This window comes from Pseudomonas sp. yb_5 (assembly GCF_043103865.1).
GTDB lineage: Bacteria > Pseudomonadota > Gammaproteobacteria > Pseudomonadales > Pseudomonadaceae > Aquipseudomonas > Aquipseudomonas putida_Y.
In genome coordinates, this window is sequence record NZ_JBICKE010000132.1 from 1 (window position 1) to 56259 (window position 56259).

At 63.3% G+C, this 56259-nt stretch carries 56 protein-coding genes (1 of these 56 only partly in view); 31 read left to right on the forward strand and 25 right to left on the reverse strand.

The features are described from left to right. The first annotated feature begins 210 nt into the window (after positions 1-210). Together arfA and ACF8GF_RS23920 are read left to right on the forward strand one after the other, a co-directional pair. Positions 211-375, forward strand: a complete 165-nt coding sequence (gene arfA / locus ACF8GF_RS23915) for an alternative ribosome rescue factor ArfA (protein ID WP_003257578.1) — start codon at positions 211-213, stop codon at positions 373-375. Between the two features lie 60 nt (positions 376-435). Then, entirely contained in the window at positions 436-1752 is a 1317-nt protein-coding gene (locus ACF8GF_RS23920; protein ID WP_209963243.1) for a lytic murein transglycosylase, read from the forward strand. Between the two features lie 33 nt (positions 1753-1785). Here the strand turns inward: ACF8GF_RS23920 and ACF8GF_RS23925 are convergent, their stop codons facing one another. The 13 genes from ACF8GF_RS23925 to ACF8GF_RS23985 all read right to left on the reverse strand — a co-directional run bounded on the left by ACF8GF_RS23925 (position 1786) and on the right by ACF8GF_RS23985 (position 14128). Next, a complete protein-coding gene (locus ACF8GF_RS23925; RefSeq protein WP_176683211.1) occupies positions 1786-2724 on the reverse strand; it encodes an LD-carboxypeptidase in 939 nt (312 codons plus the stop codon). A gap of 98 nt (positions 2725-2822) precedes the next feature. Further along, positions 2823-3839, reverse strand: coding sequence for a lipoyl synthase (lipA, locus tag ACF8GF_RS23930; RefSeq protein ID WP_003249742.1), 1017 nt, complete (start codon positions 3837-3839; stop codon positions 2823-2825). A gap of 2 nt (positions 3840-3841) precedes the next feature. After that, positions 3842-4489: a lipoyl(octanoyl) transferase LipB gene (gene lipB, locus ACF8GF_RS23935; RefSeq protein WP_176683210.1), complete on the reverse strand. Its 648-nt coding sequence runs from the start codon at positions 4487-4489 to the stop codon at positions 3842-3844. Further along, on the reverse strand, positions 4489-4764 hold the full coding sequence (locus tag ACF8GF_RS23940; RefSeq protein ID WP_003249736.1) for a DUF493 domain-containing protein: 276 nt from the start codon (positions 4762-4764) through the stop codon (positions 4489-4491). The genes lipB and ACF8GF_RS23940 overlap by 1 nt, the downstream gene beginning before the upstream one ends. 73 nt (positions 4765-4837) lie before the next feature. After that, positions 4838-5998: a D-alanyl-D-alanine carboxypeptidase family protein gene (locus tag ACF8GF_RS23945; protein WP_176683209.1), complete on the reverse strand. Its 1161-nt coding sequence runs from the start codon at positions 5996-5998 to the stop codon at positions 4838-4840. 179 nt (positions 5999-6177) lie between these two features. Then, positions 6178-7179 carry a septal ring lytic transglycosylase RlpA family protein gene (locus tag ACF8GF_RS23950; RefSeq protein ID WP_176683208.1) on the reverse strand — a complete coding sequence of 334 codons (1002 nt, stop codon included), beginning with the start codon at positions 7177-7179 and terminating at the stop codon, positions 6178-6180. Then, the gene (mltB, locus tag ACF8GF_RS23955; protein WP_176683207.1) at positions 7179-8189 is read right to left on the reverse strand and encodes a lytic murein transglycosylase B; all 1011 of its coding nucleotides are present in this window, start codon (positions 8187-8189) and stop codon (positions 7179-7181) included. Before mltB ends, ACF8GF_RS23950 begins: the two co-directional genes overlap by 1 nt. Positions 8190-8206: 17 nt before the next feature. Further along, positions 8207-9310 carry a rod shape-determining protein RodA gene (gene rodA, locus ACF8GF_RS23960; protein ID WP_176683257.1) on the reverse strand — a complete coding sequence of 368 codons (1104 nt, stop codon included), beginning with the start codon at positions 9308-9310 and terminating at the stop codon, positions 8207-8209. 38 nt (positions 9311-9348) lie between these two features. Next, positions 9349-11238 carry a penicillin-binding protein 2 gene (mrdA, locus tag ACF8GF_RS23965; protein WP_176683206.1) on the reverse strand — a complete coding sequence of 630 codons (1890 nt, stop codon included), beginning with the start codon at positions 11236-11238 and terminating at the stop codon, positions 9349-9351. A gap of 16 nt (positions 11239-11254) precedes the next feature. Further along, a complete protein-coding gene (gene rlmH / locus ACF8GF_RS23970) occupies positions 11255-11722 on the reverse strand; it encodes a 23S rRNA (pseudouridine(1915)-N(3))-methyltransferase RlmH (protein ID WP_003249722.1) in 468 nt (155 codons plus the stop codon). 10 nt (positions 11723-11732) lie between these two features. After that, on the reverse strand, positions 11733-12152 hold the full coding sequence (rsfS, locus tag ACF8GF_RS23975) for a ribosome silencing factor (RefSeq protein ID WP_009685825.1): 420 nt from the start codon (positions 12150-12152) through the stop codon (positions 11733-11735). A 43-nt stretch (positions 12153-12195) separates the two neighbouring features. Next, positions 12196-12888: a nicotinate-nucleotide adenylyltransferase gene (nadD, locus tag ACF8GF_RS23980; protein ID WP_176683205.1), complete on the reverse strand. Its 693-nt coding sequence runs from the start codon at positions 12886-12888 to the stop codon at positions 12196-12198. Continuing rightward, positions 12857-14128: a glutamate-5-semialdehyde dehydrogenase gene (locus tag ACF8GF_RS23985; protein WP_176683204.1), complete on the reverse strand. Its 1272-nt coding sequence runs from the start codon at positions 14126-14128 to the stop codon at positions 12857-12859. Before ACF8GF_RS23985 ends, nadD begins: the two co-directional genes overlap by 32 nt. A 329-nt stretch (positions 14129-14457) precedes the next feature. Between ACF8GF_RS23985 and ACF8GF_RS23990 the strand changes: the two genes are divergently transcribed. Both ACF8GF_RS23990 and ACF8GF_RS23995 read left to right on the forward strand, forming a co-directional pair. Then, positions 14458-15126: a DNA-3-methyladenine glycosylase gene (locus ACF8GF_RS23990; RefSeq protein WP_176683203.1), complete on the forward strand. Its 669-nt coding sequence runs from the start codon at positions 14458-14460 to the stop codon at positions 15124-15126. Positions 15127-15128: 2 nt separating this feature from the next. After that, a complete protein-coding gene (locus tag ACF8GF_RS23995) occupies positions 15129-16445 on the forward strand; it encodes a bifunctional DedA family/phosphatase PAP2 family protein (protein ID WP_392461714.1) in 1317 nt (438 codons plus the stop codon). A 90-nt stretch (positions 16446-16535) separates the two neighbouring features. Here the strand turns inward: ACF8GF_RS23995 and ACF8GF_RS24000 are convergent, their stop codons facing one another. The 3 genes from ACF8GF_RS24000 to ACF8GF_RS24010 are packed head-to-tail and all read right to left on the reverse strand — an operon-like array spanning position 16536 to position 18211. After that, a complete protein-coding gene (locus ACF8GF_RS24000) occupies positions 16536-17126 on the reverse strand; it encodes an LON peptidase substrate-binding domain-containing protein (RefSeq protein WP_176683201.1) in 591 nt (196 codons plus the stop codon). A 9-nt stretch (positions 17127-17135) separates the two neighbouring features. Beyond that, positions 17136-17852 carry an LrgB family protein gene (locus tag ACF8GF_RS24005; RefSeq protein WP_176683200.1) on the reverse strand — a complete coding sequence of 239 codons (717 nt, stop codon included), beginning with the start codon at positions 17850-17852 and terminating at the stop codon, positions 17136-17138. Then, positions 17849-18211, reverse strand: a complete 363-nt coding sequence (locus ACF8GF_RS24010; protein ID WP_012053815.1) for a CidA/LrgA family protein — start codon at positions 18209-18211, stop codon at positions 17849-17851. The genes ACF8GF_RS24005 and ACF8GF_RS24010 overlap by 4 nt, the downstream gene beginning before the upstream one ends. A 143-nt stretch (positions 18212-18354) precedes the next feature. Between ACF8GF_RS24010 and ACF8GF_RS24015 the strand changes: the two genes are divergently transcribed. The 9 genes from ACF8GF_RS24015 to ACF8GF_RS24055 all read left to right on the forward strand — a co-directional run bounded on the left by ACF8GF_RS24015 (position 18355) and on the right by ACF8GF_RS24055 (position 29440). Next, the gene (locus ACF8GF_RS24015) at positions 18355-18810 is read left to right on the forward strand and encodes a MaoC family dehydratase (protein WP_176683199.1); all 456 of its coding nucleotides are present in this window, start codon (positions 18355-18357) and stop codon (positions 18808-18810) included. Positions 18811-18927: 117 nt separating this feature from the next. Next, positions 18928-19806, forward strand: coding sequence for a 50S ribosomal protein L11 methyltransferase (gene prmA / locus ACF8GF_RS24020; protein WP_392488623.1), 879 nt, complete (start codon positions 18928-18930; stop codon positions 19804-19806). Between the two features lie 42 nt (positions 19807-19848). Beyond that, positions 19849-21192, forward strand: a complete 1344-nt coding sequence (locus ACF8GF_RS24025; protein ID WP_392488624.1) for a DUF3426 domain-containing protein — start codon at positions 19849-19851, stop codon at positions 21190-21192. Positions 21193-21398: 206 nt separating this feature from the next. Next, positions 21399-22412, forward strand: coding sequence for a tRNA dihydrouridine synthase DusB (dusB, locus tag ACF8GF_RS24030; protein ID WP_176683196.1), 1014 nt, complete (start codon positions 21399-21401; stop codon positions 22410-22412). Further along, positions 22409-22729 carry a DNA-binding transcriptional regulator Fis gene (fis, locus tag ACF8GF_RS24035; protein ID WP_012274390.1) on the forward strand — a complete coding sequence of 107 codons (321 nt, stop codon included), beginning with the start codon at positions 22409-22411 and terminating at the stop codon, positions 22727-22729. The genes dusB and fis overlap by 4 nt, the downstream gene beginning before the upstream one ends. A gap of 81 nt (positions 22730-22810) precedes the next feature. Next, a complete protein-coding gene (gene purH, locus ACF8GF_RS24040) occupies positions 22811-24418 on the forward strand; it encodes a bifunctional phosphoribosylaminoimidazolecarboxamide formyltransferase/IMP cyclohydrolase (RefSeq protein WP_003249687.1) in 1608 nt (535 codons plus the stop codon). A gap of 146 nt (positions 24419-24564) precedes the next feature. Continuing rightward, complete coding sequence (gene purD, locus ACF8GF_RS24045; protein WP_392488625.1) at positions 24565-25860, forward strand: phosphoribosylamine--glycine ligase; 1296 nt, start codon at positions 24565-24567, stop codon at positions 25858-25860. 135 nt (positions 25861-25995) lie between these two features. Continuing rightward, the gene (locus ACF8GF_RS24050) at positions 25996-28767 is read left to right on the forward strand and encodes a response regulator (protein WP_392488626.1); all 2772 of its coding nucleotides are present in this window, start codon (positions 25996-25998) and stop codon (positions 28765-28767) included. Positions 28768-28843: 76 nt separating this feature from the next. Continuing rightward, positions 28844-29440 (forward strand): MarC family protein, encoded by a 597-nt coding sequence (locus tag ACF8GF_RS24055; protein ID WP_014592545.1) that lies wholly within the window; start codon positions 28844-28846, stop codon positions 29438-29440. A 40-nt stretch (positions 29441-29480) separates the two neighbouring features. Here the strand turns inward: ACF8GF_RS24055 and ACF8GF_RS24060 are convergent, their stop codons facing one another. The 7 genes from ACF8GF_RS24060 to cobG form a co-directional block, all read right to left on the reverse strand. Next, on the reverse strand, positions 29481-30137 hold the full coding sequence (locus ACF8GF_RS24060; RefSeq protein ID WP_176683194.1) for a hypothetical protein: 657 nt from the start codon (positions 30135-30137) through the stop codon (positions 29481-29483). Beyond that, positions 30130-30819: a hypothetical protein gene (locus tag ACF8GF_RS24065; protein ID WP_392488627.1), complete on the reverse strand. Its 690-nt coding sequence runs from the start codon at positions 30817-30819 to the stop codon at positions 30130-30132. Before ACF8GF_RS24065 ends, ACF8GF_RS24060 begins: the two co-directional genes overlap by 8 nt. Before the next feature lie 51 nt (positions 30820-30870). Continuing rightward, a complete protein-coding gene (locus tag ACF8GF_RS24070; RefSeq protein WP_176683192.1) occupies positions 30871-31554 on the reverse strand; it encodes a hypothetical protein in 684 nt (227 codons plus the stop codon). Positions 31555-31672: 118 nt separating this feature from the next. Continuing rightward, positions 31673-33370, reverse strand: coding sequence for a precorrin-3B C(17)-methyltransferase (cobJ, locus tag ACF8GF_RS24075; protein ID WP_392488628.1), 1698 nt, complete (start codon positions 33368-33370; stop codon positions 31673-31675). Further along, positions 33358-34089, reverse strand: a complete 732-nt coding sequence (locus ACF8GF_RS24080; RefSeq protein WP_209969711.1) for a precorrin-2 C(20)-methyltransferase — start codon at positions 34087-34089, stop codon at positions 33358-33360. Before ACF8GF_RS24080 ends, cobJ begins: the two co-directional genes overlap by 13 nt. Then, positions 34089-34715 carry a precorrin-8X methylmutase gene (locus tag ACF8GF_RS24085; protein ID WP_003257545.1) on the reverse strand — a complete coding sequence of 209 codons (627 nt, stop codon included), beginning with the start codon at positions 34713-34715 and terminating at the stop codon, positions 34089-34091. Before ACF8GF_RS24085 ends, ACF8GF_RS24080 begins: the two co-directional genes overlap by 1 nt. Then, positions 34708-36039, reverse strand: a complete 1332-nt coding sequence (gene cobG, locus ACF8GF_RS24090) for a precorrin-3B synthase (RefSeq protein WP_392461724.1) — start codon at positions 36037-36039, stop codon at positions 34708-34710. The genes ACF8GF_RS24085 and cobG overlap by 8 nt, the downstream gene beginning before the upstream one ends. Before the next feature lie 243 nt (positions 36040-36282). On the opposite strand from cobG, the gene cbiE reads away from it, so the two are divergent. From cbiE to ACF8GF_RS24175, 17 genes are all read left to right on the forward strand, one after another. After that, a complete protein-coding gene (cbiE, locus tag ACF8GF_RS24095) occupies positions 36283-37494 on the forward strand; it encodes a precorrin-6y C5,15-methyltransferase (decarboxylating) subunit CbiE (RefSeq protein ID WP_176683189.1) in 1212 nt (403 codons plus the stop codon). Further along, on the forward strand, positions 37487-38581 hold the full coding sequence (locus tag ACF8GF_RS24100; protein ID WP_176683188.1) for a cobalt-precorrin-5B (C(1))-methyltransferase: 1095 nt from the start codon (positions 37487-37489) through the stop codon (positions 38579-38581). The genes cbiE and ACF8GF_RS24100 overlap by 8 nt, the downstream gene beginning before the upstream one ends. Then, a complete protein-coding gene (locus ACF8GF_RS24105) occupies positions 38578-39297 on the forward strand; it encodes a cobalt-precorrin-6A reductase (protein WP_392488629.1) in 720 nt (239 codons plus the stop codon). The genes ACF8GF_RS24100 and ACF8GF_RS24105 overlap by 4 nt, the downstream gene beginning before the upstream one ends. Before the next feature lie 127 nt (positions 39298-39424). Beyond that, a complete protein-coding gene (locus tag ACF8GF_RS24110) occupies positions 39425-39862 on the forward strand; it encodes an NfeD family protein (protein WP_392488630.1) in 438 nt (145 codons plus the stop codon). Positions 39863-39888: 26 nt separating this feature from the next. Continuing rightward, the gene (locus ACF8GF_RS24115; protein ID WP_176683185.1) at positions 39889-40743 is read left to right on the forward strand and encodes an SPFH domain-containing protein; all 855 of its coding nucleotides are present in this window, start codon (positions 39889-39891) and stop codon (positions 40741-40743) included. A gap of 218 nt (positions 40744-40961) precedes the next feature. Continuing rightward, a complete protein-coding gene (locus ACF8GF_RS24120; RefSeq protein ID WP_176683184.1) occupies positions 40962-41351 on the forward strand; it encodes a DUF2946 domain-containing protein in 390 nt (129 codons plus the stop codon). Positions 41352-41398: 47 nt separating this feature from the next. After that, a complete protein-coding gene (locus ACF8GF_RS24125) occupies positions 41399-41884 on the forward strand; it encodes a copper chaperone PCu(A)C (RefSeq protein WP_209963177.1) in 486 nt (161 codons plus the stop codon). 22 nt (positions 41885-41906) lie between these two features. Beyond that, positions 41907-42338, forward strand: a complete 432-nt coding sequence (locus ACF8GF_RS24130; RefSeq protein ID WP_392488631.1) for a DUF2946 domain-containing protein — start codon at positions 41907-41909, stop codon at positions 42336-42338. 66 nt (positions 42339-42404) lie between these two features. Continuing rightward, on the forward strand, positions 42405-44471 hold the full coding sequence (locus ACF8GF_RS24135) for a TonB-dependent copper receptor (protein ID WP_176683181.1): 2067 nt from the start codon (positions 42405-42407) through the stop codon (positions 44469-44471). Positions 44472-44526: 55 nt separating this feature from the next. Next, a complete protein-coding gene (locus ACF8GF_RS24140; protein WP_339535198.1) occupies positions 44527-45894 on the forward strand; it encodes a PepSY domain-containing protein in 1368 nt (455 codons plus the stop codon). Between the two features lie 221 nt (positions 45895-46115). Further along, positions 46116-47522 (forward strand): D-serine/D-alanine/glycine transporter, encoded by a 1407-nt coding sequence (gene cycA, locus ACF8GF_RS24145; RefSeq protein ID WP_176683179.1) that lies wholly within the window; start codon positions 46116-46118, stop codon positions 47520-47522. Positions 47523-47708: 186 nt separating this feature from the next. Further along, positions 47709-48974: an urea ABC transporter substrate-binding protein gene (gene urtA / locus ACF8GF_RS24150; RefSeq protein WP_003249642.1), complete on the forward strand. Its 1266-nt coding sequence runs from the start codon at positions 47709-47711 to the stop codon at positions 48972-48974. 140 nt (positions 48975-49114) lie between these two features. Further along, complete coding sequence (gene urtB / locus ACF8GF_RS24155) at positions 49115-50602, forward strand: urea ABC transporter permease subunit UrtB (RefSeq protein WP_176683178.1); 1488 nt, start codon at positions 49115-49117, stop codon at positions 50600-50602. After that, positions 50602-51681, forward strand: a complete 1080-nt coding sequence (gene urtC, locus ACF8GF_RS24160; RefSeq protein WP_176683177.1) for an urea ABC transporter permease subunit UrtC — start codon at positions 50602-50604, stop codon at positions 51679-51681. Before urtB ends, urtC begins: the two co-directional genes overlap by 1 nt. After that, positions 51678-52535 carry an urea ABC transporter ATP-binding protein UrtD gene (gene urtD, locus ACF8GF_RS24165; RefSeq protein ID WP_144180699.1) on the forward strand — a complete coding sequence of 286 codons (858 nt, stop codon included), beginning with the start codon at positions 51678-51680 and terminating at the stop codon, positions 52533-52535. The genes urtC and urtD overlap by 4 nt, the downstream gene beginning before the upstream one ends. Before the next feature lie 153 nt (positions 52536-52688). Next, positions 52689-53387: an urea ABC transporter ATP-binding subunit UrtE gene (urtE, locus tag ACF8GF_RS24170; RefSeq protein WP_003249634.1), complete on the forward strand. Its 699-nt coding sequence runs from the start codon at positions 52689-52691 to the stop codon at positions 53385-53387. 31 nt (positions 53388-53418) lie between these two features. Further along, the gene (locus ACF8GF_RS24175) at positions 53419-53934 is read left to right on the forward strand and encodes a GNAT family N-acetyltransferase (protein ID WP_176683175.1); all 516 of its coding nucleotides are present in this window, start codon (positions 53419-53421) and stop codon (positions 53932-53934) included. Between the two features lie 138 nt (positions 53935-54072). Here ACF8GF_RS24175 and ACF8GF_RS24180 read toward each other — a convergent pair whose 3' ends face one another. Both ACF8GF_RS24180 and cbpA read right to left on the reverse strand, forming a co-directional pair. Beyond that, entirely contained in the window at positions 54073-54378 is a 306-nt protein-coding gene (locus ACF8GF_RS24180) for a chaperone modulator CbpM (RefSeq protein WP_021784432.1), read from the reverse strand. 2 nt (positions 54379-54380) lie between these two features. Further along, entirely contained in the window at positions 54381-55340 is a 960-nt protein-coding gene (gene cbpA, locus ACF8GF_RS24185) for a curved DNA-binding protein (protein ID WP_019437188.1), read from the reverse strand. A 164-nt stretch (positions 55341-55504) separates the two neighbouring features. Between cbpA and ACF8GF_RS24190 the strand changes: the two genes are divergently transcribed. Beyond that, positions 55505-56259 carry the 5' portion of an Hsp70 family protein gene (locus ACF8GF_RS24190; RefSeq protein ID WP_392461255.1) on the forward strand. It continues 517 nt past the right edge of the window, so 755 of the gene's 1272 nt are visible here — the first part of the coding sequence; its start codon is at positions 55505-55507; the stop codon falls past the right edge of the window.

Here is a 56259-nt window from a genome sequence, read left to right on the forward strand (position 1 = left end):
TCTCCACCCGCCGTTCACCGTTGACGCCGCTACCGTATTCGCGGGTGAACCCGCTCCTACGCCGATCGGGGGCGGACACACATTGGCGATTGGGCGCAGGCCCGCGCCTGCATAGGCACCAGAGCCTCGATCATATACACAATCAATTGGCCCCCACCTCTCGGGGGGCCTACAGTGCGCCCGAAACCCACCCAACCCCGGGAGACCGCCATGAGCAAAAAGCCGAAAAAGCACGGCCCCAACAAGGCCAAGTCCATCATCGCCCAGCCACTGTTCCGCTGCCGCCAGGAACAACCGAACAAGGGCAAAGGCAGCTACCGCCGCGAAGCCTTCCAATCGAGAGATTGGGAGGCTTCCTACTTTTTGGCTGCATGAAAGCATCGCAAGCGCAGGCATGATATGGTCGTCACCTGACCTGCAACTCTGGATCTGTGCATGCTCTTCCGTATTATCCCCCGCTGGGAAACCCGCCAGCTGATCGCGGCCTCCAGCTTCATCCTGCTCGTGGCCTGTGCGGAAAAGCCCACCGCCGCCGACGCGCTGCCGCTGGCCCCTGCCCAACCCAACCCAGTGGTGACCGTGCCCGGCGCAACGCCCGACGTCAGCACTGAAATCCAGCCTCTGCAAACCTTCGCCCAATGGCAAGCGGGCTTTCGCGAGCAGGCCCTGCAAGCCGGCATTTCGCCGAGCACCTTCGACCGCGCCTTCCTCGGTGTCACCCCTGACCTGGACGTGATCAAGGCAGATCGCAGCCAGCCGGAGTTCACCCGCCCGGTATGGGAATATCTCGAAGGCGCCCTGTCGCCCCTGCGTGTGCGCAACGGCAAGAAGCTGCTGGTGCAGAACGCTGAGCTGCTGACTCGCCTCGAGCAACAATATGGCGTGGACCGCCAGGTGCTGGTCGCGGTGTGGGGCATGGAAAGCAACTTCGGTCAGTTCCAGGGCAGCAAGTCGGTGATCCGCTCGCTGGCCACTTTGGCCTATGAGGGCCGCCGCCCACAGTTCGCCCAGGACCAGCTGATTGCCGCGCTGCAGATCATCCAGCATGGTGACATCCAGCCTGAAGCCATGCGGGGCTCGTGGGCCGGCGCCATGGGCCAGACCCAGTTCATCCCGACCACCTACAACACCCATGCCGTGGACTTCGACGGCGATGGCCGCCGCGACATCTGGAACAGCACACCAGACGCCCTGGCCTCAACAGCGCACTACCTGCAGAGTTCGGGCTGGAAACGCGGCCAACCGTGGGGCTTCGAGGTACAGGTGCCGGCTGGTTTCGACTTCTGGCAGGCCGATGGCGCACAGCGCAAACCGGTGAGTGAATGGCTGGCGATGGGCTTAAAACTGCCAGCAGGTACCCGCCTGCCAGCAGGTAGCAACCAACTGTCTGCCGCCCTGCTGCTGCCGGCCGGTGCACGCGGCCCGGCGTTCCTGGTGCTGGACAACTTCCGCGCCATCCTCAAGTACAACAACTCGTCGTCCTATGCCTTGGCAGTGAGCCTGCTCGGGGATCGCTTCAGCGGCTGGGGCTTCATTGCCGGCAGTTGGCCGAAAGAGGACCTGCCGCTCAGTCGCAGCGAGCGCATGGAGCTGCAGCACTTGTTGAACAGCCGCGGGCATGATGCGGGTAAAGCCGATGGCATTATCGGGGCCAATACCCGCAAGGCGATCCGCAATGCCCAGCAAGGGCTGGGATGGCCAGCGGATGGCTACCCGACCCATAAGCTGCTTGAGAGCCTGCGGCAGCAGTAAGCATTTCGGGGCCGCTGCGCGGCCCCGACAATCTCACGCCCTGAACAGATCCTGCTCCAGCACCAGTGTTTGCTGAACACTGTCCAGCCTTACCCGAGCCCCCAGCGGCAAGCATACATTCGGGTCACAATGCCCGCTGCGCCAACCCGCCAGCACCGGCACCCCCAGCGGTGCAAACGTATCCTCCAGCAACGGCGTCAGCGCCGCTGTGGTAATCCCGGCAAAGTCACCCACCAGCACGCCTTTGATCCCCTCCAGCTTGCCTGCCAGGCGTAACTGGGTCAGCAGCCGATCCACCCGGTACAACGGCTCGTTGACGTCCTCGATGAACAGGATGCAGCCTTGGGTATCCAGCTCGGCAAGCGTCCCCATGGTCGCACCCAGCATCGACAGGTTGCCACCCAACAGCGGCCCGCTGGCCACCCCCGGCAGCACGCTATCCAAAGCGAAGCCCTCCGGGTGCGCGACCTGCTCGCCTGCCTTCACAAGCCCACTCAGCTGCGCCAGCAACGACGACTCGGTAGGTGGCAACTTGGCCCCCAGCAGGTCGGCATTGAGCATCCCCCCATGGAAGGTCACCAGTCCGGCATGCCGGTAGATCGCCGTATGCAGCGCGGTGATGTCGCTGTAGCCGATCAGCGGCTTGGGGTTGCGTCGAATCAGTTCGAAGTCGAGCTGATCAAGCAAGCGCATGCTGCCGTACCCCCCACGCATGCATAGAATGGCGTCAATGGCCGGATCGGCAAAGGCTGCGTGCAAGTCCTGCAGGCGCTGCTGGTCCGGCCCAGCCAGGTAGCCCTGCGCCTGCAGGGCACCCGGGTAGATACTGCAACGGTAGCCGCGGTCGACGAACCACTGGCTAACGTTGTGCGCATCAAGCCGCGCCGCGCCCGCCGGGGCGACAATGGCAAAGCACGCGTTGGCCGGCAACGCGGCTGGCAGGGTGGGTTGGAAGGTTTTGGCGCAATACATCGCGGCTCCTTGCAGCGCATGGGACACAAACAAAAATGCCGATGCCGCCCTTGGGCGCGCATCGGCATCTGTGGCTCTGCTCTTGGCTAGAGCATAGCTCAGAGCTTGATCTTGGCTTCGTGAGCCTGCTGGTCGGCGTGGTACGAAGAACGCACCAGCGGGCCAGAAGCAACGTTCTTGAAGCCCATCTTGTAGCCCTCCTCGGCGAACCAGGCAAAGGTGTCCGGGTGAACGAAACGCTGCACCGGCAAATGGCTGCGCGACGGCTGCAGGTACTGGCCGAGGGTAAGCATGTCGATGTCATGCTCGCGCATGCGGTGCATCACTTCGATCACTTCCTCGTCGGTCTCCCCCAGGCCGAGCATCAGGCCCGACTTGGTCGGTACGTGCGGCACCAACTGCTTGAACTTCTGCAGCAGGTCCAGCGACCAGTCATAGTCCGACCCCGGGCGCGCGGCCTTGTACAGGCGCGGTACGGTCTCGAGGTTGTGGTTGAACACATCCGGCGGCTCTTGCGCGGTGATTTCCAGGGCAACGTCCATACGGCCGCGGTAGTCCGGCACCAAGGTCTCCAACTGCACGCCCGGCGACAGCGCGCGGATTTCGCGGATGCAGTCAGCAAAGTGCTGGGCACCACCGTCACGCAGGTCGTCGCGGTCCACCGAGGTGATCACCACATACTTCAGGCGCAGGTCGGCAATGGCAACCGCCAGGTTTTTCGGCTCGTCCAGATCCAGCGGCTTCGGTCGGCCGTGGCCAACGTCACAGAACGGGCAACGACGGGTGCAGATGTCACCCATGATCATGAAGGTGGCGGTACCACCCGAGAAGCACTCGCCCAGGTTCGGGCAGGATGCTTCTTCGCACACGCTGTGCAGTTTGTGCTTGCGCAGCAGTTGCTTGATGCGGTCTACCTCGGGCGACACCGGGATACGCACGCGAATCCAGTCGGGCTTCTTTGGCAGCTCATCGGTAGGGATGATCTTCACCGGGATGCGCGCGACTTTGTCGGCACCACGCAGCTTGACCCCAGCTTCCACCTTCTTCGGCGCTGGGCGCGGGGTGGCATCCTGGGTAGGTATCAGGTTCGGCACGGCTTCTTGCACAGTTGTCATATTCAGTCGATTCCGCCCGTGAGGGTCGTCTGCTCAGCGTAGTCGAGGTGCTTGACCAGCTGTCCGCGCAGCCTTGTCCTGACCTCGTCGAGTTCGATCGGACCTGCCAGGTCGCGCAGCTGGGTCATCGCCAGCCCCGCATAGCCGCAGGGGTTGATTCGGCGGAATGGCGCAAGGTCCATGTCCACGTTCAGGGCAAGGCCGTGAAACGAACGGCCGTTGCGAATTCGCAGGCCGAGGGAGGCGATTTTCGCTCCGTCGACATAGACACCCGGGGCATCAGGCTTGGCAGACGCCTGAACAGCATAGCTGGCGAGCAGGTCGATGAGGGCCTGCTCGATACGGCTGACCAACTCACGCACGCCAAAGCCCAGCCGGCGCACATCCAGCAGCAGGTAGGCCACCAGCTGGCCGGGGCCATGGTAGGTGACCTGGCCGCCGCGGTCGGTCTGCACCACCGGGATGTCGCCCGGCACCAGCAGGTGTTCGGCCTTGCCGGCCTGCCCCTGAGTGAAGACCGCAGGGTGCTCGACCAGCCAGATTTCATCCTGGCTGTCCGGGCTGCGCTGCTCGGTAAAACGACGCATGGCCTCGAGCACCGGTTCATAGGGCTGCAGGCCAAGCTCGCGAAAACCGAGGCAGGCGGACATCAGAGCACCATTTTCACGATGCCAGTAGCGCGCAGAGCGCTGTTGATATCGTGCAACTGGTTCTCGCTTTCGGCAACGATGTGCAATTGCACGGTGGTGTACTTGCCTTCCTTGCTCTGGCGTTCGGCCAGGGTGGAAAGGTCGACTTTGGCGTGCTTGCTGAGAATCTCGATGACCGTGTCCTTGAAACCGACAACGGTGTCACCGATGACCTTGATCGGGTAATCGTCGCAGGGGAATTCGATCTTGTGCGACTTGACGTCTGGTTCGCTCATGGCGGAAACGGCCTCGTAAGCCGTGGCAACAACAACACCCCCGCGGTATGCGCGGGGGCATGCAGGTCACGTATCAGTTGAACAACCCGTAGAAGAATAGACGGATGCTATCCCACATACGGCGGAAGAAACCACCTTCCTCGACGCCATCAAGGGCGATCAGGTCGGCGCTGTGAACCACTTTCTCGTCCAGTTTGACTTCCACTTTGCCGATCACGTCACCTTTGGCGATCGGTGCGGTGAGCTGCGGGTTCATGGTCATCGAAGCCTGCAGGCGCTTCAATTGGCCTTTAGGCATGGTCATGGTCAGGTCGTCCGCCAGGCCAGCCTTGACTTGGCTGGTCGCACCCTTCCAGACCGGTGCCTGGGTCAGCTCGGTGCCCTTCTGGTAGAAGGTCTGGGTTTCGAAGAAGCGGAAACCGTAGGTCAGCAGCTTCTGGGTTTCGGCAGCACGCGATTGTTCGCTGTTGGTACCGAACACCACGGCGATCAGGCGCTGGCCGTCACGTACGGCAGAGGCCACCATGCAGTAGCCGGCTTCGTCGGTGTGACCGGTTTTCAGGCCATCGACGGTCTTGTCACGCCACAGCAGCAGGTTGCGGTTAGGCTGCTTGATGTTGTTCCACAAGAACTCTTTCTGCGAGTAAATGGCGTAGTGGGCCGGATCGACACTGATGATCGCACGGGCCAGGGTCGCCATGTCGTGCGCCGACGAGTAGTGCTCAGGGTTAGGCAGGCCGGTCGGGTTCATGAAGTGGCTGTTGGTCATGCCCAGGTCGGCAGCCGTCTTGTTCATCATGTCGGCGAAGGCGTCTTCGCTGCCGGCGATATGCTCGGCCAAGGCGACCGAGGCGTCGTTACCGGACTGGATGATGATGCCGTGCAGCAGGTCGCTGACCGTTACCTGGCTGCCAACCTTGATGAACATGCGCGAACCGCCGGTACGCCATGCGTTTTCGCTGACGGTAACCGGGTCGTTTTCACCGATCTGGCCACGTCGGATGTCCAGCGTGGCGATGTAGGCGGTCATCAGCTTGGTCAGGCTGGCTGGCGGCAGGCGCTCGTCACCGTTGTTCTCGACCAGCACGTTGCCGCTGGACGCGTCCATGAGTACGTAGGACTTGGCTGCCAGTTGTGGTGGCGCCGGCGTCATCTGCTCGGCCGCGAAGGCGACAGGCGTGATCAGCAGCAGTACAGGCAGGCAAAGTCGTTTGGCAAGGTTGGTGATGTTCATCCGTCTCTCGAAAATCGCTAATGGTCTGAGATGTTCCCTGGGCAAGATCATGTGCCCAGCGCCAGTCAGTCTAGTTTTATGGCCGTTGGCCTGGCCCGCGAACGTGCGGCTTTATGTCGCTGCGGGCAAAAGCTGTCATTGTACATGGCCGAGCCCGGCAATTCATGACAAAACCGCAGTCAGTCTGCTGTGACCACCTTGGCCTGCCCCAAGTTCGCCAAGCGAATGCTGTCTTGTGCTTGCCGGATCTCACCCTGGCTGCCGATCGGCCCCAGGCGCACGCGGTGCAGGGTCTGCTGGTTACGCACGATCGAGCTGATGAACACGGGTGCACTGACCATGGTGCTGAGCTTGGCGCGCAGCAACTCGGCAGCGTCAGGGTTGGCGAAAGCGCCTACCTGCAAGAAACTGCCAGCGTTGCCGCCAGGCACGTTGTTGCCACCCACCTGCACCGGGACCACTGGTGCTGCGTGTTGCTGTGGTGGCGGGTTCCATTGCTCGACACGCCCGGTGCTGGCCGGTATTGCCTGGGTTTGCGCCACTTGCGGCTCCTTCAACACCATCGGCGGCGTCTGGCCACGCTGAGCCCACCACTGCTTCGGATCGATACCCTCGACGCGCACGTGCGCAGTGCCGATTTCGGCATAGCCGAGCTTTTTCGCCGCAGCATAGGACAAGTCGATGATACGGTCGGAGTAGAACGGGCCGCGGTCGTTCACGCGAAGGATCACGCTGCGGCCGTTCGCCAGGTTGGTCACCCGCACATAGGCTGGCAGTGGCAGGGTCTTGTGCGCTGCGCTCATGCCATACAGGTCGTACAGCTCACCGTTGGCAGTGTTCTGCCCGTGGAATTTGGTGCCGTACCATGACGCCGTGCCCTCGGCGCGGTAGTTGCGCGAGTCCTGTATCGGGTAGTAGGTCTTGCCAAGCACGGTGTACGGGTTGGCCTTGTAGTTACCGGTGTGCACGGTCGGCGTGGCATCGGGGATCTTGTTCACATCCACGTCCCACCACGGTGCGCCGTCCTTGTGCGCCCGGTTGATGTCAAGGCCCGGCTGGCTGCGCACGACATTACCACTGCTTTGCGGGGCCGGGCGGTTGGAGGAGCAGCTGGCCAGCGCCACACCGACGGCGAGGCAGGTGAGCAGCTTGAAAGAGTTGGCAGAGATGATTGCGCGCATTACTTGATGCCCCGTACTTGAACCAGCTGTTCCGCAAGCTGATGTACCGCCATGGCATACATCACGCTGCGGTTGTAGCGAGTGATCGCGTAGAAGTTCTTCAGGCCCATCCAGTACTCGGGACCGTTCTGGCCTTCGAGACGGAAGGCGGTAACCGGCAGATCATCGCGCAGGGAATCATGAACCGACCAGCCAAGCGTACGCAACTCTCCAACCGTTTTCACCGGCTCGATGCCGGTCGTCAGGCCTTCGTCGACGCGCTCGCCGGCCACCCTGGCGCGACTGACCACACCCTGCCCGGCCACCCAGCCGTGGCGCTTGAAGTAGCTGGCCACGCTGCCGATGGCATCGTCAGGGTTGTTCCAGATATTGATATGGCCGTCCCCGTCGAAGTCCACCGCGTAGTGGCGGAAGCTGCTTGGCATGAACTGCGGCAGCCCCATGGCACCGGCGTATGACCCCTTGAGCGTCAAGGGGTCGAGCTGTTCCTCGCGGGCCAGCAGCAGGAACTCACGCAGCTCCTTGCGGAAGAATTCGGCCCGTGGCGGATAGTCGAAGCCCAGCGTCGACAGGGCGTCGATCACCCGGTAGTTGCCGGTATTGCGGCCAAAAAAGGTTTCCACGCCAATGATCGCGACAATGTACTGCGCAGGTACGCCGTACTCCTGCTCGGCCCGCGTCAATACGGCCTCGTGCTGGCGCCAGAAGTCCACACCGCGAGCGATACGCGCATCGGTGATGAACATCGGCCGGTAGTCCTTCCACGGTTTGACCCGTTCGGCCGGGCGCGATATGGCGTCGAGGATCGACTGCTTGCGCTGCACCTCACGAAACACACCCATCAGTTGCTCAGGCGCAAAACCATAGTCGCGGCTCAGTTCGCCAACGAACGCGGCTACCTGGGGCGAGCCGTCGTATTCGCCGGCATGGGCCAGCTGTACAGCGCCGAACAGGCCCATCGCTCCGATCCAAGGCGCACAACGGGCAGCCCAGTTACGCACTGCTTGCATGAAATTGTTCACCTTATTCAAACCTGCGCGATCCATTTGCGGTGCGTATGGATCGACATCAAAACGCCAAACGCTGACAGCAGCGTCACCAACGATGTTCCGCCATAGCTGATGAACGGTAGCGGCACGCCCACCACGGGCAGAAGGCCACTTACCATTCCGATATTGACGAATACGTATACAAAAAAGGTCATGGTCAGGCTGCCCGCAAGCAGCTTGCCAAACAGGGTCTGCGCCTGGGCCGTGATCACCAGGCCACGGCCGATCAGCAGCAGGTAGACAATCAGCAGCAGGCAGATGCCGACCAGGCCGAACTCCTCGCCGAGCACGGCGATGATGAAGTCGGTGTGGCTTTCCGGCAGAAAGTCCAGGTGCGACTGTGTGCCAAGCAGCCAGCCTTTGCCAAACACCCCGCCCGAGCCGATCGCCGCCTTGGACTGGATGATGTTCCAACCGGTGCCCAACGGGTCGCTTTCAGGGTCGAGGAAGGTCAATACCCGCTGCTTCTGGTAGTCGTGCATGACGAAGAACCACATTGCCACTGCGACTGGCACTGCTGCCGCCAGCACGCTGAGAATCCAGCGCCAGCGCAAGCCGCCCATGAACAGCACGAACGCACCGGAGGCCAGGATCAGCAGCGCGGTCCCCAGGTCGGGCTGACGCACGATCAGCATGAACGGCACACCGATCAGCACCAGGCTGATCGCCACGTGCTTCAAATGGGGCGGCAAGGTGCGCTTGGACAGGTACCAGGCGATGGTCGCCGGCATGATGATCTTCATGAATTCCGAGGGCTGGAAGCGGATCACCCCTGGGATGTTGATCCAGCGCGTGGCACCCATGGCGTTGTGGCCCATCACGTCCACCACCACCAGCAGCAGCACTCCGGTCAGGTAGGCCAGCGGCACCCAGCGCGCCATGAAGCGCGGCTCCAGCTGGGCGATGACGAACATCGACACCAGACCGATGCCAAACGAGGTGGCTTGCTTGAGCAGCAGGTCCCAGTTCTTGCCACTGGCCGAATACAGTACGAACAGGCTGCCGGCTGCAAGGGTCAGCAGAATGATCAGCAAGGGGCCGTCGATATGGATGCGCTGCAGAAAGCTGGCACGCCGACGCATCACATCCTCGCTGGAGAGCATGCGATCGAAATTGTTCATCACAGGGCCGATTCCTGGGTAACGGTGGCTGGCGCGAACTCGGGTTTGAGCTGGCCATTTTCGTCGAGCAACCAGGCGTCCATGATCTGGCGTACCACCGGTGCGGCGACACCCGAGCCGGACTCACCGTTCTCGACCATCACCGAGACCACGATTTTCGGGGCTTCGGCTGGGGCAAAAGCGACGAACAGGGCATGGTCGCGGTGGCGCTCCTGAAGTTTGTTGCGGTCGTACCTCTCGCCCTGCTTGATCGCCACCACCTGAGCGGTACCGCTCTTGCCTGCAATACGGTACTGGGCACCGGCAGCTGCTTTGCGCGCGGTACCGCGGGCGTTGTGCATCACCTGCTCCATGCCATGGGTGACCTTGGCCCAATCGGACTTGTCACGCAGCACGATGTTTTCCATCGGGTTGTTGTCCACCGGCGGCTGGCCTTCGATGGTCTTGGCCAGGTGCGGGCGGTTCCACACGCCTTTGTTGGCGATCAGTGCAGTGGCCTGGGCCAGTTGCAGCGGCGTTGCCTGCATGTAGCCCTGGCCGATGCCGAGAATCAGGGTTTCGCCGGGGAACCAGGCCTGGCGACGGGTGGCTCGCTTCCATTCGCGCGACGGCATCAACCCGGCAGACTCCTCGAACATGTCGAGGGAAACCCGCTGGCCGATACCGAACTTGTTCATGTAGATGGACAACCGATCGATACCCATCTTGTGCGCAAGGTCATAGAAGTAGGTGTCGTTCGAGCGCATGATGGCGGTATCCAGATCCACCCAGCCATCACCGGAGCGGTTCCAGTTACGGTATTTATGGTCGTAGTTGGGCAGCTGGTAGTAGCCTGGGTCAAACACCCTGCTGCTGGCATTGACAACGCCACTGTCCAGTCCGGCAATAGCCACCGCCGGCTTGATGGTCGAACCCGGCGGGTACAGGCCACGCAGCACGCGGTTGAATAGCGGCCGATCGATCGAGTCGCGCAATTCACCATAGGCCTTGAAGCTGATGCCGGTGACGAACAGGTTGGGGTCGAAGCTAGGCTGACTCACCATCGCCAGGACTTCGCCGGTTCGCGGATCGAGCGCAACCACTGCACCACGCCGGCCTCCCAGGGCGGCTTCGGCGGCCTCCTGCAGCTTGATGTCCAGGCTCAGCACAATGTCTTTGCCCGGCTTCGGGTCGGTGCGTTTGAGCACCCGCAGCACGCGGCCACGGGCGTTGGTCTCGACTTCCTCGTAACCCACCTGGCCGTGCAGGGCATCCTCGTAGAAGCGCTCGATGCCGGTCTTGCCAATATGGTGGGTACCGCTGTAGTTCACCGGGTCGAGCGTTTTCAGCTCTTTCTCGTTGATCCGCCCTACATAACCCACCGAGTGGGCGAAATGCGCACCCTGCGGGTAATGCCGCACCAACTGGGCCACCACTTCCACACCTGGCAGGCGGAACTGGTTTACCGCCACACGGGCGATCTGCTCTTCATTGAGCTCGAACAGGATCGGCACCGGCTCGAATGGCCGGCGGCCTTGGCGCATGCGCTTTTCGAACAGGGCGCGGTCGTCAGCGGTGAGATCCAGCACTTCGACGATCGTATCCAGCACTTCCTGCCAGTTACCTGCACGTTCGCGGGTCATCGACAGGCTGAAGCTGGGCCGGTTGTCGGCAACGATCACCCCGTTGCGGTCGAAGATCAGCCCGCGCGTCGGCGGGATCGGCTGCACATGCACCCGGTTGTTCTCCGACAGCGTGGAGTGGTAGTCGTACTGGATGATCTGCAGGTAGTACAGCCGCGCGATCAACACGCAAACAAGCAGCATGATCGCCACTGCGCCGACCACGACGCGCTTGCGCACCAGGCGGGCGTCTTTCTCGTGGTCCTTGAGACGGATCGGCTGCGACATCGGACTGCTTACAGGCTCATTTGTGGTAAGGGTGCCCGGACAACACGGTCCAGGCGCGATAGATCTGCTCGCCGATGAGTATCCTTACCAACGGGTGCGGCAAAGTCAGCGGCGACAGCGACCAACGTTGCTCGGCGCGTGCGCAAACCTCAGGCGCCAGGCCCTCCGGCCCCCCCACCATCAAATTCACCGTGCGCGCATCCAGGCGCCAGCGGTCCAGCTCGGTGGCCAACTGCTCGGTACTCCAGGGCTTGCCATGGACCTCGAGGGTGACAATGCGTTCCCCAGGTTGCACCTTGCTCAGCATGGCTTCGCCCTCCTGACGGATCAGGCGAGCGACGTCCGCATTCTTGCCACGGGTGTTCAGCGGGATTTCCACCAGCTCCAGCGACAGCTCAGCGGGCAGGCGCTTGGCATATTCATGCCAGCCTTCCTCGACCCACTTTGGCATACGCGAGCCGACTGCAATCAGGCGCAGACGCACAGCGCTTTCCTTATTCGCGGTCTTTGAGCTTGTCGGAGTACTCGTGGGCATGGTCCGGGCTGTGGTGCTTGCCATCGGCGGCACGGCTTTGCTCGGCACCCTGCCACAGACGCTCAAGGTCATAGAACTGGCGGGCAGCGGCGGTCATCATATGCACGATGACGTCGTTCAGGTCCAGCAGCACCCAGTCGCTATCGCCCTTGCCTTCTTCACCCAGTGGCTGGGCGCCCTTGGCCTTGACCGCTTCACGGACCTTTTCGGCCATCGCGTTGATCTGGCGGTTGGAGGTACCGGTGGCAATGATCATGTAGTCGGTCAGGCTGTGCTTCTCGCGCACGTCGATGACCTGGATGTCCTGGGCCTTGACGTCTTCCAGCGCGGCCTTGGTCACTGCGACCAGTTCTTCGCCGTAAATTTTCTGCTTGGTCATATAAAACTCGTTCAACTCGTTGGATGAGGCGCCAGAGGCACCGTCAGTTGGGCGCACGATACAGTTCGTGCGCCTCGATATAGGCCAGTACGGCGTCCGGCACCAGGAACCTCACCGATTTGCCGCTGGCCAGCAGCTGTCGGATCTGTGTAGCCGACACCGCAAGCGGCGTCTGCCAGACGAACGAAATATTTCCCGCCGGGCCGGACATGGCGGTGGGATCGCTCTCCGAGCGCGCAGCCAACAGGTTGCGCAACTCGTCAGGGGGTTCTACGTCGGCATCCGGACGTTGCAGTACCAGGATGTGACAGTGTTGCAGCAATTCTTCCCAGCGATGCCAGGCGGGCAGGCCACAGAAGGCATCCCAACCCAGCACCAGGAACAGCTGGTCGTCGCCGGACAGTTCGGCGCGGATCGATTCCAGCGTATCGATGGTGTACGACGGCTTGTCACGTTCCAGCTCGCGGGCATCGACGCTCAGGCAAACGACGCCCTGCACCGCTTCACGGACCATGGCCAGGCGATCCTGCGCGGCCACCTGTGGCGTGTCGCGGTGCGGCGGCCGGGCATTGGGCAACAGGCGTAGCTCATCCAGCCCCATGAACTCGGCCACTTCCAGCGCGCTGCGCAGGTGGCCTATATGCACGGGGTCGAAGGTACCACCTAGAATGCCGATGCGTCGGACTGCCTGGGCCTTGCTCAACTCAGCAGGACCCCTGGCCGCGCAACTGGCCATCGCCGATCACCACATACTTCTCGCAGGTCAGGCCTTCCAGGCCGACAGGGCCGCGGGCATGGAGCTTGTCGGTGGAAATACCGATTTCCGCCCCCAGGCCGTACTCGAAGCCGTCGGCAAAGCAGGTCGGGGTGTTGAGCATGACCGACGCCGAATCGACCTCAGCCATGAACTGACGGGCTTCACCCTGGTGTTCGCTGATGATCGAGTCGGTGTGGTGCGAGCCGTAGTGGTTGATGTGCTCGATGGCCTGGTTCAGGCCGTCGACCACGCGAATCGACAGGATCGCATCGAGGTATTCCGCGTGCCAGTCGGCTTCGGTGGCCGGTTTGGCGCTGATGATAGCCTGGGTACGCTCGCAACCGCGCAGCTCCACGCCCTTCTCCACGAAGCGGCGGGCCATTTCTGGCAGGAAGCGCTCAGCCACTTGTTGGTCGACCAGCAGCGTTTCCATGGCCCCGCAAATGCCGTAGCGGTAGGTCTTGGCGTTGAAGGCCACATTCCAGGCCTTGTCCAGGTCGGCATGCTGGCTGACATAGATGTGGCAGATACCGTCCAGGTGCTTGATCACCGGTACGCGGGCATCGCGGCTGATGCGCTCGATCAGGCCACGGCCTCCGCGCGGCACGATGACATCGACGAATTCCGGCATGCTGATCAGCGCGCCCACGGCTTCGCGGTCGGTGGTTTCGACCACCTGCACCACCGCTGCCGGCAAGCCGGCTTCGGCCAGGCCGCGCTGGATGCAGGTGGCAATGGCGCGGTTGGAATGGATGGCTTCGGAACCGCCACGCAGGATGGTTGCGTTCCCCGACTTGAGGCACAGGCTGGCAGCATCAATGGTCACGTTCGGGCGCGATTCATAGATGATCCCGATCACCCCCAGCGGGGTACGCATCTTGCCTACCTGAATGCCCGATGGACGGTAGCTCATGTCGCGAATGGCACCGACCGGGTCCGGCAGGCTGGCCACCTGGCGCAAGCCGGTGATCATGCCGTCGATGCGCGCAGGGGTCAGCGCCAGGCGGTCGAGCAGTGCGGGCTCCAGACCACTGGCGCGGCCGGCGGCCAGGTCCAGCTCGTTGGCAGCAGTGAGTTCGGCACGGGCAGCGTCCAGCGCGTCGGCGGCGGCTTGCAGGGCGCGGTTCTTCTGCGCGGTGCTGGCACGGCCAATCACCCGGGAAGCCTCACGGGCAGCGCGACCCAAGCGGGTCATATAGTCAAGAACGGACTCAGTCATGGGTTCGGTGTCTTGGCGAAGGGGAAATCGGCTGATTATAACTGCCGCGCAGGTGTACGCCCAGCGGCGGGTGGCGGATGGTAGAAAATGGATGGGGCAATGCGCAGGAAAGATGTAACCGGGGTTATCGAGATTGGCACCTCCTGTTGCGACCCTTTCGCGGGCGCGCCAGCTCCCACAGGGCTTTCACAAGGCCTGGACCTATGCACCACCAGTGGGAGCGGGCATGCCTGCGAAAGAGCCGGCACTGCCAACATCACCATCCAATTCAGCCTCGATTAAGCCATTCATTGCTATCATCCCTGCCCCTCCAGCCACGAACTGCCCGCATGCCAGCCCTGCCCGACAGCTTTTTCGACCGCGACGCCCAGACCCTGGCCAAGGCCCTGCTGGGCAAGGTCATCCGCCACCGCCACGGCGACCTGTGGCTGGCCGCGCGCATCATCGAGACCGAGGCCTACTACCTTGCCGACAAAGGTAGCCACGCCTCGCTCGGCTACACCGAAAAACGCAAGGCGCTGTTCCTGGATGGTGGGCACATCTACATGTACTACGCCCGCGGCGGCGACTCGCTGAACTTCAGCGCCCAAGGGCCGGGCAACGCCGTGCTGATCAAGTCTGCCTATCCTTGGCAGGACACCCTCTCGGGGCCCGACAGCCTGGCGCAGATGCAACTGAACAACCCCGATGCGAGCGGCAACCTACGCCCGGAAGAACGCCTGTGCGCCGGCCAGACCCTGCTATGCCGGGCCCTGGGCCTGAAAGTGCCGCACTGGGACGCCCAGCGTTTTGACGCCGAACGCCTGTACGTCGAGGACTGCGGCAACGCCGTGCCCCGAGTGGTCCAGGCCGCTCGCCTGGGCATCCCGCACGGGCGCGACGAGCACCTGCCGTACCGCTTCGTCGACGCCGAGTACGCCCGTTTCTGCACGCGGAACCCGTTACGCCGCGGCCAAGTCGAAGGCCGTGATTTCTTCATTCTCGAACAAGGAAGCTGAACATGGGCCAATGGCTCGACAGCCTGACCGGCTGGCTCAGCGCCAACCCGCAGTGGCTTGGCCTGGCGATTTTCCTGGTGGCCTGCATCGAATGCCTGGCCATCGCCGGCATTATCGTGCCGGGCACCATACTGCTGTTCGCCGTTGCGGTACTGGCCGGCAACGGCGCGTTCAGCCTGGGCGAAACGCTGCTCCTCGGCTTTCTCGGCGGCCTGCTGGGCGACGCCCTGTCTTACGCAGTGGGCAAGTACTTTCACCAGAACATCCGCCGCCTGCCGCTGCTCCGCCACCATCCAGAATGGATCGGCAGCGCCGAAAGCTACTTCCAGCGTTATGGCATCGCCAGCCTGCTGGTAGGCCGTTTCATCGGCCCGCTGCGGCCGATGCTGCCAATGGTCGCCGGCATGTTCGACATGCCCCTGCCGCGTTTCATCGCTGTCAGCCTGTTGGCGGGTGCCGGCTGGTCGGTAGCCTACCTGCTACCCGGCTGGGCCACCGGCGCCGCCATGCGCCTGCCCCTGCCGGAAGGCTTCTGGCTGGACGCCGGGATCATTGCCGGCGCCCTCGCAGTGCTGATCGGCCTGAGCCTGAATACCAGCCTGCGTGACCAGCGCCACGGCACGCGGCTGGTTGCCGCTCTCAGCTTTATCGCCCTGGCCGGTGTATTCCTTGGCTGGCCCTACTTCCATGAGTTCGACCAAGGCGTGATGACACTGGTCCAGGAGCATCGCAGCCAGGCCATCGACAGCACCGTGGTACTGGTGACACGACTAGGCGATTTCCGCACCCAGTTCTTCCTCGGCGGCCTGCTGACCGGCCTGCTGCTGCTTGCCCGCCACTGGCGACATGCATTTTTCGCCGCTGGTGCGCTGATGGGTACGGCGATCGCCAACGGCACCCTGAAATGGCTATTTGCCCGGGCACGGCCGGAAGTATTGACCGACCCACTGACCAGCTACAGCATGCCCAGCGGGCACAGCTCGGCATCGTTCGCGTTCTTTCTGGTAATGGCCGTGCTGGCAGGGCGTGGGCAGCCACCACGGATGCGTCTGACCTGGGTGATGCTGGGGTGCATTCCGGCGCTGGCGATTGCCCTGTCGCGGGTGTACCTGGGGGCGCACTGGCCAACCGACATCCTGGCCGGGGCCCTTCTGGCCTGTTGCGTGTGTGCACTCAGCCTGACATTGGTGCAACGCCAGCAGGCCCTGCCGGCCCTGCCGCTTCGGGTGTGGTGGCTGGTGTTGCCGGCATGCGTGGCGCTGCTGGCGTTCTTTGCCATGCATGCGCTGCCTCAGGCGTTGGCCAGGTATCAATATTGATGTCGCCTGTGCCGGCCTATTCGCGGGGATCGCGCTTGTCGTAGGCGCGGGTTTACCCGCGAAGGGGCCGGCACAGGCAATACAGAACCCTCAGGCGAACAGCTCACCCTGAATCCGTTCCAGCAGTTTCTGGATTTCCCCCAGCCGCTGCTGCGGCGAATCGAGAGTCAGCAGGTCCAGCTTGTCCTCTTCCATGAACGGCAACAGGTACGCCAGCTGATTGGCCAGCGCCTGACGCCCGTCCACCGGGCGCGGCATGCCCAGCGCTTCGACCATGGGATGCTCACCCAGGGCCACCAGCAGCGCCAGCAGGTCGTCATCGGCCTCGAGCAACGGGCTGTCTGCCTGCTCCGGCAGCCATTGCACCTGCCCCACCAGCAACTGGTCCTTCTGCACCTCGGAGCTTTCCAGATTGAAGCGCCGCACGCCCTCGACGCGAATACCCAGCAAGCCGTTATCCTGCTGCACGAAGTCGCGGATCACCGCTTCACAGCCGATCGAGGCGACCACCGGCGGCGCCTTGCCGACTTGTTCGCCGTCAAGGATGCATACCACACCAAACCCTTCGCCCTGCTTCATGCAGCGCCCGATCATGTCCAGGTAGCGCGCCTCGAAAATCTGCAAATCGAGAAAGCAGCCAGGAAACAGCACGGTATTGAGCGGAAACAGCGGTAGCGTCATCACAATTCCTCAAGCCACCAGGCTGACCGCCAGCGGCAGGAACACCGCTGTAGCCACTCCCATCAGGCTCATCGCCAGCGCGGCAAACGCGCCGCATTCGTCACTTTCCTGCAGGGCCACCGAAGTGCCCACTGCGTGTGCGGTCACGCCCAGCGACATGCCGCGCGCCTCAGGGCTGTGCACGCCGAAGCGGCTCAGCAACGCCGGGCCGAAGATCGCCCCGATCACCCCGGTAATCAATACGAACACTGCCGCCAGGGCCGCCACGCCGCCAATCTGCTCGGCCACCAGCATGGCGATCGGCGAGGTGACGGACTTCGGCGCCATGGTCATCAGGATCATGTGCTCGGCACCGAACCACCAGCCCAGCACCAGGCAGAAGAGCGTGGCGAACAGGCCTCCGACTACTAGCGTAGTAAATGTAGGCCAGAACAGCTGGCGGATACGCCGCAGGTTGAGATAGAGCGGCACGGCCAGGGCCACAGTGGCGGGCCCCAGCAGAATGTTCATGATTTCGGTGCTTTTGCGGTACTCGCTGTAATCGATACCGCTCAGCAGCAACACGCCGATCACCAGCAGCATCGACACCAGTACCGGTTGCAGGAAGATCCAGCGGGTTCTCTCGTAGGCTGCCAGCACTACCTGATAGGCTCCCAGCGTAATGCCGATACCGAACAATGGGTGATGTATGACCGCATCGAGCGCGCCCTGCCAGTCGAACATCATGGCTGTTCCTCACGCTTGCCCTGGCGCTGGATGAGCTTCTGCATCAGCACACCGACGAACACGAGGGTCACCAGGCAGGAGATCAGCAAGGCCCCGACAATCGCCCAGAAGTCGGCGGCAATGTCCTTGGCATACACCATCACCCCAACTGCCGGCGGCACCAGCAGCAGCGGGAGATAGCGCAGCAAGCTGCTGGCGGCCTCGTTCAGCGGCTTGCCGACCTCACCGCGGGCCATGAGGAAGAGCAGCAACAACAACAGGCCTATGATCGGCCCGGGCAAAAACGGCACGAACAGGTGATTGATCGCCGTCCCCAGCAGCTGGAACAGTACCAGCCAGGTCAAACCACGCAACAGCATAAGCATCTCCCTCCGGCATGGCCGCCATTATAAGCACGCACAGCTTCAGACCGATATTCGCCGAAAAGCGGGCAACTTGACTGAAACGGTTCGCCGTGCTGATCTTGTACTTTCGTACCAACTGACAACCCGGAGAGTCCGCGATGCCCCATGTACCGGTTACAGAGCTTTCGCAGTACGCTGGCAAGGAGCTGGGCCACTCTGAGTGGGTGAAGATCGACCAGCAGCGCATCAACCTGTTCGCCGAGGCGACCGGCGACTTCCAGTTCATCCATGTCGACCCTGAGAAGGCAGCAAAAACCCCGTTTGGCAGCACGATCGCCCATGGTTTCCTGACCTTGTCGCTGATCCCCAAGCTGATCGAGGACATCCTCGTCCTGCCGCAAGGGCTGAAGATGGTGGTGAACTACGGGCTGGACAGCGTGCGCTTCATTCAGCCGGTCAAGGTCGACAGCCGCGTTCGGCTGAAGGTAACGCTGGCCGAGGTGGTGGAGAAAAAACCGGGGCAGTGGCTACTCAAGGCGATTGCCACGCTGGAGATCGAAGGTGAAGAGAAGCCTGCTTATATAGCCGAGTCGCTGTCGCTCTGTTTTGTCTGATACATGCCCCGGGGGCTGCTATGCAGCCCCCGATCCACAAATCCCCCGCACTCGCGTAAACTGCCAGCCTTCGCGCAGCCTAGGGCTGCCCCTGTCGATTTATCAAAGGTGCCCGCCATGCCCTGGCTGCAAGTACGCCTGGCCATCAGCCCGGAACAAGCCGAAACCTATGAAGACGCGCTACTTGAAGTAGGCGCCGTCTCGGTCACGTTCATGGATGCCGAAGATCAACCGATCTTCGAGCCAGACCTCAACACCACCCCGCTGTGGTCGCACACCCACCTGCTGGCGCTGTTCGAAGCCGATGCCGACCCTGAACAGGTGTTCGCCCATTTACGCCTGCTGACCGGCGCCGAGCTGCCCGAACACCAGGCCGAGCTGATCGAGGACCAGGACTGGGAACGCAGCTGGATGGACAACTTCCAGCCGATGCGCTTCGGTCGCCGCCTGTGGATCGTGCCCAGCTGGCACGATGCTCCGGAAAAGGACGCCGTGAACCTGCTGCTCGACCCGGGCCTGGCCTTTGGCACCGGCACCCACCCCACCACGGCCCTGTGCCTGGAATGGCTCGACGGCCAGCAGCTTGAAGGCACCCAGGTGCTGGACTTTGGCTGCGGTTCGGGCATCCTGGCTATCGCTGCATTGCTGCTGGGCGCCCGCGAAGCGGTAGGTACCGACATCGACGTGCAGGCCATCGAGGCTTCGCGCGACAACGCCCAACGCAACGGTATTGCCGACGAGAAACTGGCGCTGTACTTGCCCGAGCACATGCCGGCGATGCAGGCCGACGTGCTGGTTGCCAACATCCTCGCCGGCCCACTGGTGTCGCTGGCGCCACAATTGTCCGGCCTGGTTCGCCCAGGTGGCCTGCTGGCGCTGTCGGGCATCCTCGCCGAGCAAGGTGACGAAGTGGCCGCCGCTTACGCCGCCGATTTTGAACTGGACCCGATCGTCGTGCGCGACGGCTGGGTGCGCATCAGTGGTCGGCGTCGCTAAGCGGGCCTAGAATACATTTCTGCACAGCTCCCGGATCGCCGCATGACCGACAGTTTCGTCACCCAGTGCCCGCATTGCCAGACCAGCTTTCGCGTCACCCACCACCAGTTGAGCGTGGCCCGCGGTGTGGTGCGCTGCGGGCATTGCCTGCAGGTATTCAATGCCGCCAAGCAGTTGCTGGAGCAGAACCGCGCCGCGCCCACCAGCGCCCCCGTGGTACCGGCGTCGGCACCTGCAGCGCCTGCCGAACCGGCGCCAGAGCCTGCCATCAGTGTACGCGGCAGCTCCCCTGACCAGGACTGGGCGCTTACCGCCCAAGCGCTGGACGAGCTTGACCTCGACAAGGAACTGGAGCGCCTGGAGCGTCGCGGCCAACCGGCCCCGACCCGCCCGGCCAGCCAAGGTGACCAGTTGCAGGCACGGCGCGACGAACTTCACCCGGACGATCACGCAGAAGACCTTTTCGGCACGGCTACCGATGAGCCCTACGCGCCGCAGGAACCGGCAGAGCCTGGCCCAGTACGGCTGGAGCCAGAGCCTTTGGAACTGGACCTGGAGCCTGCACCCGGCGAGCGCACCGAGCCGACCCTGGGCAGCAACCTTGACCTGGACATCGATGGCGAGCCGCCCGCGCACCGTGCAGCCGAACGCGATGACCAGCCCGCGCTCAGCGAACCGCTGCGCATCAGCGATGACGAAACCCCGGAAAAGGGCCTGAGTGCCCGTGACGACGAACCCTTGGCGCTGCGCCTCTCGGCGCATGATGACGAGCCAGTCGAGCCGTTCCCCGGAGAGCGCCTGGAACCAGGCCTTGCCGGCAAACCTGAGCGCCCCTCGCGCAAGGAGCCGCTGGTCGATGTGGTCGACGACCCGCTGCAGCTGGGCTGGGAAAAACCCGCACCCCACTGGGGCAAGCGCCTGCTGTGGGGCTTTCTGACCCTGCTGGCTGCCGGCCTGCTGGCGTTCCAGTACGTGTGGTTCCACTTCGACGAGATGGCCCGCCAGGATCAGTATCGGCCGATTTTCCAGCAGATCTGCCCGATGGTCGGTTGCCAGGTACCTACCCGCGTCGATATTGCACGGATAAAGAGCAGCAATCTGGTGGTGCGTAGCCACCCTGACTTCACGGGCGCCCTGATTGTCGACGCGATCATCTACAACCGCGCGCCGTTCGCCCAGCCGTTCCCTTTGCTGGAACTGCGCTTCGCCGACCTCAATGGCCAACTGATCGCCAGCCGTCGCTTCAAGCCCAGCGAGTACCTGTCGGGCGAACTGGCAGGGCGTGGCGAAATGCCCAGCCAGACGCCGATCCACATTGCCTTGGACATCCTCGACCCGGGGCCGAAGGCCGTGAATTACAGCCTGAGCTTCCGTTCGCCGGAATAAGCGACAAGCGGCCAGCAGCAAGCCACAAGACAAGAGGCCCAAAACGTGGCCGCTTTTGGCGTGTCGCTTGCTGCTTGAAGCGCAAAGGCATAAGCCGGCAACTGTTCAGATTTTATCCAAATCCATCTTTATCCAGTCATCGAGAGCGGGTATCATGCCAACCCTTTTTCGAACTCCAAGATTCGGCCCCACAACAGGGATCACCTATGTCGGCGGTACGCATCGGCCAATACACACTACGTAACAACCTGATCCTCGCGCCCATGGCCGGGGTGACGGATCAGCCTTTCCGTACACTTTGCCAGCGCCTGGGCGCCGGTATGGTGGTGTCGGAAATGGTAAGCAGCGACATGAGCCTGTGGAACAGCCGCAAGTCGAGCCTGCGCCGCATCCATGAAGGTGATCCCGAGCCACGCTCGGTGCAGATCGCCGGCGGTGATGCGCAGATGATGGCAGCGGCGGCAAAGGCCAACGTCGACGCGGGTGCCCAGATCATCGATATCAACATGGGCTGCCCGGCAAAAAAAGTCTGCAACAAAGCCGCAGGCTCTGCTTTATTGAGAGATGAAGCCTTGGTCAGCGAGATCCTCCACGCCGTTGTCAGCGCCGTGGATGTACCGGTGACCCTGAAAATCCGCACCGGCTGGGACCGGGCGAACAAGAACGGCCTGAACGTGGCGAAGATCGCCGAACAGGCCGGCATCCAGGCGCTGGCGGTGCATGGCCGCACACGTGCCGACCTGTATACCGGCGAAGCCGAATACGACACCATCGCTGCCATCAAGCAGGCGGTGTCAATCCCGGTTTTTGCCAACGGCGATATCACCTCGCCAGAAAAGGCCCGGGCGGTGCTGGAAACCACCGGGGTCGATGGCCTGTTGATCGGCCGGGCTGCCCAGGGGCGGCCATGGATCTTTCGCGAGATCGAGCATTACCTGCGCACTGGCGAACACCTGCCAGCGCCGCAACTGGAAGAAGTGGAACGCATCCTGCTGGAGCATCTGGCCGCGCTGCATGCCTTCTATGGCGATGTGATGGGCGTACGTATCGCCCGCAAGCACGTTGGCTGGTACCTGGCAACACGACCCGGCGGCAAGGAGTTTCGCGCCCGGTTCAACGCTTTGGAAGACACACAAGCGCAGTGCGCCAACGTTCGCGCGTTTTTCAGCGAACGTCGACAGAGCCTTGAGACAGAGGACGGACAAGGGGTGGCCGCATGACGATGATGACCGAGACATTTGTGAGTGGAACAACGCCCGTGAGCGACAACGCCAACCTGAAACAGCACCTCAACACGCCGAGCGAAGAGGGCCAGACCCTTCGCGACAGCGTCGAGAAGGCGCTGCACAACTACTTCGCCCACCTGGAAGGCGCGACCGTGACGGACGTGTACAACCTGGTGCTCTCCGAAGTCGAGGCGCCCCTGCTCGAAAGCGTGATGAACTACGTGAAGGGCAACCAGACCAAGGCCAGCGAGATGCTCGGGCTGAACCGAGGCACCCTGCGCAAGAAGCTCAAGCAGTACGACTTGTTGTAAGCCAGAATCCCATCCAGAAAAGGCGACTCCCTGAACAGAGGCGCCTTTTTTGCTGACTCCACCGCGTTATTGGAATCCGAAATGACCGACCAGACTACCCGCCTGCCAGTCCGCCGCGCCCTGATCAGCGTCTCCGACAAGACCGGTATCCTCGAATTCGCCCGTGAGCTGCAGCAGCTCGGTGTCGAGATCCTGTCCACCGGCGGCACCTACAAGCTGCTCAAGGACAACGGCGTAAACGCGGTGGAAGTGGCTGACTACACCGGCTTCGCCGAAATGATGGATGGCCGGGTCAAGACCCTGCACCCGAAGATCCACGGCGGTATCCTTGGCCGTCGCGGTACCGACGACGCCATCATGAACGAGCACGGCATCAAGCCGATCGACCTGGTTGCGGTCAACCTGTACCCGTTCGAAGCCACCATTTCCAAGCCTGGCTGCGACCTGCCGACCGCTATCGAGAACATCGACATCGGCGGCCCGACCATGGTCCGTTCGGCAGCCAAGAACCACAAGGACGTGGCCATCGTGGTCAACGCCAGCGACTACGCCGGCATCGTCGAAGGCCTCAAGGCCGGTGGCCTGACCTATGCCCAGCGCTTCGACCTGATGCTCAAGGCGTTCGAGCACACTGCCGCCTACGACGGCATGATCGCCAACTACATGGGCACCATCGACCAGGCCAAGGACACCCTGAGCACCGAGGCGCGCAGCGAATTCCCGCGCACCTTCAACAGCCAGTTCGTCAAGGCACAGGAAATGCGCTATGGCGAGAACCCGCACCAGAGCGCGGCGTTCTATGTAGAAGCCAAGAAAGGCGAAGCCAGCATTTCCACCGCTGTCCAGCTGCAAGGCAAGGAACTGTCATTCAACAACGTGGCCGACACTGACGCCGCGCTGGAATGCGTGAAGAGCTTCGTCAAGCCGGCCTGCGTCATCGTCAAGCACGCCAACCCGTGCGGCGTGGCGGTCGTTCCGGAAGACGAGGGCGGCATTCGCAAGGCCTACGACCTGGCCTACGCTACCGACACCGAATCGGCGTTCGGCGGCATCATCGCATTCAACCGTGAACTGGACGGCGAAACCGCCAAGGCCATTGTCGACCGCCAGTTCGTCGAAGTGATCATCGCCCCGAAAATCTCCCAGGCCGCCCGCGACGTGGTGGCTGCCAAACAGAACGTGCGCCTGCTGGAGTGCGGCGAGTGGCCAGCCGAGCGCGCTGCCGGTTGGGACTTCAAGCGCGTCAACGGTGGCCTGCTGGTGCAAAGCCGCGATATCGGCATGATCACCGCCGATGACCTGAAGATCGTCACCAAGCGTGCCCCGACCGAGCAAGAGATCCACGACCTGGTATTCGCCTGGAAAGTGGCCAAGTTCGTCAAGTCCAACGCCATTGTCTACGCCAAGCAGCGCCAGACCATCGGCGTCGGCGCCGGCCAGATGAGCCGCGTCAACTCCGCCCGCATCGCTGCAATCAAGGCCGAGCACGCTGGCCTGCAGGTGCAGGGCGCGGTCATGGCGTCGGATGCATTCTTCCCGTTCCGTGACGGCATCGACAATGCAGCTAAAGTGGGTATCAGCGCCGTGATCCAGCCGGGTGGTTCGATGCGTGATGCTGAAGTCATCGCTGCTGCCGACGAGGCCGGCATCGCGATGGTGTTCACTGGCATGCGCCACTTCCGCCACTAATTACGCGGATCCCGAGGCGAGTCGAGATCCTGTGGGAGCGGGCTTGCCCGCGAATACGATGGTGGATTCACCGCCGCATTCGCGGGCAAGCCCGCTCCCACAGTGTTCGGCGCAAGCCACGGGATCACTTGAATCGAGGTTTTGACATGAAAGTTTTGATCATCGGCAGCGGCGGCCGTGAGCACGCCCTGGCCTGGAAAGTCGCCCAGGACCCACGCGTCGAGAAAGTCTTCGTTGCACCGGGCAACGCCGGTACCGCCATTGAAGCCAAGTGCGAGAACGTCGCCATCGACGTGTGCGCCCTGGAACAATTGGCCGACTTCGCCGAGAAAAACGTCGACCTGACCATCGTCGGCCCGGAAGCACCGCTGGTTATCGGCGTGGTCGACCTGTTCCGCAGCCGCGGCCTCGACTGCTTCGGCCCAACCAAGGGCGCGGCCCAGCTGGAAGGCTCCAAGGCCTTCACCAAGGACTTCCTGGCGCGTCACAAGATCCCGACCGCCGACTACCAGAATTTCACCGAGATCGAGCCAGCGCTGGCCTACCTGCAGGAAAAAGGCGCGCCAATCGTGATCAAGGCGGACGGCCTGGCGGCAGGCAAAGGCGTGATCGTCGCGATGACGCTGGAAGAAGCCGAAGCAGCCGTGCGTGACATGCTGGCTGGCAACGCCTTCGGTGAAGCCGGTTCGCGCGTCGTGATCGAAGAGTTTCTCGACGGCGAGGAAGCCAGCTTCATCGTCATGGTCGACGGCCATAATGTGCTGCCCATGGCCACCAGCCAGGACCACAAGCGCGTCGGCGACCAGGACACCGGCCCGAACACGGGCGGCATGGGCGCCTACTCCCCTGCCCCGGTCGTCACCGCCGACGTGCACCAGCGCGTGATGGACCAGGTGATCTGGCCAACCGTGCGCGGCATGGCCGAAGAAGGTAACGTCTACACCGGCTTCCTCTACGCAGGCCTGATGATCGACAAGGCGGGCAACCCCAAGGTCATCGAGTTCAACTGCCGCTTCGGCGACCCGGAAACCCAGCCGGTCATGCTGCGCCTGGAGTCGAGCCTGGTACTGCTGGTGGAAGCTGCATTCGCCAAGGCCCTGGACAAGGTCGAAGCACAGTGGGACCCGCGCCCGAGCCTGGGCGTGGTCCTGGCAGCGGGCGGTTACCCGGGCGACTACGCCAAGGGCGACGTGATCAACGGCCTGGATGTTGCCGCCAAGATCGAAGGCAAGGTATTCCATGCCGGTACTGCGCTCAAGGATGGCAAGGTAACCACCAACGGCGGGCGTGTGCTGTGTGCCACCGCCATGGGCAGCACCGTTGCCGACGCGCAGCAGCAGGCTTATCGCCTGGCCAAGGAAGTCAGCTGGAACGGCAGCTTCTACCGTTCCGACATTGGCTATCGGGCCATCGCCCGCGAGCGCGGTGAGCACCAGCAGTAAGTACTACCGGTTTGCCGTAGCTGATTCAGCTTGCGGCATCCGGCTCGTCGACAGGGCCCTGCATGGGCCTTGCCTTCGACTTGGCGCGCCGCGCATAGTGAGTACCCGGCACATCGGCCAAGAAGGGATTTCGTAGTGCGTCGGCTTCGGATTGCCTCAGCTCTGATCGTCAGCTTGCTGACCCTGCTCTGCATGTTTCCGGCTGCGGCCGAACATGACGGTGGCTGGACCGTTCTGCTCGACGAACAGGCCAACCTGCAACTGAGCGATGTGCGCTCCGAGCGCTATCGCAACCAGTTCAGCCCACTGCCTCTCGCCGACCTTGATGCTGCCCCGGCTGGGCAGGCCTTGTGGTTGCACTATCGTCTGGCACCAGGTGACCAGGAGCAACTGCTGCGGGTATTTGCCCCGGACCTTTCTGGCCTGGACCTCTACGCCCTCGAAGGCGAGCAACTTCTGCGTCAGCTGCACCACGGGCGCCAGGCCGGCAATGCCAGCCCGACCCTGCGCGGTAGCGACCATGTATTGCCCCTGCCCAACAGCAGGCAACCGCTGGACATCTACCTGCGCCTGGTCTCAGAGCACCAGCTGCGGCCGGCCATCAGCCTTGAGCCTGCGGCAGAGGCCGCCTCGGACCAACGCCAGCCGCTGCTGTTCGGCATGCTGTTCGGCGGCCTGATCATGCTGATCATGCACAACCTGATCCGCTTCCTCTACACCCACTCCAGCACCTCCCTGATCCTGGCGCTGTACCACGCCCTGATGCTGCTCAGCGGCCTGATCCTGCTGAACCTCAGCGGCCCCTGGTGGCATGTGTGGCACAGTGCACAAACACCTGCCGCCTACCTGACACTGGTCCTGGCCGGCCTGTCAGGGCTGTATTTCACTCAACATTTCTTTTCGCCATGCAATTCGCCACGGCTTAACCGCTTGCTGCAGGGTGAGATGCTGATCGTCGGGCTCAGTGGCCTGGTGCTGCTGTTCGTCGATACCCTGCCTCTGAACCTGATGACCTACGCCCTGATGGCGCTGGGCAGCGTGAGCATGCTGCTGGTCAGCAGCTACCACTGGTACAAGGGCTATGCACCCGGACGCCTGTTCAGCCTGGCCATGGTGGTGTTCAACCTCGGAGGCCTGGTACTGCTGCCCGCCCTGCTGGGGCTGACACGCACCTCGACACCCTGGCTGCTGTGTATCCTGCTGGGCCTGACCGTGGTCAGTGGCCTGCTGCTCAACCTGGCAGTCAGTGAACGGCTGCGGCGTATAAGCGAGGAGCGTTTCAGCGCCAGCCGTGCGCTGGCCGCCAGCGATGCGGAAATCAACGCCAAAGCCGAGTTCCTGGCCAAGATCAGCCACGAAATCCGCACCCCAATGAACGGCGTGCTAGGCATGACTGAATTGCTGCTGGGCACACCGCTGTCGGTGAAGCAGCGTGATTATGTGCAGACCATCCACAGCGCCGGCAACGAGCTGCTGACACTGATCAACGAAATTCTGGACATTTCCAAGCTGGAATCCCGGCAGATCGAGCTGGATGATGTGCAGTTCGACCTTAACGCGCTGATCGAGGATTGCCTGAACATCTTCCGCGCCAAGGCCGAGCAACAGAACATCGAGTTGATCAGCTTCACCCAGCCACAAGTACCGCGGGTCATCAGCGGAGACCCGACGCGCCTGCGCCAGGCCTTGTCGAGCCTGCTGGAAAACGCCCTGAAAAACACCGACCAAGGCGAAATCCTGCTGGTGGTGGCGCTGGATCAACGCGGCGAGGTGCCACGCCTGCGTATCGCCGTGCAGGACAGCGGCGAGCCGTTGCCCGCTGCCGACCGTGAAGCCTTGCTGCAGGCCGAGTTGCACAGCCACCACTTCCTTTCCAGCAACAAGCTGGGCGGCCATCTGGGGTTGGTCATCGCCAAACAGTTGATCGGTCTGATGCAGGGCGAGTTCGGCATCAAGAGCAGCACCGGCATGGGCAATACCCTGTGGCTGACCTTACCGCTGGACCCTTCGCGCCTGGAACAGCCACCGGCGGACCTCGACAGCCCGCTGCGCGATGCCCGCGTGCTGGTGGTGGACGACAACGACACGTGCCGCAAGGTGCTTGTACAGCAGTGCAGCGCCTGGGGCATGAATGTCAGCGCGGTACCGTCGGGCAAGGAGGCCCTGGCCCTTTTGCGCACCAAGGCGCACCTGCGCGACTACTTTGACGCGGTGCTGCTGGACCAGAACATGCCCGGCATGACCGGCATGCAACTGGCCGCCAAGATCAAGGAAGACCCGAGCCTGAACCACGACATCCTGGTGGTGATGCTCACCGGCATCAGCAATGCGCCGAGCAAAGTCATCGCGCGCAACGCCGGGGTCAAGCGAATACTGGCCAAGCCGGTGGCCGGGTATACGTTGAAGACCACCCTGGCCGAGGAACTGGCCCAGCGCGGCCGCGAACAAGCGATGCCTGCCAGCCTGCCTGGCGTCCCGCAGGCGCTGGACCTGCCAGGCGACTTCCGCGTGCTGGTCGCCGAAGACAACAGCATCTCGACCAAGGTAATCCGCAGTATGCTCGGCAAGCTCAACCTCAAGCCCGATACCGCCTGCAATGGCGAAGAGGCCTTGCAGGCAATGAAAACGCAGCATTATGACTTGGTGTTGATGGACTGCGAGATGCCGATATTGGACGGTTTTTCGGCCACCCAGCAGTTACGGGCCTGGGAGGCTGAAAACCAGCGCCAGCGCACGCCGGTGGTGGCACTGACTGCGCACATACTGGCCGAACACAAGGAACGCGCGCGGCTGGCGGGCATGGACGGACACATGGCCAAGCCGGTGGAGTTGTCGCAGTTACGCGAGCTGATTCAATACTGGGCCAATCACCGGGAAGTCAAGGTGGACCCGGCACATACGTCCTGACCGATACCCAATGCTCTTGCAGGAGCGGCTTCGCGAAACAAGGCCGCCCCGGCATAACCCCCAAGGAACAGTGCTCATGCTCCATGAGTTGTTCAGCGTCTACCTGAAAATGCTCGTGCTCTACAGCCCGTTCTTCGTGCTGTCGTGTTTCATCAGCCTGACCCGTGGCCACTCCAGCAAGGAGCGCAAGCAACTGGCCTGGAAGGTCGCGTTCGCAGCCTTGGTCGCCAGCGTGATGCTGTACCTGTTCGGGCGGGCGATCTTCGGTATTTTCGGCATCACCGCCGATGCCTTCCGCATCGGTGCCGGCAGCGTGCTGTTCATTTCGGCCCTGGGCATGGCCCAGGGCAAGCCGGCGGTACAGGCCGACAACGTACAGCAGGATGTGACCATCGTACCGCTGACCATTCCGCTGACGGTTGGCCCAGGCACCATCGGTGCCCTGTTGGTAATGGGGGTGAGCCAGCCGCACTGGGATGAAAAACTGCTGGCCATCGTCAGCATTGCCCTGGCCAGCTTTACCGTAGGCCTGGTGCTGTATCTATCGCACGGTATCGAGCGCCTGCTCGGTGACCAGGGTTTGCAAATTGTCAGCCGCCTGATGGGGCTCTTCGTCTGCGCCCTGGCAGCACAGATCATCTTTACCGGGATTCGCGGCTACCTGCTGCCCTAGGGTACAGAGCCAAAGCTGTCCAGACCGGTAGGCCGGAGGCCTACAACTGCAGCTCAAGGATAGCCTTGCCATTTTGCTTGTCGACGCTGGCCTGGGCCCGCTTGCGGTAGTCTTCGCGAAACCCCTGCAAGTTGAAGTGGATCACTTCGACACGCATGTCCAGGATTTTGACTTCACTGTTCAACTGCATGAACAAGAAGCCCTTGGAAGTCTTTTTCATCGACATTTCCATGTGAACCAACACCATGTCGATGAAGCCGCTCGACTGCTGGGAGCAAGGCAGCAACTGAAAGCGTCCGACCGCTTTGGAGACTGCCCTGGATTCAAACGCGGTCAATGCCTGGCTGTCATTGCGCAGTGCCTGAAGCGACGACTGGGCAGATTGATGATGACCGGCGGAGCCTTTCTGACGAACCTGGGCAAGCGCCTGCTCGGCAAGGCTGGCCCTGTCCGGCCCCGGTCGAGTCGCCGTGGGCGCGAGCTTGCCATCAAAGCCCAGAAACGCAAGGTTACGCCAGTAGTTCCTGAACCAGTCCGGCTCCAGGCCTTCATTAAAGTCCCCCCAGGCTACTTGCTGGGCAAACGCATTGGCCAACAGGATGTCGTCACGGGCTTCGCGGCTAACACCTGGCAAGAATGACAGCAGGCTGCTGTGGACGAGTTTGCCACTGGCGGCATCTTGATTGAACTCACTCATTGTCGACTCCTGATGCTGTCGCAAGTTTGACCTGGCTGCGATACTGCAATTGCTTGACCTTGATGGAATCATGCAAGCCTGCACTTATCGAACTGATCACTTTTCCATGGGTGAAATAATTGGCGTCGAACTGCTGAGCGGGATGGGCACTTGCAAGTTCCAGCGGCTGCCACAGCCAATCCATCGCCACATGCTCTGCTGTGCTAAAGCCCAATTCGGTACTGATAACGCCTGAATCAGCCAGTATCAGGCGCAACTCCATACGTACATGGCTCACGCCTTTATCGTCCGGGGGCCGAACACACTCCACCCATAACAACTGTTCAATAGCGCCGTCTGGCTGGGCGGCGTAAGCGTCGAGGCATTTGGCTACCGGCCCCTGAAGGGCGCTTGGCAGAGCTGCCAAGAGATTGATCCGCAGCATCTTCCACGGTTCACAGGCCACTGCGGATACAGCAGGCGCGGCGCCGGAATGCAAGGTCGCGACAGTGCAGCCGAAGTTACCCTGAATTCGCAGATATTCCTTGTGCCACACAGCGTCCTGAATGGCGTGACCCTTGTTAGCAGTCAGGTAGGCTGCCAGCTGAACATCCAACAACGCTTCTGCTCGTGAAGCACTGACGGAGTTGTCGATTAATACCAGGCTATTGCCGTTCAACCACAAAGTGTAATTGGCGTGCATCAGTATGCCCTCCAGGCCCGTCGACGCCGTGTCGACAGGCCAACTTCATAGTCAGAGTTCCAGTGCCAGCAGAACCTGCAGGGCATTGTCGTCAAGTTTGGTTTCTACAATGGCGCGAATTTTGTCGTATCGGCGGCTATCGAAATTCAACACTGCACCACAGGCAAAATTGGAGGTGCCGCTGCTTTCCCACTTGGCCAGAAGATAGTTGGCAGCCTTGTCAGGCTTGGCGTCGGTCTGGATTGCACTGACAAGCATCGCCACCTGCCCTTCGCCGGTTTGCTCGCACTTGACCAGGCTCAGCTCGGTTCGGTCATCTTCCACCGACTTGCGGTCGAGCAACTCGACGTTTTTGGTGCTGGCGGCCAAGGCTGAAACAACTGTTTTGCCGAGATTGTCCAGGGCGGTTGCCACATCGCCAGTGAAAACGCCATATGCCGCCTGCAAGCCCTTGCCCAGCAGGTTGCTGATCTCAAGGTGCATATTGCGTTCAGTGAGCTGCTGTACGTCGACATTGGTTGACGCCCAGCCCATCTTGGACATCAGGTAGATGTAGTGCTTGAACCAGAGCTGCGTCTCACGGACAGGATCATGCTGCCTGTTGGCACCTTGCGTTGCCAGGGCATGACAAGCTTTTGCAGCATCGCGGTTTTGCTCACCCATTTGGTCGGGGAACACGAACAGATTCTTGTCCGGCAGAACCTGAAGCTGCAGCTTCTCTTTATCGGTCGTCATGGGAAAGGTCTCCAGGAAGGGTACGGTTGAAGCCAAATGGCTCCAGCCGCAAACCTACCTGTGCCCTTTGCATCAATCTGCCACGAAGCAGTTCCTCATCTGCCCGGGCTTCCGCCGCTTACGGCTTTACGCCATACCAGCGCGGGGTATACACCCAGAGCCCGCCAGCTGCGCGGTCGAACGTGCAGGTAGTGGAAGATCCAACCAGTACCATGGTGCGCATGTCGACCATTTCTGGCAGCAGCTCGGCCAAGGTGACGACCTTCAGCGTCTGCCCCGGCCTACCGATGTCACGGCCAAGGACTACAGGCGTGTTCCCGTCACGGTGTCGGCGCACAACCTCCAGGGCCACACCGAGCTGGTGCGGCCTGGCCTTGGAGATCGGGTTGTAGAAGGCCAGCACCAGGTCGGCCTGGGCAGCCAGGTCCAGGCGTTTTTCAATGATCGACCAGGGCTTGAGGTTGTCCGACAGCGACATGACGCAGAAGTCATGCCCCAGCGGTGCCCCCGCCTGGGCGGCGGTTGCCAGCGAGGCTGAAACCCCCGGCAGGATCTGCAGGTCGACGCGATGCCAGGCGGGGTCACTGGATTCGTGCAGCGCTTCGAGCACCGCAGCAGCCATGGCGAAAACGCCCGGGTCACCCGACGACACCACCACCACCGAACGGCCTTGGGCTGCCAGTTCGAAAGCATGTCGGGCGCGCTGCATCTCTTCGCGGTTGTCGGTGCAGTGCAGCACCTGGTCGCTGCGGAACGGGCCAGCCATGCGCACGTAAGTTTCGTAACCGAGCACATCTTCGGCCTGCGCAAGTTCGGCCTTGACTGCCGGCACCATCAGTTCCGCCGCACCTGGGCCAAGGCCGATGACCGCCAGGCGACCGCGACGGCGGCCGACCTGCGCTACGTCGACCGGGGCAGGCGCCACCGCGACCACGACTTCTTCAATCGCTATCAACTCGGCATCGGGCACCGCCGCAGCGACCATGCTGGCCACATTGCCTGCGCTGGTGGCGAAGCGCAAGGGGACACCCAGAGCCTGCGCAGCTTCGTGCAACGCGCTGTCGGCCATGGTTCGCTCGTCTGCCAGCACGCAGGCTACCGAGGGCTCGGCGATGCCGGCCTGCTGCAGTGCTGCGCGAATACTGTGCAGATTGCCACCTGCAACGCCCACCACCACCAGGCGCGGGTAGATCAGCAGCTCGTCGCGGTTGGCCGGGCGCGCCTGATGCCCCACATGGATGGTGCGCTGCGCCGCTTCGCTGGCGGGCAACTGCGCCAGCTGCAGCCACGGGGCGTTACCTTCGATGCGCACAGACTCACCCGCCAGCAAATCGGATACAAAGCGCTTGCCTTGCTCGATGTCGGCCAATGCATAGCCCTGCGGCGGGTTCAGCAGGCAAGTACCGAAGCGCAGCTCGCCACTGGTGGTGATGGCCGCGGAAACGCCCAGTGCGTCAGCGATTTCACGCGCCATCACGTTCACCCCACCGAGGCCTCCGAGCAACGGCACTACCGCGCTACCATCCTCGGCCACGGCCAGTACTGGCGGCTCGCTGCCCTTCTCGCTGAGCAGACTGGCCAGGCTGCGGATGACAATGCCCGCGGCACACAACGCGATGATCGGCGTGTCTTGCTGGTACAACCCACGCAGGGTATCGCCAAACGACGCGTACGACTGGTCCGCACCCTCGACACGCCCTTCGAGGCCATGGATCGTGGCCTGTGGATAACATGTCTGGATACGCTGCGCCGTCGCAAGGCTGCCCGGGCCAAGAATGACGATGGCCGGTGCCTTGTGCATGTTCAGCCCTGCCATTTTTCCCCCGGCACGATGATCAGCGAGAAGTAGGGCGACGACTGCGGGTCGACCTGGTCCAGCGGCACGATCTTCTGGTTGGCCATGGTCGCCCGCTCCACATACAGCGCACGCCGATCCAGGCCCAGTTCGGCCAGCACTTCGCGCACCTTGGGGAAGTTGCGTCCAAGTTTCATGATCACCGCTGCATCGGCGTCGGCCAGACGGCGCTTGAGCTCTTCGGCGGGCAACACGCCAGACAACACCGACAGGCTCTGGTTGCGGTACACCAGCGGCGCCCCCAGCACCGAAGCACCACCGAGCATCGAGCAGACACCGGGAACCACTTCGGCCTCGTAGCGCTGCGCCAGGCGGTCATGCAGGTACATGTAGGAGCCATAGAAGAACGGGTCGCCTTCGCAAATCACCGCCACGTCGCGGCCGGCATCCAGGTGCTCGGCCACCTGTACGCTGGCTTCGTCGTAGAAGTCGCTGATCACTTGCTCATAGGACAGCGGCGCCGGCAGCACTTCGGTGGTGACCGGGTAGACCAGCGGCAGCAAGGTCTGCTCGGGCTGCAGGTGCGCCTCGATAATGCCAAAGGCATTGCCACGCTTGCCCTTGGCCACGAAGTAGCCGACCACCGGCGCCTCACGCAACAGGCGCAGGGCCTTGAGGGTAATCAGTTCAGGATCGCCAGGGCCCACACCCAGGCCAAGCAGCCGTCCACGCGGGGCCATCATTCCACCTCCGTAGCCAGGGCGTTGACCGCCGCAGCGGCCATCGCGCTGCCGCCCAGGCGGCCTTGCATGATCACGAACGGCACGCCACGGCTGTCGGCGGCGAGCATGGCCTTGGACTCGGCAGCGCCGACGAAACCGACCGGGAAACCGAGGATGAGCGCCGGTTTGGGCGCGCCGGCATCAAGCATTTCCAACAGGTAGAACAGCGCGGTAGGGGCATTGCCGATGACCACCACACTGCCTTCCAGGTGCGGGCGCCACAGTTCCAGGGCTACGGCGGAGCGGGTGTTGCCGGCATCTTTGGCCAGGCCCGGCACGCTCGGGTCACGCAGGGTGCAGATGACTTTGTTGTCGGCTGGCAGGCGGGCCCGGGTGATGCCTTCGGCCACCATGTGCGCATCGCACAGGATCGGCGCGCCGTTGAGCAGCGCCTCGCGCCCGGCCCGGCCGGCACCTTCGGAGAACTGCAGGCCATCGATGGCATCGACCATGCCACAGGCGTGGATCACGCGCACGGCGAGCTTTTCAAGGTCTGCGGGGATCCGCTCGAGTCGGGCTTCCTCACGGATGATCCGGAAGGAATTGCGATAGATCTCCTGACCATCGCGGATGTAGTCAATCATCAAGGTGCTCCGTCGGCAGGTCGAGCATGGCGCCTGCTTCATTCAAGGTAAGGTCGGTGGCGCGCAGGGCACCGAAACCCGGCTGGCGCGCATCACGCAGGTACAGGTCGTAACGGCCCGGCGAACGGGCCAGCAAAGTGGCCGGGGCAACATGGGCCACAGCACAGGAACGGGGGCAGCCGGACAGGTGCACGCTGGCCGGCACGCCAGGGCCCAGCAGCGCGGCCAGGACAACGGCGTCGGCCTTGGTCTCGGCAAGGGCCTTGGCGCAGCCGCTGGCACCGGTGCAGGCGCTGATACGCGCCAGGGGTTCATGGTCGTGGCACAGCAACCCCAGCGCAGACAGTTCGGCCAAGGCCTGATCGAGGTGTTGTTCTTGCAGGTTGGTCAGCACCAGGCTTTGCCAAGGGCTAAGGCGCATACTGGCATCGCCCAGTTCACGGGCAATACGTGCGGCGCCACGCAGCATCGCGGGGGTCAGGCGGCCTTGCGGCGGGGCAACGCCAAGGGCAATACCCTGCGCCTGGGGCAGCCTGCCCAACCACGAGGCGCGGTGCTGTTTACGCCGCCATGTGAGCACGGCGGCATCGCGGCGGATGTCCAGACCGAGCCCAGCGACAAAATCGGCTGTCGGGTACACCTCAAGCAGCTGGCGCATGCGCGTCTGCGTCGGGGATGCCAGATCGAGGAAGCGATCCAGCACGGCGCGCACCAGCATCAGGCCCTGCGCCAGCGGCACCGCACCGAGCGCCTGGCCCTCTGCCGGGCAACCTGCCAGGCCAAACACCAGCCAGGTCTGCTGGTCCAGGTGCAGGGGCGACAGCCACAGGTCATGAGGGTGCTCGAGCATCGCCAGGCGCTCGCCTGCATCCAGCTGCACAGCGAACTTGGCCGACAGCTGGTGAAAGCGCGGAGTACCTTCCAGCAGGTGGAGGATCTGCCCGGCCAGCGGCCTGGCGTCCAGCAGCATGAGCGGATCATGCCCGGCCAGCGGGCTGAGCATCACGTTGCGCACATCGTCACCCGCGGCGTCGCGTGGTCCCAGGCCGGCTGCGAGCAGTGCCTCGACCAAAGCGCGATGCTCGCTGCCAATGCCGCGAATCTGCAGGTTGCCACGGTTGGTGGCCTCGATCACGCCGCCAGCAAAGCGCTCGGCCGCCGCCGCCACGGCTTCGGCCTGCTCGGCCAGCAGCAGGCCACCCGGCAGCTTGATACGGCAGATGCCGCCATCACGGGCACTGACGATGCGCCAAAACCCCGGGCAGGCCGAGGGGCGAGGGATGACAGTGGGGGCTTCGGCCTGGGTCAATGGGGTGTCCGGCAATCTGTGAAAGTGCGCTTGAGTGTAGAAGGCGCGGTATTATGCCTGCTTTGTCCGGCGGCATGAAAAGCCGGTGGTCGAGCACCCTCGGCGATCAAGTAGAAATTCAGGACCGCGTCGCCTTCTTCGCGGGCTCGCCCGCTCCCACAGGATCACTGCAGGCCGCACATGCTGCACTGTATCTGTAGGAACGGGCTTGCCCGCGAAGCGGCGCGAAGCGGCCCCAAAAATGGCGGATTGAAATACATGACACCCTGGCTGACGGTAGTAGGCATCGGCGAAGACGGCTTCAGCGGCCTGGGCAAACAGGCCCGGCGCGCCCTGCTTGGCGCTGGGCGGGTCTTCGGTAGCCCGCGCCAGCTGGCCCTGCTGCCACGTTGCGTGACCGCTGAACAACTGGCCTGGCCCAGCCCGTTCTCGCTGGCCCCGGTGTTGAGCCTGCGTGGCGAGCCGGTGTGCGTGCTGGCCAGCGGCGACCCCATGTTCTACGGCGTCGGCGCCAGCCTGGCGCGCCAGGTGCCTGCTGCAGAAATGCGCGTGCTGTCGATGCCCTCTTCCTGCGCCCTGGCCGCTGCCCGCCTGGGCTGGCCGCTGCAAGACCTGCAGGTGGTGTCGCTGGTGGCCCGCCCCCTGGCAGCGCTCAATGCCCACTTGCACAGCGGCATGCGCCTGCTGGTGCTGAGCAACGATGGCGATAGCCCGGCGGCAATTGCCGCGCAGTTGCGCGAGCAAGGCTTCGGCCCAAGCCGCCTGCAGGTGTTCGAGCACCTGGGGGGCGTGAACGAACGTGCACTGGCCGGCACCGCCCAGGACTGGCCGCACACCGGTATCGCGGCGCTCAACCTGGTAGCCATCGAATGCCTGGCTACGCCCGATGCGCCCCGCCTGCACCGGCTGGCCGGGTTGCCAGACGCCGCATTCCGGCACGATGGCCAGTTGACCAAGCGTGATGTCCGCGCCATCACTCTGGCGCGCCTGGCACCGCAGCCTGGCGAACTGTTGTGGGATGTGGGCGCGGGCTGTGGCTCGATCGGCATCGAATGGATGCGCGCCCATCCGGCATGCCGGGCCCTGGCCATCGAGGCCGACGAAGGTCGCCAGGGTTTGATCGAGCATAACCGCGATGCACTGGGTGTACCTGGCCTGCAACTGGTTCGCGGCAAGGCGCCAGCGGCGCTGCAAGGCCTGGAGCAACCGGATGCGATCTTCATCGGAGGTGGCGTTACCCGCGAAGGTGTACTGGACCTGTGCTGGGCAAGCCTGCGCCCCGGCGGCCGCCTGGTGGCCAATGCCGTCACCCTGCAAAGCGAACTGGCCCTGGCGCACTTTCGCGAACAGCACGGCGGTGAGCTGACCCGCATCCATGTCGCGCATGCCCAGCCCTTGGGTGCGTTCGACACCTGGCGCCAGGCACTGCCGATCACCCTCCTGGAAGTATTGAAACCCGCCGATGCGTGAAGAAACCCGCGAACAACCCGCGCCTCTGCGCAGCGGCCTTACCACCGGCAGCTGCGCCACCGCTACCAGCCTGGCAGCGGCCAAGCTGCTGCTCACCGGGCAGCGTGACGATGCGGTGGACATCACCCTGCCCAAAGGCAAGGTCGTGCAGATGCGCCTGGAGTTCTGCCGCCTGATCGGCGAGTGCGCCGAAGCCGGCACGCTCAAGGATGCGGGTGACGACCCGGACGTGACCCACGGCGCCCTGCTCTATACCCAGGTGCGCCTGCTGGCGGAACCTGGCATTGGTTTTGTCGCCGGCAGCGGCGTGGGCACGGTGACCCGGCCAGGGCTGGTGCTGGCGGTGGGTGAACCGGCCATCAACCCGGTGCCTCGGCGCATGATCAGTGAACACCTGCAACGCCTGGCCGACGCGTGCGGCTACCTTGGCGGCTTCGAAGTCACGGTCAATGTGCAAGGTGGCGAGCAACTGGCCCTGAAAACCATGAACCCGCGCCTGGGCATCCTCGGCGGGCTGTCGATCCTCGGCACCAGCGGAATCGTCCGGCCGTTCTCCTGCGCAGCCTACATTGCGTCGATCCACCAAGGCATCGACGTGGCCCACACCAACGGCTACACGCACATCGCCGCGTGCACCGGCAATGCCAGCGAAGACACCATGCGCCGCGTCTACGGTCTGCCGGAAATCGCCCTGATCGAAATGGGCGATTTCGTCGGCGCGGTGCTCAAGCACCTGCGCAAGGTACCGGTGCCGCGCCTGACCCTGTGCGGCGGCTTCGGCAAGATCAGCAAACTGGCCGCCGGGCACATGGACCTGCACAGTCGTCACTCCAGCATCGACTTGCCGCAACTGGCCGGTTGGGCCGCAGACATTGGCGCTGACGAAGCGTTACAGGCCGCCATCATTGCTGCCAACACCAGCCAGCAAGCGCTCGCCCTGGCTCATGCGGCCGGCATTGCCTTGGGTGACGCGGTGTGTGCCCACGCCCTGGCCTTTGCCCGTAGCGTCGTGCCGGCGCAGGTGCAAGTGGAAGTGTTCGCCATCGACCGCCAAGGCGGCATCGTCGGCCAGGCGGGTGTGCAATGACCGCGCGCATCCTGTTGCTGGGGGGGGTCACTGAAGCCCTGGCTATGGCCCGCCGGCTCGGGCCTCGACATGTCTACAGCCTGGCTGGCATAGGCCGCGTGCCGCAGGGCCTGCAATGCCAGGTGCGGGTCGGGGGCTATGGCGGTGTCGAGGGCCTGACCCGCTACCTGCGCGAAGCGGGTATCACCCTGCTGATCGACGCCACCCATCCCTATGCCGCGCAAATCAGCCGCAATGCCGCCAGCGCCGCACGCAACGCCGGCATCCCGTGCTGGGCCTTGCGTCGTCCGGCCTGGCAGGCGCAAGCAGGGGACGACTGGCGAGAAGTCGACGATTGGGCAGGGTTGATCGAAGCACTGAAGCCGTTCCGCAGGCCGCTGTTCACGCTGGGCCGTGAGCCGCTACAGCACCTGGACGAGATTCCGCCGGAGCAGTTCTGGACCCTTCGAGCGCTTGAGGCGTGCCCTGGCAACGAGCGCTGTGAAGTGATTGGCGCACGTGGGCCGTTCCATATCGAGGATGAGCGGGCGTTGTTCCAACGCCGCCACATCGATGTGCTGATCAGCAAGAACAGCGGCAGTGTGGCGACCGAGCCGAAGCTGGAAGTGGCGCGGGAGCTTGGCGTGCCGGTGCTTGTCCTGAAACGTCCGGCGCTGCCGGAGGTGGACCGGATATTCGACTCACTGGCAGATCTGGCAACAGCGCTCGCTGTCTAGGCGCTGACCTTTCGCGCCCCAAGGCGCTCCTACAAAGATTTCAGACTTTTCTTCCAACTTACCAAGTGGCCCGTTGCTGCCCTGCTGCCTTAAACTCAACGCCCCTCCCCCGGAAGGTTTCACCCATATGGAAATGCAATGGTGGATCTGGCTGGTCTTCGGCATCGCGCTGATCCTGCTTGAACTGGTCCTGCCAACGTTCTTCGTACTCTGGTTCGGCATCGGCGCCGTGCTGGTCTCGCTCATCTCACTCGCCGCACCCAGCCTGCAACTGGACATGCAAATCCTGCTGTGGGTGCTGCTGTCGTCGGCCACCACCGTGCTGTGGTTCAGAGTGTTCCGGCGCAAGCAGCCGGATGTGCGCTGGACCGCCGACAGCGTGATCGGCGAAGTGGGCCTGCTGACCGCTGCCGTGTCGGAGTTTCAGAAGGGCCGCGTACGCTTCCAGAAGCCGATCCTCGGCAACGAAGAGTGGACCTGTATCGCCGATAGCCAGATCGCCGTCGGTGAGCGCGTACGCCTGACCGCCATCGAGGGGAACACCGCCCGCGTTATCCGGGCCTGAATCCGCATTAAAAGGAATTTTGCAGCATGACCAGCCTCATCGTCGTCGGCGCCATCGCCCTGTTCGTCCTGATCACCGTGTTCAAGGGGGTGCGCATCGTGCCCCAGGGCGAGGAGTGGATCGTCGAACGCCTGGGCCGCTACAACAGCACCCTCAAGCCGGGCCTCAACATTGTCATCCCCTACATGGACGTGGTCGCCTACCGCCTGCCGACCAAGGACATCATCCTCGATGTGCAGCAGCAGGAAATCATCACCAAGGACAACGCGGTAATCGTCGCCAACGCCCTGTGTTTCGCCAAGGTAGTCGACCCGCAGAAAGCCTCGTATGGCGTGCAGGACTTCTCCTTCGCCGTCACCAGCCTGACCATGACCTCGCTGCGCGCCATCGTCGGTGCAATGGACCTCGACGAGGCGCTGTCCAGCCGCGAGCAGATCAAGGCCCGCCTGCGCGATGCAATGTCCGAGCAGACCGAAGACTGGGGCGTGACCGTGCGCTCGGTGGAAATTCAAGACATCAAACCGTCGGAAAACATGCAACTGGCCATGGAACGCCAGGCTGCGGCCGAGCGTGAGCGCAAGGCCGACGTCACCCGTGCCGAAGGGGCCAAGCAGGCGGCAATCCTCGAAGCAGAAGCGCGCCTGCAGGCGGCCAGGCTGGATGCCGAGGCACAGATCAGCCTGGCCGAGGCCTCGGCGCGGGCGATTTCGCTGGTGAAAGAAGCAGTGGGCAACGAGACCGTACCGGCCATGTACCTGTTGGGCGAACGCTATGTGGGCGCGATGGAGAACCTGGCGGGCAGCAGCAATGCCAAGGTGGTGGTGTTGCCGGCTGACCTGCAAGAAACCGTGCGCGGGTTGATGGGCCGCAACAAGGTTTGAGAGTGTCGGGGGCGCTTTGCGCCCCTATCGCGACACAAGGCCCCACAGGACAGCGCAGTATTCGAGGCTGCCGCAATTCTGTGGGAGCGGCCTTGTGTCGCGATGGGCTGCACAGCAGCCCCCATTACGAGACCACCTGCGTCACTTCACCGCACCCCGGCATTTTTACCTATACTCCGCCGTACAATAGCCACCACGATTCCTGACCGGATCTCTCCATGCCCCCACGTCGGCACATTGCCTGGATAGCCTGCCTTGCAGTGCTGTTCAACCTGCTGGCCATGCCGCTGTCCTCTGCTGCGCCCAAGGGCCTGGCCGAGCAGCTGCTGTGGGGGGCTTTCTGTTCCAGCATGGCCAACAAGGGCAACGTCGACGTACAGGCCCTGGCCAAGATCGACCTCGGCCCGCAAAGCGACGACAGCGCCGGCATGATGAACTGCTGGTGCTGCTCCGGTGCCGTGCCGCTGCTGGCCCTGCCCGGCTACCCGCCACAGTTGCACAACCCGCCGACACTGCTCGGCGGGCTGCTGCCGCCACCTGCCAAGTACCAGCCTACGCCGCGCCAGCTCTGGCCTGGGCTAAACCCTCGTGCCTCTCCGCTAGCCTGAGTTCATCACGCTGTCTGCCTGAACCAGAACGGAAACGGAGATTCACCATGCTCAAGCACGCCCTCGTCATGGCCGCCCTGCTGCTGCCTGGCGCCTTTGCCAATGCCCACGAATACCGCGTGGGTGACCTGCATATTGCCCACCCGTGGTCGCTGCAACTGCCACCCAACGCGCCTAACGTCGCCGCATATTTCGTGGTGCACAACAATGGCCAGGCCGACGACCGCCTGCTCAGCGTCGACAGCCCCATCAGCGATGACGCGCAACTGCATGAGCATGCCATGAGCGCCAGCGGCGCCATGAAGATGCAACAGGTGCCCAGCGTGGTAGTGCCTGCCGGCAAGGACCTGACCTTTGCCCCCGGCGCGTACCACGTGATGCTGATGCAGCCCAAGGACCGCAGCCTGCTCAGCGACGGCAAGCGCTTCCCGTTGACCCTGCACTTCGAAAAGGCCGGCGATATCACCGTCGAAGTGGCCGTGCAGAAGCAGGCGCCAGCGGACCAGTCGCAAGCCCACGAACACGCACACTGACACCTGCTGACAGGCACTCGCCATGAGTCTGCCGCGCAACCGCATCAGCCGTACCACCCGCCCTGAATTCAGGCGCGCCGGTGGCGGATGGCTGAGCCTGTTCGCCATGTGGATGATCTTCATCGGCCCGCTGATTTCCCAGTCGATGCCGATGGACCACCACGCGGGCATGAACATGCCGATGGACATGCCGATGGCGGCTGCCCATCAGCATGGCGGTGACACCCATCACGGCCACGGTGGCGATGGCCAGCTGCATGTGATGTGGGAAAAGTGCGGTTACTGCAGCCTGTTGTTCAACTGCCCGGCCCTGCCCCAGGCCCTCAGCCCGCTCAGCGCCGGCAGCATCGTCCCCACCAGCCACCTGCTTGCGCCAACGCACCAGGGCCATGCCCGGCAGGCTGTATTCCCAGGTGCGCGCAGCCGCGCCCCGCCTTCTTCGATCAACGTCTGAAACCACATTTTGCGCACGAAGCCAGGAGGCTTCGCGCTAACTCATGACTGATCGACTGGAATCACTATGTCCGGCTGCACCCCTGTTTTTGCCTTGTCCCTGCGCGGGACCATCGCCGCCCTGTGCGGCTCGCTGCTCGCACCCATGGCCCTGGCCGCCGACCCTGGCCATGAAGGCCATGTGCACGATGCTCCCGAACTGAGCCCGACGGTGATCACCGCCGTGGCCCCGAGTTCGCCGCTGACCGTGGTCACCAACCCGAAAGACCCGCGCCAGCCAGTGCCGGCCAGCGACGGGGCCGACTACCTGAAGACCATCCCCGGCTTCTCGGCAATCCGTGCCGGCGGTACCAACGGCGACCCGGTACTGCGCGGCATGTTCGGCTCGCGTCTGAACATCCTCACCAACGGAGGCATGATGCTTGGGGCCTGCCCCAATCGCATGGACGCGCCCACGTCCTATATTTCGCCAGAAACCTACGACCGCCTGACCGTGATCAAAGGCCCGCAGAGCGTTATCTGGGGCCCCGGCGGCTCGGCAGGCACCATCCTCTTCGAGCGCGAACCGGAGAAATTCGGCACCCTCGGCAGCCGCGTCAACGCAAGCCTGCTGGCCGGCTCCAACGGCCGCTTCGACAAGGTGCTGGATGCCGCGGCCGGCAACAGTCAGGGCTATGCCCGCTTCGTCGGCAACCAGTCACGTTCGGATGACTACCACGACGGCAACAACGACACCGTGCCGTCGCGCTGGGACAAGTGGAACGGCGATGTCGCCCTCGGCTGGACACCCGACCAGGACACCTTGCTGGAGCTGACTGCCGGCAAGGGTGATGGCGAAGCCCGCTACGCCGGGCGCGGCATGGACGGCTCGCAGTTCAAGCGCGAAAGCCTGGGCCTGCGCTTTGAGAAGTCCAACCTCGGCGAGGTGCTCGACAAGGTCGAGGCGCAGGTCTACTACAACTACGCCGACCATGTGATGGACAACTACAGCCTGCGCACGCCGTCGGGTAGCGGCATGATGGGCATGCCGATGGTCAGCAACGTCGACCGCCGCACCATGGGCGCACGCATCAAAGCCACCTGGCGCTGGGCCGACGTGCAGTTGATCAGCGGGATCGACGCGCAAACCAACGAACATCGCCAGCGTGGCGGTATGGGTGTGGACGCACACAGGGGCCAGGCCTGGACCAAGGACGCCGACTTCCACAACTACGGCGCCTTCAGCGAACTGACCTGGTACGTCAGCGGAGAGGACCGCTTGATTACCGGCGCCCGCCTGGACCGCGCCTCGGCGCGCGATTTCCGCAAAACCAGCGCCACCGAAGGCGACACCCGCGCCGATACCCTGCCAAGCGGCTTCATCCGTTACGAGCACGACCTGGCAGCCATCCCGGCCACCACCTACATCGGCCTCGGCCATGCCCAGCGCTTCCCCGACTACTGGGAGCTGTTCTCACCCAAGCTGGCACCACCCGGCTCGGCCAATGCCTTCGACGGCATCAAGCCAGAGAAAACCACCCAGCTCGACTTCGGCATCCAGTACCGCACCGAGCGCCTGGAGGCCTGGGCTTCGGGCTATGTCGGGCAGATTCGCGACTACATCCTGTTCGACTATCGCACTGGCATGATGGGCATGAGCACCTCGCAGGCGCAGAACATCGACGCCCGCATCATGGGTGGCGAACTGGGCGCCGCCTACCAGTTGACTGAAAACTGGAAGGCCGACGCCACGCTTGCCTACGCTTGGGGCAAGAACAGCAGCGATGGCAAAGCGCTACCTCAAATGCCTCCCCTGGAAAGCCGCATGGGCCTGACGTACAGCCGCGATGTGTGGAGCGTCGGCGCACTGTGGCGGCTGGTGGCGGCGCAAAACCGCATTGCCGAAAACCAAGGGAACGTCGTTGGCAAGGACTACGACAAGAGCGCCGGCTTCGGCGTGTTCTCCCTGAACGGCGCCTACAAGGTGAACAACAACCTCAAGCTCAGCGCAGGGGTCGACAACCTGTTCGACAAAACCTACGCCGAGCACCTGAACCTGGCCGGGAACGCCGGGTTTGGCTACCCGGCTACAGATCCACAGCCGGTCAACGAGCCAGGCAGGACCTTCTGGACCAAGGTCGACTTCAGCTTCTGACAACAACGGGCGCAGCTTCGGTTGCGCCCCTCAGCTGGTCAAAAAGGAGGTTCCCATGAGAGGAACACGCGTCTCGTTCTATAACCTGGCCTGGCGTTGGCATTTCTATGCGGGGCTGTTCGTGGCCCCGTTCATGATCCTGCTGGCGATCACCGGGATCATCTACCTGTTCAAGCCCCAGCTCGACCCGCTGCTGTACCGCGACCTGATGGTGGTCGAGGCCGGTCACCACCGCCAGAGCGCAGACATGATGCTGGCTGAAGTGCGCCAGGCCTACCCCAAGGGCCACATCAGCCAGTACCTGCCGCCACTGAACGCAGAGCGTAGTGCGCAGTTCGTGGTGCAAAACAGCGGGCGTGAACTGAACGTGTTCGTCGACCCATACAGCGGCAAGGTCCTCGGTGAACAGGACGGCAAGCAGAACCTGCAGGCCATCGCCCGCGCCCTGCATGGCGAACTGATGGTCGGCACGGTCGGCGACCGGCTGGTGGAACTGGCGGCGGGCTGGGGCATCGTGCTGGTGGTATCAGGCCTGTACCTGTGGTGGCCGCGCGGGCGCAATGGCGCCGGCGTGCTTTGGCCGCGGCTGTCGGCACGCGGCCGGCTGCTGTGGCGTGACCTGCACGCGGTAACCGGCTTCTGGGGTTCGGCCTTGCTGTTGTTGATGCTGCTCAGCGGCATGACCTGGACCGGCCTGTGGGGCAAGCAGTACGCTGATTTGTGGAACCGCTTCCCGGCAGCCATGTGGAACGACGTGCCCAAGTCGGACCAGCAGGCGCGTGAGCTGAACAGCGCGCACCGCCAGACCGTGCCCTGGGCCATGGAAAACACGCCGATGCCGCAGTCCGGTGCACACGCCGAGCACGCCGGGCACCACATGATGTCGGACATGCCCGCGGCGCCCCTGGTGAGCTTGCAGCAAGTCGAAGACATTGCCACTTCGCGTCAAGTCGAGCCGGGCTACAGCATTACCCTGCCCACCACTGCCGACGGGGTGTTCACCATTGCCGTGTTCGCCGACGACCCGCGCAACGACGCCACCCTGCATGTCGACCAATACACCGGCAAGGTTCTGGCCGATGTGCGCTGGCAAGACTACAGCCCGGTTGCCCGCGCCACCGAGCTGGGCGTGATGCTGCACGAAGGCAAGATGTTCGGGGCGCTGAACCAGATCATCATCCTGCTGGTGTGCCTGATGATCCTGCTGGGTTCGGTGAGCGGGCTGGTGATGTGGTGGAAGCGCCGGCCTGAAGGCGGCCTGGGCGTACCGCCTTTGCGTCATGACCTGCCACGCTGGAAGGCGGCGGTGGCAGTGATGCTGGTGCTGGGGGTGATGTTCCCGCTGGTGGGGGTGTCGATGGTGGTGATGTGGGGGGTGGATAGTTTGGTGGTGAGGCGCCGCCGGGTCTTGGCCAGCGCTTGAGCCTTGTGTTGCCTGTGCTGGCCTCTTCGCGGGTAAACCCGCTCCTACAGGGGACCGCGTTGCCTTTGTAGGAGCGGGTTTACCCGCGAAGAGGCCGGTACAGGCGAAATGCTGAGCCGCAAATGTAGAGTCGATCTGTCGCGCCCCGAACTGGAACGCGCGTGTTAGCCTAGCCGGCTACCTCTGACAAGCAGACTGGCCTCTACAAGGGAATGCCGCCTATGACGCAAACCTCACCAACTCCACCCGATGAACAGCACCTGCAACGCAACCTGACCAACCGCCACATCCAGCTGATCGCCATCGGCGGCGCGATCGGTACCGGCCTGTTCATGGGCTCGGGCAAGACCATCAGCCTGGCCGGGCCATCGATCATCTTCGTCTACATGATTATCGGCTTCATGCTGTTCTTCGTCATGCGCGCCATGGGCGAACTGCTGCTGTCGAACCTGAACTACAAATCGTTCATCGACTTCTCTGCCGACCTGCTCGGCCCTTGGGCCGGCTACTTTACCGGCTGGACCTACTGGTTCTGCTGGGTGGTCACCGGCATCGCCGACGTGGTCGCGATCGCCGCCTACACGCAGTTCTGGTTCCCCGACCTGCCGCAGTGGATACCGGCGCTGACCTGCGTAGGGCTGCTGCTGTCGCTGAACCTGGTGACCGTAAAAATGTTCGGCGAACTGGAGTTCTGGTTCGCCCTGGTCAAGATCGTGGCCATCCTCGGCCTGGTCGCCACCGGCCTGTACATGGTCATCACCGGCTTCACCTCGCCCAGCGGGCGCACCGCCCAGCTGGCCAACCTGTGGAATGACGGCGGCATGTTCCCCCATGGCCTGATGGGCTTCTTCGCCGGTTTCCAGATCGCCGTGTTCGCCTTCGTCGGCATCGAGCTGGTGGGTACCACCGCCGCCGAAGCGAAGAACCCGGAACGCACCCTGCCGCGGGCGATCAACTCGATTCCGATCCGTATCATCGTGTTCTATGTGCTGGCGCTGATCGCGATCATGGCCGTAACCCCGTGGCGCGACGTGGTGCCAGGCAAAAGCCCGTTCGTTGAGTTGTTCGTGCTGGCAGGCCTGCCGGCGGCGGCGAGCATCATCAACTTCGTGGTGCTGACCTCGGCGGCCTCGTCGGCCAACAGCGGCGTGTTCTCCACCAGCCGCATGCTGTACGGCCTGTCGCAGGAAGGTGATGCGCCCAAGGCCTTCGAACAACTGTCGAGCCGTTCGGTACCGGCCAACGGCCTGTACTTCTCGTGCACCTGCCTGCTGCTTGGTGCGGTGCTGATCTACCTGGTGCCGAACGTGGTCGAGGCATTCACCCTGGTCACCACCGTGTCGGCGGTACTGTTCATGTTCGTGTGGACGCTGATCCTGCTGTCATACCTGAAGTACCGCAAGAACCGCGCGGCGCTGCACCAGGCCTCGAACTACAAGATGCCGGGCGGGCGCTTCATGTGCTACGTGTGCCTGTCGTTCTTTGCGTTCATCCTGGTGTTGCTGAGCCTGGAGGCAGATACACGTTCAGCGCTGGTGGTGACGCCGATCTGGTTTGTATTGCTGGCGGTGACCTACCAGCTCGTACGCAGCAGGCGCCATCCCCGCACGGCTGTGCATAACGGCTGATGGCCTCGGGGCTGCGTCGCAGCCCCAATCCTGTGCACACAATTCCATCAGGCACCAACCTGGATCCAACCAACGCCCCAACACCTCGCACAGCCCCTCTAAACCGTACCTTTCGCCACTAGGCACACCCCTTGCAACGCCCTCCCCGCTTGCCCAACACCATAAAAAACTCAGCGGAGAGAGCACATGAAGCGTCGCAGTCTGATCAAGGCCCTTACCCTCAGCGCATCGATTGCGGCGATGGGCCTGAGCTGGAGTATCCAGGCCGCCGAGACCATCAAGGTCGGTATCCTGCATTCGCTTTCCGGGACCATGGCCATTTCCGAGACGTCGCTCAAGGACATGGCGCTGATGACCATCGAGCAGATCAACGCCAAGGGTGGCGTGAACGGCAAGATGCTGGAACCGGTGGTGGTCGACCCGGCGTCCAACTGGCCGCTGTTCGCTGAAAAAAGCCGCCAACTGCTGACCCAGGACAAAGTGGCCGTGGTGTTCGGCTGCTGGACCTCCGTGTCGCGCAAGTCTGTCCTGCCGGTGTTCGAAGAACTCAACGGCCTGCTGTTCTACCCGGTGCAGTACGAGGGCGAAGAAATGTCGCCGAACGTGTTCTACACGGGCGCCGCCCCGAACCAGCAGGCCATCCCGGCCGTGGAATACCTGATGAGCGAGGACGGCGGCAGCGCCAAGCGCTTCTTCCTGTTGGGCACCGACTACGTCTACCCGCGCACCACCAACAAGATCCTGCGCGCATTCCTGCACAGCAAAGGCGTGGCCGACAAGGACATCGAAGAGGTGTACACGCCGTTTGGCCACGCTGATTACCAGACCATTGTCGCCAGCATCAAAAAGTTCTCCGCCGGCGGCAAGACCGCGGTCATATCCACAGTCAATGGTGACTCCAACGTGCCGTTCTACAAGGAACTGGCCAACCAGGGCCTGAAGGCCACCGACGTGCCGGTGGTGGCCTTCTCGGTGGGCGAGGAGGAACTGCGCGGTATCGACACCAAACCGCTGGTGGGCCATCTGGCGGCATGGAACTACTTCGAATCGGTGGATAACCCGGTCAACCAGAAATTTGTCGCCGACTGGAAGGCCTACGCCAAGGCCAAGGGCCTGCCGGGTGCCGACAAAGCCGTGACCAATGACCCCATGGAGGCCACCTACGTAGGCATCCACATGTGGGCGCAAGCGGTGGAAAAAGCCAAGTCCACCGACGTCGACAAGGTGCGTGAAGCGCTTGCCGGGCAGAGCTTCGAGGCACCGTCGGGCTTCACCCTGACCATGGACAAGACCAACCACCACCTGCACAAGCCGGTGATGATCGGCGAGATTCAGGATGACGGGCAGTTCAGCGTGGTGTGGGAAACCGAGCAGCCACTGCGGGCGCAGCCATGGAGCCCGTTCATTCCGGGCAATGACAAGCGGCCAGATTACGCCGTGAAAGGTAACTGAGTGCATGGGGCTGCTTTGCAGCCCATTCGCGGGTGAACCCGCTCCTACAAGGAAGGCGCAGGTTTCAAACCTTGCACCGTCTCTGTGTAGGAGCGGGTTCACCCGCGAAGAATCCAACACCGATTTCCAGGATTGCCCGCATGCTCAGACTCCTGCTCACCCTCCTGCTACTAATCCCCCTGGCAACCCACGCCAGCGAGGGCGAATTCTTTCTCACCGCCAAGCCCGCCGAGCAGGTCCGCCTGCTCGAAGGCTGGGCGGCGCAACCCGATGCCGCGCGCCTGCCGCTACTGGAAAACCTGCGCCAAGGCCGCATCGCCACCGATGACACGCGCAAGGTACGCCTGAACAACCGCCTGCGCGGCCTGATCAACAACGCCCTGGCTAGCCATCAGCTGCTCAGCGACGACAGCGACACCCGCCTGGCCGCCGCACAACAACTGCAAAAAACCGCAAAACCCGCGCAAATGGCCTTCCTTGACCGGCGCTTCGCCAGCGAGCCGGACGCCGCCGTGCAGGCCGCCCTCGGCCTGGCACTGGCCAACCTGCAACTGGGCGCCAGCGAGCCTGCGGTACGCCTGGCCGCCGTGCGCCTGCTGGGTGAAACCGGCGACCCGCTGGCCCGCACCCGCCTCGAAGCCCTGCTGCAGCCCGATGCAGAACGCGACCCGGGCGTGCGTACAGCCGCCGAGACGAGCCTGGCCCAGGTCAAACGCAAACTGCTGGTCGGCGAACTGCTCGGCCAGGCCTTCAGCGGCCTGTCGCTGGGTTCGGTCCTGCTGCTGGCAGCGCTGGGCCTTGCGATCACCTTCGGCCTGCTCGGGGTGATCAACATGGCCCATGGCGAAATGTTGATGCTCGGCGCCTACAGCACCTACATGGTCCAGGTACTGCTGCAGCGCTTCGCCCCAGGCGCCATCGAGTTCTACCCGCTGATTGCCCTGCCGGTGGCGTTTGCTGTCAGTGCCGGGGTTGGCATGGCGCTGGAGCGCACGGTGATCCGCCACCTGTACGGCCGCCCACTGGAAACCCTGCTGGCTACCTGGGGCATCAGCCTGATCCTGATCCAGGCTATCCGCCTGCTGTTCGGCGCGCAGAACGTCGAGGTGAGCAACCCGGCCTGGCTGTCCGGTGGCATCCAGCTGCTGCCCAACCTGGTGCTGCCATACAACCGCCTGGTCATCATCGGCTTCGCCCTGGCCGTGGTGCTGCTCACCTGGCTGCTGCTCAACCGCACCCGGCTGGGCCTGAACGTGCGCGCAGTCACCCAGAACCGCAACATGGCCGCCTGCTGCGGCGTGTCCACCGGGCGCGTCGACATGCTCGCCTTTGGCCTTGGCTCGGGTATCGCCGGGCTCGGTGGCGTGGCCTTGAGCCAGGTGGGCAATGTCGGCCCGGACCTGGGCCAGAGCTACATCATCGACTCGTTCCTGGTGGTGGTGCTCGGCGGCGTCGGGCAGCTGGCCGGTAGCCTCTGGGCCGCGTTCGGCCTGGGCATCGCCAACAAGCTGCTGGAGCCGCAGATCGGTGCTGTGCTCGGCAAGATCCTCATCCTTGCGTTGATCATTCTGTTCATCCAGAAACGCCCGCAAGGCCTGTTCGCCCTCAAGGGACGGGTAATCGACTGATGAACCAGCCACTGCTTGTCACTGCTACGCAAAAGGCCGGCCCACGCCTGACCCTTGCCATCGGTGCCGTCGTCGTCCTGCTGCTGGTGGCTTTGCCACTGTGCTCACTGCTGCCGGCAGATCATGCCCTGCACGTGTCGGCCTACACCCTGACCCTGGTCGGCAAGATTCTCTGTTACGCCATCGTCGCCCTGGCCCTGGACCTGGTCTGGGGCTATGCCGGGCTGCTGTCGCTGGGCCACGGTCTGTTCTTCGCCCTGGGCGGCTACGCCATGGGCATGTACCTGATGCGGCAGGCAGCCGGCGACGGCCTGCCCGGGTTCATGACCTTCCTGTCGTGGACCGAGCTGCCCTGGTACTGGGCCGGTACCCAGCATTTCGCCTGGGCCCTGTGCCTGGTGGTGCTGGCGCCCGGGCTGCTGGCGCTGGTGTTCGGCTGGTTCGCTTTCCGCTCGCGGATCAAGGGCGTGTACTTCTCGATCATGACCCAGGCCCTGACCTTTGCCGGCATGCTGCTGTTCTTCCGCAACGAAACCGGCTTCGGCGGCAACAACGGCTTCACCAGCTTCCGCACCATCCTCGGCTTCGACATTGCAGCCCAGGGTACCCGCGCAGTGTTGTTCCTGCTGACTGTGGCCCTGCTGCTGACCAGCCTGTACCTGTGCTGGCGCCTGACCCGCAGCAAGTTCGGCCGCCTGCTCACCGCCGTGCGTGACGCTGAAAACCGCATGATGTTCTGTGGCTATGACCCGCGCGGCTTCAAGTTGCTGGTGTGGGTACTGAGCGCCGTGCTGTGCGGCCTGGCCGGTGCGCTGTACGTGCCGCAGGTGGGCATCATCAACCCCAGCGAGATGTCGCCGACCAACTCGATCGAAGCCGCCGTCTGGGTAGCCTTGGGCGGACGCGGCACGCTGATCGGCCCGCTGCTCGGTGCAGGCCTGGTCAACGGCATGAAAAGCTGGTTCACCGTGGCCTTCCCCGAGTTCTGGCTGTTCTTCCTCGGCGCACTATTCATCCTCGTCACCCTGTACCTGCCCAAGGGCGTGGTCGGCCTGTTGAAGAAAAGGAGCCAGCCATGAGAGGCGTGCCCCCAGTCCACCCGGAATTCATGCTGGAACCGGTATTCGACAACCTCGGCGCCGGACGCGATGCCATTGGCCTGGGCCACAGCCGCAAGGCCGGCCTCGACACCCGCCACGGTACGGTGCTGAGCCTGGAAGACATCAGCGTCAGCTTCGATGGTTTCAAGGCGCTCAACACGCTGAACCTGTACATCGGGGTGGGCGAGCTGCGCTGTATCATCGGCCCCAACGGCGCCGGCAAGACCACGATGATGGACGTCATCACCGGCAAGACCCGCCCCGACAGCGGCACGGCTTACTTCGGCGATACCCTCGACCTGACCCGCATGAGCGAATACCAGATCGCCCAGGCCGGCATTGGCCGCAAGTTCCAGAAGCCCACGGTGTTCGAGGCGCTGACCGTGTTCGAGAACCTGGAACTGGCGCTGAAGACCGACAAGTCGGTGTGGGCCAGCCTGGCGGCGCGCCTGAGCGGTGACCAGCGCCAGCGCATCGAGGAAGTGCTGACCACCTTGCGCCTGCTGCCGCTTGCCCAGCGTCAGGCCGGCTTGCTGTCCCATGGGCAGAAGCAGTTCCTGGAAATCGGCATGTTGCTGGTGCAGGAGCCGCAACTGCTGCTGCTGGATGAACCGGTGGCCGGCATGACCGATGCCGAGACCGAGTTTACCGCCGAGCTGTTCAAGGGCCTGGCCGGCAAGCATTCGCTGATGGTGGTGGAGCATGACATGGGCTTTGTCGGCAGCATTGCCGACCATGTGACCGTGCTGCACCAGGGGAGCGTGTTGGCGGAAGGTTCGCTGGAGCAGGTGCAGGCAGATGAGCGGGTGGTCGAGGTGTATCTGGGCCGCTGACCGGATTTGAATTTTTGGCGCCTGTACCGGCCTCTTCGCGGGTAAACCCGCTCCTACAGGGGGCTTAATGCCATGGGGCGGTTCCCGTTACAGGAACGGGCTTGCCCGCGAAGAGGCTGGCACAGGCTCAGCATCCCTTTCAGGAACTCTCACATGCTCAAGATCGACACACTGCACCAGTACTACGGCGGCAGCCACATCCTGCGTGGCCTGTCTTTCGAAGCCAAGGTCGGCGAAGTGACCTGCCTGCTGGGCCGCAACGGCGTGGGCAAGACCACCTTGCTGCGCTGCCTGATGGGCCTGGTGCCCGCCCGTGACGGCAGTATCGAATGGGAAGGCAAGCCGATCACCGCGTTCAAACCGCAGCAACGGGTGCAGGCCGGCATCGCCTACGTGCCCCAGGGCCGCGAGATCTTCCCGCGCCTCACCGTCGAGGAAAACCTGCTGATGGGCCTGTCGCGCTTCCCCGCCCGTGAAGCCCGCGAGGTACCGGCCTTCATCTACGAACTGTTCCCTGTGCTGGAGCAGATGAAGCAGCGCCGCGGTGGCGACCTGTCTGGCGGCCAGCAGCAACAACTGGCGATCGGCCGCGCCTTGGCCAGCCGCCCGCGCCTGCTGATTCTCGACGAGCCGACCGAAGGCATCCAGCCCTCGGTGATCAAGGAGATCGGCGCGGTCATCCGCCGCCTGGCCGAGCGTGGCGACATGGCGATCTTGCTGGTGGAGCAGTTCTACGACTTTGCCGAAGCGCTGGCTGACCAGTACCTGGTCATGGCCCGCGGCGAAATCATCCAGCGCGGCCGCGGCGAAAACATGCAAGCCGAAGGTGTACGCGGGCTGGTAACCATTTAATCTGCGAGCAACGACCTTGCGAGACGCTGTCATGAGCTACGAAATCCGCGATGCCCTGCCCACCGATGTACCGGGCATACTCGACATCTACAACGACGCGGTGCTCAACACCACGGCGATCTGGAACGAAACCCCGGTAGACCTCGGCAACCGCCAGGCCTGGTTTGAAGCGCGCGCGCAGCAGGGCTACCCGATTCTGGTGGCGGTCGATGAAACCGGCGTGCTGGGGTATGCCTCGTTTGGCGACTGGCGGCCTTTCGAGGGCTTTCGCCTGACCGTTGAGCACTCGGTGTACGTGCGCAGCGACCAGCGTGGCAAAGGGCTCGGGCCGGTGTTAATGGCGGCGCTGGTCGAGCGCGCGCGCGGATGTGGCAAGCATGTGATGGTGGCTGCGATCGAGCGTGGTAATGCAGCGTCGGTGCGCCTGCACGAGCGGCTGGGCTTCGTGGTGACCGGCCAGATGCCGCAGGTGGGGGTAAAGTTTGGCCGCTGGCTGGACCTGACCTTCATGCAGCTGGTGCTGAACCCGGGCGCCGAACCGACCTGAAATGCGGTCCATTGTGGAGCGGCCTTGTGTCGCGAAAGGGCTGCAAAGCAGCCCCGGCAATTTTGCGGTGGAGCAAAGATCTGGGGCTGCTGCACAGCCCATCGCGACACAAGGCCGCTCCCACAGATGCAAGGGAGCCTACATCTGGATAAACCGGCCCAGCCGCTGCTTCAGCATGCTGTTCTCACTGCGCAACTGCTGCACTTCCTGCAACAGCTCCAGCGCCAGCGCCACCCCTTCCCACTCCAGTTCCAGCTCCTGGTGCAGCTTCACCGCTCGTTTGGCCACCAGCGGCGCCTGATCGTCAAACAGCCAGTCCTCCGGCGTTCGCCCGGAAGGTTCGACAATGCCGTGCTCGACAATTTCGATCACGCATTCAGCCGTGACATCGGCTTCCTGACACAGGGTACGCATGTCCAGTTGAACGATCAGGGTGCTGCTCATGATCACTTACTCCATTGTGTCCTCGGGTTGAACGCAGCTTTCTCGGAAAGCTTGGTCCAGAGTTCGCGGGCAGATTCGTCCGACGCGGGCGGCATGACCACTTTGAGCTGCGCATAAAGGTTGCCGCGCTCTCCCTGCTTGTTCGCCAGGCCCTTGCCCGGTACACGCAGGCGCTGGCCGCTCTGGCTGTCAGGGCGGATGGTCAGGTTGATCTTGCCATCCAGGGTCGGCACCGCCACCTTGGCGCCCAGGGCCGCCTCCCACGGTGCCAACGGCACAGTGATGATCAGGTCATGACCTTCGACATCGAACAGCGGGTGCGGTGCCATGCGGATGGTCAGGAACAGGTCACCGTTGGCTCCGCCACCGCTGCCCGGCGCGCCCTGGCCCTTGAGGCGGATGCGTTCGCCGTCGGTCACCCCGGCCGGAATCCTCACGTTCAAGGTCTTGGTGGTGAAGCCGGTGCGCTGGCCCATGGCATTGGTTTGCGGCACCTGGAAGCTGATCTGCTTGGACTCCTTGCTCAGGGTCTCTTCAAGGAATACTGCCAGTTCAAGCTCCACGTCCTGCCCCCGCCTGCCGGCACTGCGTTGTTGCTGCCGGGCGCCACCGAAGGGGTTGCCACCAGCACTGCGCCCACCGAAGATCGAGCTGAAGAAGTCGGAGAAGTCGCCGCCTTCGAAGCCGCCGCCACCGCCCCGGTTTTCCCAACCCGGTGGTGCCTGGAACGGCCGGCCATGCTGGCCGCCGTACTTGCGAATTTCATCGAACTCGGCACGTTTCTGCGCGTCGCCCAGCACCTCATAGGCCTCGTTGGCCTCCTTGAATTTTTCCTCGGCGTCGCGCTCCTTGCTGACATCCGGGTGATACTTGCGCGCCAGTTTGCGGTATGCGGCCTTGATCGCCTTGTCATCCGCAGTGGGCTCTACGCCGAGTATCTTGTAATAGTCTTTGAAGTCCATTTATGGATCACCAATGTGAATGTGCATGTTGCAACTGAAGATAGGGGTCAAGCATAGCCTTTCAAGACCGACTTGGGTTTGCCTCAAGGCAGACGACTGGTCTTGATTCTGTAGCCAACTGGCATACACTGCGCGGCCGTTTTGCCTCCGGAAGCCCATTTCCCATGTCTGACGTATCCCCGGCCCGCGCCCTGGGCATCGACTTTGGCACCTCCAACTCCACAGTCGGCTGGCACCGGCCTGGCGTCGAGTCGCTGATTGCCCTGGAAGACGGCAAGATCACCTTGCCCTCGGTGGTGTTCTTCAATATCGAAGAGCGGCGCCCGGTGTATGGCCGCCTGGCGCTGCACGAGTACCTGGAAGGCTACGAAGGCCGCCTGATGCGCTCGCTGAAAAGCCTGCTGGGCTCGAAGCTGATCAAGCACGACACCAGCGTGCTGGGCAGCGCCTTGCCGTTCAAGGACCTGCTGGGCATGTTCATCGGCGAGCTCAAGAAGCGCGCTGAAGCCGCCGCTGGCCGTGAGTTCGACCAGGTAGTGCTGGGCCGCCCGGTGTTCTTCGTCGACGAAGACCCGGCTGCCGACCAGGAGGCCGAGGACACCTTGGCCGAGGTGGCACGCAAGATCGGCTTCAAGGACGTGTCGTTCCAGTACGAGCCGATTGCCGCGGCCTTCGACTATGAGTCGAGCATCAGCCGCGAAGAGCTGGTGCTGATCGTCGACATCGGCGGTGGTACCTCGGACTTCACCCTGATCCGCCTGTCGCCCGAGCGCCACCTGGTCGCCGAGCGCCAAAGTGACATCCTCGCCACCGGCGGTGTGCACATTGGCGGTACCGACTTCGACAAGCAACTGAGCCTTCAGGGCGTAATGCCGTTGTTTGGCTACGGCAGCCGCATGAAGAGCGGTGCGCTGATGCC

Excerpts from the sequence above, each read along its gene's own strand:
- ACF8GF_RS23995 (WP_392461714.1), top strand. The coding sequence starts at position 15,129 with ATGGGCCAATGGCTCGACAGCCTGACCGGCTGGCTCAGCGCCAACCCG.
- ACF8GF_RS24140 (WP_339535198.1), top strand. The coding sequence starts at position 44,527 with ATGAGAGGAACACGCGTCTCGTTCTATAACCTGGCCTGGCGTTGGCAT.
- ACF8GF_RS24055 (WP_014592545.1), top strand. The coding sequence starts at position 28,844 with ATGCTCCATGAGTTGTTCAGCGTCTACCTGAAAATGCTCGTGCTCTAC.
- ACF8GF_RS24025 (WP_392488624.1), top strand. The coding sequence starts at position 19,849 with ATGACCGACAGTTTCGTCACCCAGTGCCCGCATTGCCAGACCAGCTTT.
- arfA (WP_003257578.1), top strand. The coding sequence starts at position 211 with ATGAGCAAAAAGCCGAAAAAGCACGGCCCCAACAAGGCCAAGTCCATC.
- ACF8GF_RS24080 (WP_209969711.1), bottom strand. The coding sequence starts at position 34,089 with ATGGCCCCGCGTGGACGGCTGCTTGGCCTGGGTGTGGGCCCTGGCGAT.
- ACF8GF_RS24130 (WP_392488631.1), top strand. The coding sequence starts at position 41,907 with ATGAGTCTGCCGCGCAACCGCATCAGCCGTACCACCCGCCCTGAATTC.
- ACF8GF_RS23950 (WP_176683208.1), bottom strand. The coding sequence starts at position 7,179 with ATGCGCGCAATCATCTCTGCCAACTCTTTCAAGCTGCTCACCTGCCTC.
- ACF8GF_RS24010 (WP_012053815.1), bottom strand. The coding sequence starts at position 18,211 with ATGCTGTTGCGTGGTTTGACCTGGCTGGTACTGTTCCAGCTGCTGGGG.
- fis (WP_012274390.1), top strand. The coding sequence starts at position 22,409 with ATGACGATGATGACCGAGACATTTGTGAGTGGAACAACGCCCGTGAGC.
- lipA (WP_003249742.1), bottom strand. The coding sequence starts at position 3,839 with ATGACAACTGTGCAAGAAGCCGTGCCGAACCTGATACCTACCCAGGAT.
- dusB (WP_176683196.1), top strand. The coding sequence starts at position 21,399 with ATGTCGGCGGTACGCATCGGCCAATACACACTACGTAACAACCTGATC.
- mrdA (WP_176683206.1), bottom strand. The coding sequence starts at position 11,238 with ATGTCGCAGCCGATCCGTCTCAAGGACCACGAGAAAGACGCCCGCCTG.
- mltB (WP_176683207.1), bottom strand. The coding sequence starts at position 8,189 with ATGCAAGCAGTGCGTAACTGGGCTGCCCGTTGTGCGCCTTGGATCGGA.
- ACF8GF_RS23990 (WP_176683203.1), top strand. The coding sequence starts at position 14,458 with ATGCCAGCCCTGCCCGACAGCTTTTTCGACCGCGACGCCCAGACCCTG.
- nadD (WP_176683205.1), bottom strand. The coding sequence starts at position 12,888 with ATGGCCAGTTGCGCGGCCAGGGGTCCTGCTGAGTTGAGCAAGGCCCAG.
- ACF8GF_RS24135 (WP_176683181.1), top strand. The coding sequence starts at position 42,405 with ATGTCCGGCTGCACCCCTGTTTTTGCCTTGTCCCTGCGCGGGACCATC.
- cycA (WP_176683179.1), top strand. The coding sequence starts at position 46,116 with ATGACGCAAACCTCACCAACTCCACCCGATGAACAGCACCTGCAACGC.
- ACF8GF_RS23940 (WP_003249736.1), bottom strand. The coding sequence starts at position 4,764 with ATGAGCGAACCAGACGTCAAGTCGCACAAGATCGAATTCCCCTGCGAC.
- ACF8GF_RS23985 (WP_176683204.1), bottom strand. The coding sequence starts at position 14,128 with ATGACTGAGTCCGTTCTTGACTATATGACCCGCTTGGGTCGCGCTGCC.
- purH (WP_003249687.1), top strand. The coding sequence starts at position 22,811 with ATGACCGACCAGACTACCCGCCTGCCAGTCCGCCGCGCCCTGATCAGC.
- ACF8GF_RS23945 (WP_176683209.1), bottom strand. The coding sequence starts at position 5,998 with ATGAACATCACCAACCTTGCCAAACGACTTTGCCTGCCTGTACTGCTG.
- ACF8GF_RS24015 (WP_176683199.1), top strand. The coding sequence starts at position 18,355 with ATGCCCCATGTACCGGTTACAGAGCTTTCGCAGTACGCTGGCAAGGAG.
- ACF8GF_RS23920 (WP_209963243.1), top strand. The coding sequence starts at position 436 with ATGCTCTTCCGTATTATCCCCCGCTGGGAAACCCGCCAGCTGATCGCG.
- ACF8GF_RS24115 (WP_176683185.1), top strand. The coding sequence starts at position 39,889 with ATGACCAGCCTCATCGTCGTCGGCGCCATCGCCCTGTTCGTCCTGATC.
- ACF8GF_RS24060 (WP_176683194.1), bottom strand. The coding sequence starts at position 30,137 with ATGAGTGAGTTCAATCAAGATGCCGCCAGTGGCAAACTCGTCCACAGC.
- ACF8GF_RS24105 (WP_392488629.1), top strand. The coding sequence starts at position 38,578 with ATGACCGCGCGCATCCTGTTGCTGGGGGGGGTCACTGAAGCCCTGGCT.
- ACF8GF_RS24000 (WP_176683201.1), bottom strand. The coding sequence starts at position 17,126 with ATGACGCTACCGCTGTTTCCGCTCAATACCGTGCTGTTTCCTGGCTGC.
- prmA (WP_392488623.1), top strand. The coding sequence starts at position 18,928 with ATGCCCTGGCTGCAAGTACGCCTGGCCATCAGCCCGGAACAAGCCGAA.
- ACF8GF_RS24175 (WP_176683175.1), top strand. The coding sequence starts at position 53,419 with ATGAGCTACGAAATCCGCGATGCCCTGCCCACCGATGTACCGGGCATA.
- urtA (WP_003249642.1), top strand. The coding sequence starts at position 47,709 with ATGAAGCGTCGCAGTCTGATCAAGGCCCTTACCCTCAGCGCATCGATT.
- urtD (WP_144180699.1), top strand. The coding sequence starts at position 51,678 with ATGAGAGGCGTGCCCCCAGTCCACCCGGAATTCATGCTGGAACCGGTA.
- ACF8GF_RS24125 (WP_209963177.1), top strand. The coding sequence starts at position 41,399 with ATGCTCAAGCACGCCCTCGTCATGGCCGCCCTGCTGCTGCCTGGCGCC.
- purD (WP_392488625.1), top strand. The coding sequence starts at position 24,565 with ATGAAAGTTTTGATCATCGGCAGCGGCGGCCGTGAGCACGCCCTGGCC.
- lipB (WP_176683210.1), bottom strand. The coding sequence starts at position 4,489 with ATGTCCGCCTGCCTCGGTTTTCGCGAGCTTGGCCTGCAGCCCTATGAA.
- ACF8GF_RS24085 (WP_003257545.1), bottom strand. The coding sequence starts at position 34,715 with ATGATTGACTACATCCGCGATGGTCAGGAGATCTATCGCAATTCCTTC.
- urtB (WP_176683178.1), top strand. The coding sequence starts at position 49,115 with ATGCTCAGACTCCTGCTCACCCTCCTGCTACTAATCCCCCTGGCAACC.
- urtC (WP_176683177.1), top strand. The coding sequence starts at position 50,602 with ATGAACCAGCCACTGCTTGTCACTGCTACGCAAAAGGCCGGCCCACGC.
- cobJ (WP_392488628.1), bottom strand. The coding sequence starts at position 33,370 with ATGGCAGGGCTGAACATGCACAAGGCACCGGCCATCGTCATTCTTGGC.
- rodA (WP_176683257.1), bottom strand. The coding sequence starts at position 9,310 with ATGCGTCGGCGTGCCAGCTTTCTGCAGCGCATCCATATCGACGGCCCC.
- ACF8GF_RS24065 (WP_392488627.1), bottom strand. The coding sequence starts at position 30,819 with ATGCACGCCAATTACACTTTGTGGTTGAACGGCAATAGCCTGGTATTA.
- ACF8GF_RS24100 (WP_176683188.1), top strand. The coding sequence starts at position 37,487 with ATGCGTGAAGAAACCCGCGAACAACCCGCGCCTCTGCGCAGCGGCCTT.
- rsfS (WP_009685825.1), bottom strand. The coding sequence starts at position 12,152 with ATGACCAAGCAGAAAATTTACGGCGAAGAACTGGTCGCAGTGACCAAG.
- ACF8GF_RS23925 (WP_176683211.1), bottom strand. The coding sequence starts at position 2,724 with ATGTATTGCGCCAAAACCTTCCAACCCACCCTGCCAGCCGCGTTGCCG.
- ACF8GF_RS24005 (WP_176683200.1), bottom strand. The coding sequence starts at position 17,852 with ATGATGTTCGACTGGCAGGGCGCGCTCGATGCGGTCATACATCACCCA.
- ACF8GF_RS24110 (WP_392488630.1), top strand. The coding sequence starts at position 39,425 with ATGGAAATGCAATGGTGGATCTGGCTGGTCTTCGGCATCGCGCTGATC.
- urtE (WP_003249634.1), top strand. The coding sequence starts at position 52,689 with ATGCTCAAGATCGACACACTGCACCAGTACTACGGCGGCAGCCACATC.
- cbpA (WP_019437188.1), bottom strand. The coding sequence starts at position 55,340 with ATGGACTTCAAAGACTATTACAAGATACTCGGCGTAGAGCCCACTGCG.
- ACF8GF_RS24070 (WP_176683192.1), bottom strand. The coding sequence starts at position 31,554 with ATGACGACCGATAAAGAGAAGCTGCAGCTTCAGGTTCTGCCGGACAAG.
- ACF8GF_RS24180 (WP_021784432.1), bottom strand. The coding sequence starts at position 54,378 with ATGAGCAGCACCCTGATCGTTCAACTGGACATGCGTACCCTGTGTCAG.
- ACF8GF_RS24120 (WP_176683184.1), top strand. The coding sequence starts at position 40,962 with ATGCCCCCACGTCGGCACATTGCCTGGATAGCCTGCCTTGCAGTGCTG.
- cbiE (WP_176683189.1), top strand. The coding sequence starts at position 36,283 with ATGACACCCTGGCTGACGGTAGTAGGCATCGGCGAAGACGGCTTCAGC.